The following is a 57671-nucleotide window of genomic DNA, read 5'->3' on the forward strand; positions in this document are numbered from 1 at the left end:
CCCCGCCACCGTGAATGCCCGCTGCAGCCCATAAACACCTTCCCCGCTGCGCACATCACCCAGGCCCGTCTCGCACGCCGACAGCACCACCAGTTCGGTTCCCTCCAGATCCATTCCCGTCGCCTCCGCTGCCGTCAGATACCCGTCATCGGCTGGGTTCCGCTCTGGAGCATTCGCTCCGCTCAGCACCAGCCCGCTACGCAGCAGCGGGTCCTCCGCCACACCCAGACCCGGCACGGACGATCCGTCTTTTCGCTCCACAGGCTCCGGGGCGGGAAAGAAGAAGCCATGGGTCGCGATGTGGAAGATCAACGGTCCCTTCTGCTGCAGCGCCCGCGCCGCCGTGGCCTGCTCCGCCACGATCGGTGCTCCCGCTCCCAGCAGGCCCGCCACCTGCGTCGCCTCCGCCTTCGTCGCCGGCAGCGGATCCCAACGCAGCCCTCCCCGCAACGCGCTCGAGCGCTGCTGCCCACTTGCCTTTCCTCCTTTCGATGCTGCGGCCGCTCCATAGGCCGGGTTGGCCATCACCACCGGCGCACCACCCGCCTTCGGGGGCTGCTGCAACCGCACCAGATCACGCCCCGTCGTCACCACCCGCAGCCGTACCGCCTCACTCAGCAGCCGCTGCCGATCCTTCCCGGAGGGGAGCACCGCAAACGGAATCCGGTGCAGCTCCCCATCCGGCGACAGGAACAGGTCCGTCACGCCTGTCAGTTGCGGTTGCATCGGATCCAGCAACAGCCGGCTCACCTCCGCCCACAGCGGCCTCGGGTCCACCTCGTTCTTCGCCGTCGCCCCATGGGCCTTGGCCACCGCCGCATCGATTCCCGCCGCCTCGCCCAGCGGCACCGAGGCGCTGCGGCCATCGGCGTGCAGCACCAGCGCCACGTACCGCGGCTTCCCCCACGACCCCTTCCCACCTCCAGCCACCTGCCAGGGCCGGTACCGCTGGAACTCCACCAGCGCACCCTGCCGCGGCAGCGCCGCCGCCACCTGCGCCGTGCTCACCGCCTCGATCCGCAGGCTCGGCAGCGCACGGTACAGATCACCCTCCAGTTGCAGACGCTGCTGCTGCAGCTCCGGCCGCCGCTCCGCCGGCAGGCTCACCGACGCCAGCTGCCGATCGATCCCAGCGATCCGCTCCGCCAGTTCACGCGTCTGCGGCCCACTCCCCGCCAGCCGCTGTTGCCGCTGCTCGATCTCCGCCAGCAGCCCCTGGCGGTTCAGCCGCGTCTGCAGCGCCAGCTCCCTGGCACCGGGGTCCTGATCCAGCAGTGCAAAAATCGTCGCCGGCGCATCGCTCTGCTCCGCCAGCAGACCCGCCCGCAGCTCCCGCGGCTGCAGCGGCAGCTCCCTCACCAGCCAGTTCGCCTGAGTTCGCGACACCCGGCTCAGAAGGGCACGGGCTGAGGGGTAGTCCTTCTGCTGCAGGTGTAGCAACGCCAGGTTGTTGAGAGTAACAATTGTGCTTGGATGCTCAGGACCATAGGCCTTCTCACTAATCGCCAGTGCGCGTTGATAGAGAGACTCGGACTCGTCATTGCGGCCCTGATTCGCATACAGCAATGCCAGGTTGTTGAGGCTGGCTCCCGTGGCAAAGTTTTCAGGGCCCAACGACTTCTCACGAATGTCCAGCGCCACTTTGAAGAGACGCTCTGCCTGTGCATAGTTACCCCACTTGAAAAAAATCAATGCCAAACTATTGAGGCTAATTGCCGTGTCGGGGTGCGCTCGTCCTAAACTTTTTCGATTAATCTCCAGGATTCTTGAAAAGAGAGGAAAGGACTCACTGTATCGGGCCTGTCTTTGGTAAAGAGATGCCAGGTTATTGAGACTAAGGGCCGTGTCTGGATGCTCCATTCCGAACGTCTTCTCGGAATTCGCCAGCACGCGTTTGTAGATAAGCTCGGCTTCCCCGTAGCGACCTTGGTCGACAAAGACATTCGCGAGGCCGATAAGGATAGAAACCGTGATGGGCTGCTCAGGGCCTTCGACCCCTGCAAACTGAGCCTCATTGATAGCCAGTGCACGAACGAAGAGGCGCTCAGCCTCTCCATGACGGCCATACTGGTAATAGAGCTGAGCGAGGTTGAAGAGGCTGGTCGGAGAATAGAGATTCTTGGGATCATGTTCTTTATTGATGATTGAGTTCACTCGCCTTTGAAGCTGCTCAGCTTCCGAATAGCGGGCCTGGCTCCTGAAGTTTGCGGCTAGGCTGGCGAGCGTGAATGCTGTTTCAGGGTGATCCGGACCTAATGTTTTTTCTTGATTCGCGAGTCTGCGCTTGTATAGAGGCTCAGCTTCGGCATACCGAGCCAGTCTGCCGTAAACACTCGCAAGAGAGCTCACAGTGTTGAGCGCATTAAAGTTCTCGAGTCCCAATGCTTTATCTTGGACTTCAAGCACGCGTTTGTATACCTTTTCAGCTTCCTCGTAGCGACCTTGAACCTGCAATAGGCCTGCAAGCCTGGCGAGCAAGAAGACTGTTTCTGGATGCTCAGCACCCAGCGTCTTCTCATTGATCGCTAGCATTCTTTTAAACAGAGATGCAGCTTCTGCATAACGACCCAGACGATCGTAAACAAGCGCCAGATTATTGAGACTAACGACAGTAGCCTCATGTTCAGGTCCCAGCGTCTTCTCCCGAATCGCCAGCGCCCGCTGGTATAGAGGAAGCGCCTTACTATAGGTTCCCTGAAGCTGGTAACTGACTGCCAGTAGAACAAGGCTCGTGAACGTCTCAGGGTGCTCAGGACCTAGATTCTTATCCCTCCACGCCAAGATTTTCCAACGGAAATCAAGTGCACGTCTACTGTCACCCCGCGCCTCCAACTCTTCCGCTTGCTTCACCCAGTTCTCAACGTCGGTAGATTTCGGCTTGGCCCGCTCTACTTGCGCGATGGTCATGGTGTAACCGAAGTGAGCATGGGAGGGATTGGTGATGTCATTTTCAGCACGAGCCGCCGGAGCACCAAAAACCACAGACAACGCCAAAAGGAACAGCTCCAAAGGCCCACGCCAATGCCCCACGGAGCGGCCCATGCTGCGCAGTTCTCAGGATAGCTAAATCAAGCTAATCGCAATCCTGGTGAAGGCACCTTGCCCCTCAGCCCCAGCGCCGCCGCCGACTCACGGTCACGTTGCCGTCGAAGCCGGGTACCGGCACGCGGCACTTGCTGAGTTCCACCGCCAGGGGGATGGGGCCGTAGCAAGCTTCCAGGGCATCGAGGATCCGCTCGCTGTAGTGCTCCAGGGTGAGGCAGCGGATCGTGCGGGCCTGTTCCTGCAGCGCCACGATGCCGCGGCCGTAGTCAAACCCCTGGCTCAGATCGTCGCTGCGGGCCGTGGCGGCCAGATCCGCCCCTAGGGAGAAGGCCAGCTCAAACCACTGGCCGTGCAGCCGCTCCTGCTCGTACACCCCCACGTGGGCCCACACCCGCAGGCCGCGCACATGGATCGCCTCGGTCACAGGGGCAGGGAGCGGTGGCTGAAGCTCCGCGTCCCGTCGGCGTAGTCGGCGGCGATGTGGCCCTCGCCCCGCAGCCGGTAGCGGTAGGTGACCAGCCCCTCGAGCCCCACCGGCCCCCGCGGCGGCAGGGTCTGGGTGCTGATGCCCACCTCAGCGCCGAATCCGTAGCGGTTGCCGTCGGCGAAGCGGGTGGAGCAGTTCAGAAACACCCCGGCGCTGTCCACCGCCCGCAGGAAGCGATCGGCCGCCGCCGGATCGGTGGTGGCGATCGCGTCGGTGTGGCGGGAGCCGTGGCGGCGCACATGCTCCAGGGCCGCCTCCAGATCGTCCACCACCTTCACATTGAGGATCAGATCCGAATACTCCGTGTCCCAGGCGCCGGGCCCGGCCACCTGCTCCACCCCCAGGGCGCAGGCGGCGGCATCGCCCCGCAGCTCCACACCTGCCGCCGCGAAGGCCGGCAGCGCCGCGGCCAGGAAGGCGGGCGCGATGGCCTGGTGCACCAGCAGGGTCTCGATGGCGTTGCAGGCCGCCGGGTACTGGGTTTTGCTGTCGAGGGCGATGCGCAGCGCCAGGGCGGGATCGGCGGCCCGATCCACGTACAGATGGCAGATGCCGTCGGCGTGGCCGAGCACGGGAATGCGGGTGTTGTCCTGGATGAACCGCACCAGGGCGTTGGAGCCCCGGGGAATGATCAGATCCACCAGGCCATCGAGCCGCAGCAGCCCCAGGCTCTCCTGGCGGCTGGTGAGCAGCTCCAATGCGCCTGGGGCCACGGTGCTGGAGGCCAGGCCCCGTTGCAGCGCCGCCACGATCGCCTGGCAGCTGCGGCTGGCTTCCCGGCCGCCCTTGAGCAGGGCGCCGTTGCCGGAGCGGATCGCCAGCGAGGCGATCTGCATCACCGCATCGGGCCGGGCCTCGAAGATCACCCCCAGCACCCCCAGGGGCACACTCAGCCGCTCCAGCACCAGCCCCTGATCCAGCTCCGTGTGCAGCTGGCGCCGGCCCACGGGATCCTCCAGGGCGGCCACCTGGCGCACGCCGGCAATGGCGCCCGCCAGCTTGGGGCCATCCAGCTTGAGGCGGGCCACCAGGGCCGGCGCCAGCCCCTCGGCGTCCGCGGCGGCCAGGTCGGCCCGGTTGGCCTCCAGGATCTCGGCGCTGGCCGCGTCGAGGGCGTCGGCCATCGCCTCCACCGCAAGACGGCGTTCGGCGTCGCCGCACTGGCCCAGGGCCATGGCGGCCCGGCGCACCGCCGCGGCCCGCTGCAGCAGCTGGGGGTCGGGCTCCGGCACGACGCTGGCGGGCGGGGTGATGGTCTGGCTCATGGTTCCCATCCTCCCAAGCGATCCAGCGCCAGCCGCACCGCCCCCAGCCGGCCGGCGCCGTTGCCCAGCTCGCAGCGGCGGATCTCCAGACCCTCCCGGCTCACTTCCAGCACCCGCTGCTCCACCTCCCGCCACACCGCCGGCAGGAAGTGCTGGCTGGCGCCGCTGAGGCCACCGCCGATCAGCACCAGCTCCGGGGTGAGCACGTAGAGCAGCGAGCTGAGCCCCACCCCGAGCAAGCGTCCGTAGGCGTCCCACACCGCCAGGGCTTCGGTGTCGCCGGCATCGGCACGGCGGCAGAGCTCGAGCGGATCGAGCGGGCTGAGGCGGGCCAGGCCGCCGATGCTGCAGAACTGCTCCAGGGAGCCCCGGTTGCCGCTGCGGCATTCGGGGCCATCGGGGTCCACACCGATCAGGCCCGGTTCGGCCGCCGCGCCGCCGTGGCCGGTGAACAGCTGGCCGCCGAGCAGCACCGCCCCGCCCACGCCGGTGCCGAGGGTGAGCAGCAACACGTTGTCCACGCCCCGGGCCGCCCCCCGCCAGGCCTCCCCGAGCAGGGCACAGTTGGCGTCATTGCCCAGGATCACCCGCCGCCCCAGCTCGGCTTCGAGCCAGGCGGCCAGGGGCACATCCCGCCATCCCGGCAGGTTGATGGAGATCCGCGCCACCCGTCCCGCCGCATCGCAGGGCCCCGGCAGGCCGATGCCCACCCGCCCGGCCAGGCGATCAGGGTCGATGGCCACGACGGCCTCGGCCAGGGTTACCGACACCGCCCCCGGCATCGCCGGCTGGGGGGTGGGCACCTCGGCCTCGGCCAGCACGCTGCCCTGTTGATCGCAGCGGGCCAGCTTGATGGCCGTGCCCCCCAGATCGATGCCGAGCAGCTGGGCCTCACCGGGAGGTCGTGCGGGGGACGACGCCATTGGCGCACCTTAAGCAGCGGGGCGGGCGCCGGCTTCAGAAGCGCAGGAACACCTGCAGCAGCGACTGCCAGGCCCCTTCGGTGTCGACGGAGGTCTGCAGGTTGAAGGTGTCGGAGGCCTTGTAGGTGAGCGTCACCTGGGGGGGCACATCGGAGCGGTTCGGGGCCGCCAGCACCGACATGCTGAAGCGGTTGGTGATGTCGACGCCGATCTCGGCGCCCAGCACCAGCTGGGGCGGCACCCGCCGCCGGGTGGTGCCTTCCTGCTGGGCGTCGATCGACTGGTTCACGTAGGTGGGGTAGAGGGCCAGGCTCACCCGCTGGCCCAAGGCGTCGCTGAGGGACGACAGCAACGGCGACAGCAGGGTCTGGCCCACCACCGTGGCCAGGGCCGCGCCCGCCCCGCCGCCGCTCAGACCGGCCAGGGAGTTGCCGCCGATCAGGGCCACCAGCCGCTCCTGCGGCAGGGGCGGACTGCTGCGCAGCTTGAGGTTCTCGGCGATGCGGTCGGCCGGCCCGCTCACCGACACCACGACCAGGATCAGGTTGAGCTGGTTGAGGGCCGACAGACCGGCCTGGTTGGGGGCGTTCTGCACCGACGGGCCCACCTCCCCCACCCCGGCCGGGGAGAGCACGCTGAGGCTGTCGGAGATGCGGGTGCGCAGGGCGATGTCGAGGTAGGGCACCAGCCCCATGGAGGGGGTGAAGATCGCCACGTTGGGGGCATCGGGATCGAGGCTGAAGCTGGTGGTGAACAGGCTCAGCCGTCCCCCCAGCAGCCGCACCACACCGGAGGCCCGCAGGGAGGGATCGAGGCGGCCGTTGATGCGCAGGCGGCCGGCGGTGGTGAAGTTGGCGATGTTGGGGATCACCACCCGCAGATCCGGCCCCAGCCGCAGGGTCAGGTCCTCGAAGGCCAGGTAGGGGAAGCGGGGCACCGAGGCGCGCAGGGCTTCGGCGGTGGTGGACTCCACATCGGGACCCAGCAACACCAGGGGCTGCTGGAAGTTCCACTTCGCCTCCAGCAGCTCGGGCATGGTGCGTGGCTGCACCGGCTGGCCGGACACCGGTGCACTGGCCGCCAGCTGGCCCGGCTGGACGTTGATCGTGCCGCGGCTGATCGCCACGTCGCCGCCGAGAACGGGGGCCACCAGGCTGCCGCTCAGGTGCAGCTGCCCATCCCCCACCGCCACCAGGCGCGGCACCGAGAAGGGCACCTGCGCCAGCTTCATCACCAGGGTCTTGTCCTGGGGCAGGGGCCGGAACAAGCCCAGACGGCCCTCGCCGCCGACCACCCCCTTCGGCCCCACCCGGGCGCGGAACTCCTGCACCACCAGCTGCTCGAAGTCGAACAGGATCGTGGCCTCCACCTCCCGCACGTCCTGGCCGATGAAGCGGCAGCGGAGCTCCCGCAGCCGCAGGAAGCCGTTGGCGATCGGATCGTCGAGGCTGCCGCGCACCAGCAGCTGCAGGTCAGCGCCGCCCTCCTGCCACTCGAAGGCCTGCCCCCCCAGCCGGGTGAGGAAGCGCAGGCCATCGCCCCGGGTGGCCAGGCGCAGTTCCAGCCCCTGCTGGGACGCCACCAGCGGGATCGTGCCCGACAGGTCGACGCTGCGGGACGCCCCCTCGGCCCGCAGGGCCAGATCCAGCCCGATGCCTTCGGCCTTCAGCTCCACCCGCCCCCGCTCCAGCGCCAGGGCCTGCTCGCCAAGGCGGCCATCGACCAGCGCCAGGTCGACGCTGAGCTCGGGGCGGGCGCCGCCCAGCCGGTAACGGCCCTGGGCGGCCAGGCTGCCGCGCAGGTTCTCCGGCAGCGGGGTGAGCAGGGCCAGCAGGGAGAGGGGCAGGTCGGCGAGGCTGAAGCTGCCGCTGCCGCTGCTGAGCGGTCCCTCCAGGCGCACCTCGAACGGCTTGCCGGCCAGGGACTGGGCCCGGTCGCCCTGGTTGTACCAGAGGTGGCCGGTGGCCTTGAGCTTGGCCCTGGTGCGGGCGAAGTCCGGGCCGCTGAGCAGCAGATCGGCATCGATCCGGGCCTGCAGGCGCTCGAGCCGTTCCGCCCGGCTGGCGCGGCTGGCCGCCTGCACCCTGGCGGCGACCCGTTGCTCGGCCTGGGCCAGGGCCAGCAGCTGGTCGGTGACCGTGCCGGCCATGGTGTCGATCACCAGGCTGCCCAGGTCGCTGGCCTGTCCGCGCTTCGGAGCCGGCGCCCCGCGCCAGATCGGCCAGGCGTCGTTGAGCTGCCGGAACAGCAGGGTGGAGAGCTGGCGAGCCTCGAAGCGGGCCCGGAACGGACCGTTCCAGCGACCGGAGACCGTGGCGGCGATGCTGCCCTCGCCGAGGGGCTCGATCTGCCCCTTCACCCGGTACTGGCGGTCGTCGTAGGCCACATCGGCCTGGATGCGCCGTCCCCCCACCCCGAGGAACTGGGGCGAGAGCAGCTCCACCCGGCCGTCGAAACTGAGTGGCTGCAGCCCCAGCCGGCCACGGCCGCTGAGGTCCCCCTCCAGGGGGCGCAGGCGGCGGTTGGGTCCGGTGGCCACCGACAGGCCCCGCAGCGGGAAGGCACGCGCCACCCAGCGGTAGCTCGCCGGCCGGCCGTCGAGGGTCAGCAGGCCGCCGTCCCGTTCGATGGCGGCCCGCACCGGTTGCCAGCGACGGTCGAGCAGGGCCGTGATCCGTCCCTGCGGCGTCGGCGCCACCGCCCTCAGATCCAGGGAACGGTCCTTGAGGCTGCCGCTCCAGGTTTCCCGCAACAGCAGGGGACCCGCCCCGGGCTGCTGCAGGCGCAGCTGCAGGTCGGGACGCAGGTCCGCCAGGGGCCCGGCGATGCTGCCCGCCCCATCCAGCTGGCCCTGGAGGGTGGTGCCGAGCAGGGGATTGAGGCGCGCCAGGGGGTAGTCCCGGACATCGACACGGGCCAGCAGCGGACCGGCCACCAGGCCCTTGCCCGCCTGGAACGACAGGGGCAGCTGGCCGGTGGCCTTGAGGCGGTCAGCCTCAAAGCGCTCCAGCCGCAGCAAGCGATCACGCCACACCAGCGCCGCCTGCCAGGGCCCCAGGAGCCGCTGGGAGGCCTGGCCCGTCTCCAGCCGCAGGCGTGGTGCCGCCAGGCGGCCATCGGCCCGCAGGCGGCCGGCGAGGGGCTGCCGCAACCACTCCGGCAGCTTGACGGCGGGAACGTCGTCGGGATCCAGGCGCCAGCGGGCGTCCAGGGCCAGCGAACGGCCGACGCTGCCGCTGGCCCTGAGCGTGGAGGCACCCAGCCGGCCATCCAGCCGGGCGATGCGCAGCAGTCCGGCCTCCCAGCGTCCCTTGAGGTCGGCGTTCAGGGGTTGGCGCCCCAGCGGGTGGCGCGGCGGCGGCTGGACGACGAGCTGGAGATCCAGGCGGCGATCCGCTTCGGCCCTGGCCGTCAGCCGGCCGCCCCAGGTGCCATAGCGCCAGGGGCTGGCGGGCAGGATCAGGGCCCGCTCCCGGCAGCTCAGGGGCAGCCGCTCCGCCGTCAGCGGCACCGAGCCGGTTTGCAGTTGCCAGCGCAGGGCCCGCAGCTCCAGGCCGCCGTCGCAGCGGGCCAGACCCTGGTTGATGGTCAGCCCGAGACGGCCATTGGCCTCGCCGGCGAGGATCCCCCCGGCGCGGTCACCGGAGGGAACCAACGACCGCAGCGGAGCCAGGGGAAAACGGCGGGCCGTCAGCCGGCCCTGCCACTGCTGCTTCTGCCACTGGCCGTCGCCGTCCACCAGCAGCGAGCCGCCGCCGTTGCCGGCCGGGGGCGCCAACCGCAGGCCCAGGTCGATCTCGCGGCGGTGCAGGCGCAGCCCCACCTGACCCGAGAGGGCCAGATCGAGGGGCCGGGCCGTGGCTCCGGCACCCCAGATCCGCAAGGCGCCCGGCTGGAGCAGGCCCAGGCGCAGGTCGATCCGGGGCGGCTCACGGCCGGGGGGAACCGACCCCAGCACCCAGAACTGTCCCTTGGCGTTGCGACGCAGGTCGGCCCGGGCCCCTTTGAGGCCCAGATCCAGCACTGGCCCGCGCAGCCACAGGCTGGCCAGCGGATCGAGTCGCACCCGCACACCCTCCACCACCACGGTGGAGCCGTCCTGGGGGCCGGCCAGAAATCGGCTGGGGCCAACCCAGAAACCATCGGCGCTCAGGCCCCGGTAGGGGCCCAGGGTCATCGGACGGCCCATGGCCGTGCCGATCTGGCGCTCCAGGGTGGGCCGGAAACGGCCGTAGAGGCCAGCGACGATGCGGTCGAACCAGAAGACCCCGAGACCCAGGCCCGCCCCCACCACCCCAACGGCAAACAGTCCCTTCCACGCGCGCCGGCGGACGAAAAGGGGCTGTTTGTCAGGCTTCCAACGCATCCACCGGGGTCGGTCGCCGTCCATGGCGGCCGCAATATAAGGGGCTTGTCACGCCTTCCCCAGCCCCATGGCCGCTGATCCGATCCTGTTCGTGGCCGGCACCTGGCTCGGTGCCGCCAGCGGCGTCCTGGCGGTGCTGACCATCGCCGGGTTCCTCTCCCGCTGGGGGATTCGCTTCCGTCTGGTGGGGATCACCAGCTTCACGGCGCTGCTCTCGCTCTCCTGCCTCGCTTTCGCCATCAGCTACAACCCGCGGGTGAGCGTGCCGGGGGCGGTCCAGGTGCCCGTCGTGTTCGACAACGGCACCGATCTGGTCATTGCCGCCGCATCGGCCGATCTGGAGATCGCAGCGGCGGCCCCCACGGTGGAGCAGGTGGCCCGCAACCTGCGCGGGGGCGGCCGTGGCAGCAGTGCCGGCCAGGTCCGGGTGCGGCTGCGGCGGGTCGAGGCCGTGGAGCCAGGACTGGCACGGCCCGTCGTGCTGGCGGAAACCACCCGCGAGGAGGCGACCAGCAGCCTCGACGACGCGGTCTGACCCTTGGTGGCTCACCCCTTCCAGCCAGCGGCCCACATGCGGCGGGAGCAGCAGCGCCTGCGCCGGGATGGCATCGCGAGCTGGGAGGCCGTGGCCGGGCTTGATGACGGGCAGCTGCGGCAGCTGGCGGCCTCCGGGGAAGCCAGCGAGGCCAAGCTGATCCGCCTGCGGGGTCAGGCCCGCCTGGTGAGCGCGGTGGGGCTGGCCCCGGAGGAAGCGGCCCTGTTGCTGCATGGGGGCATCGCCAGTCCCGCCGGACTGGCCGGCGCCGATCCCCAGCAGTTGCTGCTGCAGCTGGGCCGGCTGCAGCGCCGGCTCACCGGGGCCGCCGTGCCGGCGGTGGATCTGCCCCTGGTGCTGAGCTGGATCCGCCGGGCCAGGCAGGCCTCCAGTCGCTCCCCGAACTGACCCTCGGGCCCGCGCCACCCAGGCGGGGGTGACTGGAATGGAGAAATCGGACGGAGGCAGTGATGCCCCGAACACCCCGCCTTTCTCCCCCTAAAGCCACGAACCACCCCCTTCGCCACGCCGTGCAACGCAGCCTCACCGCCCTGCTCTGCGCCACCTGCCTCAGCGCCGTGGCGGCCCCCGTGGTGCGCGCCCAGTCCGCCCTGCTGGAGTCGGTGAAGCAGAACCCGGCCCTGGCCCAGAGCCTCTGCCAGCAGTTCCGCCAGCTGAACGCCCAGGGCGTCTCGGCCACCTCCAAGGCGTCGATTTCCGGGCTGGCCAGCAGCCGGGGCCTGAGCCCCATGGATGCGGAAGTGCTGGCCACCTACGTGATCGGCCTGCACTGCTCCACGGTGTTCTGATCCCTGTGGTCCAGGCCCGGGACGCCACCCTGCTGCTGGCGGATGGGGCACGGCTGGTGAGCCGTGTGTGGCACCCCAACGGTGACGGTCCCTGGCCCGTCCTGGTGATGCGCCAGCCCTACGGGCGGGCGATCGCGTCCACCGTGACCTACGCCCATCCCAGCTGGTATGCCGGCCACGGGTTCCTGGTGGTGGTGCAGGACGTACGCGGCCGTGGTGCGTCCGATGGCTGCTTCGCTGGCTTCGCCCAGGAAGCGGCCGATGGGGCCGCCACGATCCGCTGGGCCAGGGCGCTGGAGGGCAGCAACGGTCGGGTGGGTACCTATGGCTTCTCCTACCAGGGCCTGAGCCAGCTGCTCAACAGCGGTGACGACGGCGACGCAGCCCTGCCGGACTGCCTGAGCCCGGCCATGTGCGGCCTCGACGAGCGCCTGCACTGGGCCAGCGAGGGGGGCGCCCACTGGTGGGCCCTGGGGCTGGGCTGGGCCCTGCAACTGGCAGCGGAGGGTTGCCGGCGCCGCGGCGACGAGGCCGGCTGGCGAGAGATCCGCCGCAGCCTCCAGCAGGGTCAGTTCACGGACGAGGGGCTGGCCTTGCTGGAGCGCCACGACCCCGCCGGCATGGGCCTGCGCTGGCTGCGGCAGGATCCCAGCCGCCCGGAGGACTGGACGGTCCACACCGCGGCGCCGGCCCTGCTGCGGCGTCCGATGCTGCTGATCGGTGGCTGGCACGACCCGCACCTGAACGGCGTTCTGGATCTCTGGGCCCGGGCCCACGCCGCCGGTGGCCGCCCCGGGCTGGTGATCGGTGCCTGGAGCCACCTCGACTGGAACGGTGGACTCGACAGCGAGCTGCTGGCCTTCTTCCGGCGCCATCTGCAGGATCCGGTTGCTCCCCCCAGCCCGCCTGCAGCCTCCGAGGCCCCCATCCGCCTGCAGTGCTGCGCCACCGGGGCCTGGCACAGCCTGAACCAGCCGCAGGCGACGGCCATCAGCTGGTCGCTGCAGTCGGATGGCCTGGCGGCGATCCGCTGCGATGAAGGGGAACTGCGGCCGGCGGGGGCCCCAGCCGGAGGGGCGCCGGGGAGCGGCGTCGTGGTGCTGGTGCACGACCCCTGGCGGCCGGTGCCCGGCCGGGGCGGCCATCTCGGCCTGGTGCCCGGACCGGTGGAGCGCGCTGACCTCGACCGGCGCGCCGATGTGGCCTGCTTCAGCACCGCCCCGTTGGAGCACGACCTCTGGCTGCTGGGGACCTTCCGCCTGCAGCTGCGGGTGAGCGCCGACCAGCCCAGCTTCGATCTCTGCGCCGCCCTTTCCGAAGTGAGTCCGGATGGCCGATCCGTGCGCCAGCTGGGCACCGGCGTGGCCCGCTTCGGCCCCGGGGCCATCGCCGGCGACGGGTTCCGCAGCCTGGCCCTGCAACCCCTGGCGACCCTGGTGGCGGCTGGGCAGCGGCTGCGGCTGTCGGTGGCGGCGGCGGCCTGGCCCCTGATTGCCGTCAATCCCGGTGACGGCAGCCTGCCGGCGGGGGGTAGCAGTACCGGGCACCGGGCGATCAGCCTGACGCTGGAGCTCGAAGGCAGCCGGCTGGGCCTGGAACCCCTGGTTCGGGCAAACTGAGCCGACTCGAACCCCGTCGCCCATGCCGCGCCCCCAACCGCGCCGAGCCCTGATCGGCCTGACGCTGCTCGTGAGCAGCCTGGCGGTGCTGGCGCCGCGTGGGGCCTGGGCCCAGGCCATGCCGATTCCCACCAGCACCGGCCAGCCCAGCGCCGCCCTGAGCGAAGCCAAGGCCCGCACGGCCGCCGAGAGGATCCTGACCACGATCCGCAATGGGGATGCCCAGGCGCGCTTCAACCAGTTCTCGCCGGCCCTGCAGCGGGTCAGCAGCCCCAGCATGGTGGCCGCCACCATGCAGACCCAGCCCAAGCTCTTGCGCTGGGAGATCCGCAGCATCCAGCCCGGCTACGACTCGAGCACGGTGGAGGCCACCCTGTTCACCGCCGCCGGCCAGCGCGATCTGCTGATGGTGATCGATGCCGACGGCCGGATCGACGGGTACCACTTCAACGTCACCGACCAACCCGCCGAAAAGGTGGTGCGGGACTTCATCAGCGCCCTCTCGGCGGGTCACTTCATCTCCGCCAGCAGCTTCCTGTCGCCGGTGATGCAGGAGCAGATTTCCCAGGCCCAACTGCAGCAGAAATGGCTCAACCTGCAGCGCATCACCGGTAATTTCGTGCGGGTGAAGCGCGTCGGCCGGGTGGAGAGCACCCCGGACATGCGGCTAGTGATTGTGAACACCGAGTTCAACCGCCTCACCGACAATCTGTTCGTCACGCTGGATTCCCAGAACCAGATCATCGGCGTGGATTTCCCAACGGATCCGGCGCCTCCCTCACCACCGCGCTGAGCAGGCGCTTCCACCGACGTAAGCTCCCGGCGCATGCCCGCCCCATCTTCCATGGCCCTGTCCAGCCTCGAATGGATGGTCGATGATGCCCAACGGCTGGCGGACTGTCGCCACGACCATCCCTTCTCCGTGCTCGGACCGCAGCCCCTGGACGACGGTGGCTGGGTGGTGCGGGCCTGGATGCCGGACGCCCATGCGGTGGAGCTGCTGCTCGGGGGCGAGCGGCTGGCCATGGCCAACCCCCACCACCGGTGGATCTTCGAAACGCGCCTCGAGACCGACCCCGGCTGTGGCTATCGCCTGCACGTGCAACGGGGCGGCATTGAGCACGAGCAGCACGACCCCTGGGCCTTCCGCCACGAGTGGATGGGGGACCTGGACCGTCACCTGTTCGCCGAGGGCAACCACCACCACGTCTGGCGGCGCATGGGGGCCCATGTCGTCGAACGGGACGGCGTCGCCGGGGTGCAGTTCTGCCTGTGGGCGCCCAATGCCCGCAGCGTGGCCCTGCTGGGCCATTTCAACGGCTGGGATGGCCGCCATCACCCGATGCAGCAGCGACTCGGGGGCGCCTGGGAACTGTTCATCCCCGGGCTGGGCGTCGGCGAAACCTACAAGTACGAGGTAAGGGCCCAGAACGGCCACTGCTACCAGAAGGCCGACCCCTACGGCTTCCGCCATGAGATCCGGCCGAACACCGGCTCGATCGTGGCCCAGCTGGGCACCTACGACTGGAACGACAGCCAGTGGGTCGCCGAGCGGGAAGGCCGTGATCCGCTGCCCCAGCCGATCGCGGTGTACGAGATGCACCTGGGCAGCTGGATGCATGCCGCCGCCGACCAGCCCTTCATCGAAGCCGACGGCAGCGCCCGGCCGCCCGTGCCCGCCGCCGACATGAAGCCGGGGGCCCGGCTGATGACCTACCCGGAACTGGCCGACAAGGTGATCCCCTACGTGAAGGAGCGCGGGTTCACCCACATCGAACTGATGCCGATCTCCGAGCATCCCTTCGATGGCTCCTGGGGGTATCAGGTGACGGGCTGGTACGCCCCCACCAGCCGCTTCGGCAGCCCGGACGAGTTCCGCGCCTTCGTCGACCGCTGCCATGCCGAGGGGATCGGTGTGATCCTCGACTGGGTGCCCGGCCACTTCCCCAAGGACAGCCACGGCCTGGCCTTCTTCGATGGCGCCCACCTCTACGAGCATGCCGATCCGCGCATCGGCGAGCACAAGGAGTGGGGCACGCTGATCTTCAACTACAGCCGCAACGAGGTGCGCAACTTCCTCGTCGCCAACCTCATCTACTGGTTCGAGGAGTTCCACATCGATGGCATCCGGGTGGATGCGGTGGCGTCGATGCTCTACCGCGACTACCTGCGCCCCGATGGGGAATGGCTGCCCAACGAACAGGGCGGGAGAGAGAATCTCGAAGCGGTGCGCTTCCTGCAGCAGGCCAACCATGTGCTGTTCCAGCACTTCCCCGGCGCCCTGTCGATCGCCGAGGAATCCACCACCTGGCCGATGGTGACGCAGCCCACCGGCATGGGCGGCCTGGGGTTCAACCTCAAGTGGAACATGGGCTGGATGCACGACATGCTCGATTACTTCGAGCTGGATCCATGGTTCCGCCAGTTCCACCAGAACCACGTCACCTTCTCGATCTGGTACGCCTTCACCGAGAACTTCATGCTGGCCCTGAGCCACGATGAAGTGGTGCACGGCAAGAGCAACCTGCTCCACAAGATGCCGGGGGACGATTGGCAGAAGTTCGCCAATGTGCGCGCGCTGCTGGCTTACATGTGGACCCACCCCGGCAAGAAGACGATCTTCATGGGCATGGAGTTCGGCCAGCGGGCCGAATGGAACGTCTGGGGCGATCTGCAGTGGGAACTGCTGAATTTCGAAGCCCACAAGGGTCTGCTCAACCTGGTCGACGACCTCAACGTCTTCTACAAGTCGGAGCCAGCGCTGTGGGGCGATGACTTCGATCAGTACGGCTTCCAGTGGATCGACTGCAACGACAACCGCCACTCCGTGATCAGCTTCATGCGCCGCGACAGCGGCAGCGGGCGCTGGGTGGTGGTGGTGGCCAACTTCACGCCCCAGAGCCATTCCCATTACCGCGTGGGTGTGCCGCTGGAGGGCTTCTACGCCGAGGTGTTCAACACCGACAGCAGCCGCTACGGCGGCAGCAACCTCGGCAACCTGGGCGGCCGCTTCACCGATGCCTGGGCCATCCACGACTACCAGAACTCGCTCGAGCTCTGCCTGCCCCCCCTGAGCGTGGTGGTGTTCAGCCTCGACGAGTCCCGCAGCCTGCAGCGGCCGGCCATCAGCGAGGGCTGAGGCGGGACCATGCCACGACTGGTGACAGGAGCAGCTTGAGCTCGGGGGTGCTCGTTTAGGTTTCGCGGTTGACCTTCCGACCGGCGCAATGACTGAATCCGCCCCCCTGCTGCTGCGCGCCGCCCGAGGTGAGCAGGTGGAGCGGCCACCGGTCTGGATGATGCGCCAGGCGGGCCGCTACATGAAGGTCTACCGCGACCTGCGCGACCGCCACCCCGGCTTCCGGGAGCGCTCGGAGAACCCCGATCTCTCCTACGAGATCTCGATGCAGCCCTTCCACGCCTTCCGTCCCGACGGCGTGATCCTGTTCTCCGACATCCTCACGCCCCTGCCGGGCATGGGCATCGACTTCGACATCATCGAGAGCAAGGGGCCGATCATCGAGCCCGCCATCCGCAGCCAGGCCCAGGTGGATGCCCTGCGCCCCCTGGATCCGGCCGAAGCCCTGCCCTTCGTGGGTGAGGTGCTGAAGCGGCTGCGGGCCGACGTGGGCAACGCGGCGGCGGTGCTCGGCTTCGTGGGCGCCCCCTGGACCCTGGCGGCCTACGCCGTGGAGGGCAAGAGCTCCAAGACGTACTCGGTGATCAAGGCGATGGCCTTCCAGGAGCCCGCCCTGCTGCACCAGCTGCTGGGCCACCTGGCCGATCAGATCGCCACCTACGTGCGTTACCAGATCGACAGCGGCGCCCAGGTGGTGCAGCTGTTCGATTCCTGGGCCGGTCAGCTGAGCCCGACCGACTACGACGTCTTCGCCGCCCCCTACCAGAAGCGGGTGATCGACCAGGTGAAGGCCACCCACCCCGACACGCCCCTGATCCTCTACATCTCCGGCAGCGCCGGCGTGCTGGAGCGCATGGCCACCACGGGCGTCGATTTCATTTCGCTCGACTGGACCGTGGACATGGCCGATGGCTGCGCCCGCCTGCCCCAGCACCTGGGCGTGCAGGGCAATGTGGACCCCGGCCTGCTGTTCGGCACCCCCGAGGCGATCCGGGCGCGGATCCTCGACACGGTGCGCAAGGCCCGCGGCCGCCGTCACATCCTCAACCTGGGCCACGGCATCCTGCCCGGTACCCCGGAAGACAACGCCCGCGTCTTCTTCGAGACCGGCAAGGCTGTCAATGAGCTGCTGGGGGCCGCTGTTTGAGCGCCGCCACTTCCGGGCCCCAGCGGATCCTGATCACCGGCGCCAGCGGTTGCGTCGGCCAGTACATCGCCGACAACCTGCTGGCCAACAGCGACGCCCACCTGCTGCTGCTGCTGCGGGATCCGTCCAAGCTCAGCGCCGTTCCCGCCGACCACCCGCGCATCACCCTGCTGGTGGGTGATCTGCGCGAGCTGGGCCCCCACGCCGCGGCGATCGCCAGCGCCGACCGGATCATCCACACGGCCACCGCCTGGGGCGATCCCGAGCGGGCCCAGGCGGTGAACGTGGTGGCCGTGAAGGAACTGCTGCGGCTCACCGATCCGGATCGGCTGCAGCAGGTGATCTACTTCTCCACCGCCAGCATCCTCGACCGCCAGCTGCAGCTGCTGCCGGAGGCGATGGCCTACGGCACCGAGTACATCCAGACCAAGGCCACCTGCCTGCAGGACCTGGAGCGCCATCCCCTGGCCGAACGGATCGTGGCGGTGTTCCCGACGCTGGTGTTCGGTGGCTCAGTGGGGACGGGCGATCCCCACCCCACCAGCTACCTCACCGCCGGGCTGAAGGAGGCCTTCGGGTGGCTGTGGCTGGCCCGCTGGCTGCGCACCGATGCCAGCTTCCACTTCATCCATGCCGCCGACATCGCCACGGTCTGCGCCCACCTGGCCACCACCCCCCATGGCCCCAACCCGGAGCCGGGCCAGGGGCCGGTGCGACGGCTGGTGCTGGGCCAGGCGCCGATCACGGTCAACGGCGCCGTCGCGTCCCTGTGCCGCTGGCGGCGGGTGTGGGTGCCGCCGGTGGGAATCGATCTGCGCGGCTGGCTGATCGAGGGGCTGATCAAGCTGCTGCGCATCGAGGTGAACGCCTGGGACCGCTTCTCGATCCAGCAGCGCCACTTCGTGCACCAGCCCGTGAGCCCGCCCGAGCGCTTCGGGCTGGTGAGCTTCGCCCCCGACCTCAACGCGGTGCTGGAAACGGCGGGCGTGCCGCACCGGGGCCGGTGAATTGTTGCGAATGTGCCGGAGGGCCCCAACGCCAGGCGGCTGTTGCCTAATTTGATCCGGTTGCAAGTGCTATCAGGCACCTTCCTTTGCACCCTCCCATGCGTCGTCTTCTTTCCCTGTTCGCTCTCTGCCTGGCGCTGGTGCTGGGTGCCGCTCCGAGCTTCGCCGCCGATGCGGCCCATGGCGGCCAGATCTTCTCCGCCAACTGCGCCGCCTGCCACATGGGTGGCGGCAACGTGGTGAACGCCGAGCGCACCCTCAAGTCCGAGGCCCTGACCGCCTACCTGGCCAACTACGACGCCGGCCACGAGGCCGCCATCGCCTACCAGGTCACCAACGGCAAGAACGCCATGCCCGCCTTCGGCGGCAAGCTCAGCGAAGGCGACATCGCCGACGTGGCGGCCTACATCGAGGACATGGCTTCCAAGGGCTGGGCCTGATCCACGCCCGGCTGGTCCACGCCGACTGGCTCCTCACGCTTCAAAGCCCCGGCCCTGCCGGGGCTTTTTTTGTGGCCATCCCCATTGCCGGCCAGACCTCAGGGCTCAGCCCGGCACGCGGCCAGCACCGCCAGGTAGAGCTCCTCGGGAACGTCGCGGATGTCGTACTCGGAGGGCAGCATGCCGTGGACATGGCGGTGCACGACCCGCCAGCAGTCGCGCTCCGGCTCAAAGGCGCCACCGAGGGCCTGGGATTCGGCGGCCAGGGCGGCCACGAGGGCTTGGTCGGCGGCCTGGTCGTCGGCGGCAGAGGGCATCGGTGACAGGCGGGCTGGAGAGGCGAGAATGGGGCTCAAGCCGCGAGCCCATCATGGCGATCCGCCCTTCTGCCGAGCTGCTGGCGGGCCTGCTGGCCGGCGTGATTCCCCTGGCCGTGCCCCTGGAGGCACTGCCGGCCCTCGCCCAGGCCGTATCGCCCAACCAACCGCTGGCGATCGAGGCCAGCCCGGGGTTGTCGCCGCCGGCCTGCCGGTTGGTGGTGCCCAGGAGCGAGGTGCTGCTGCAGCCCCTGCGGATCCAGCCGGCCCAGGTGGCCCAGAAGAACAGTTTTGGCTGCCTGTCGGCGGCAGATGCCTTCTATGGCCCCGACGGTTGCCCCAGCAAACTCTGCGGCCAGAAGCACGGCTACCAGGTGCCCCTGAGCCCCTGATCGCAGCCGGCTGGGCGGTAGGCCACCCTCCCCCCGTTCGGTCCTCCCACTCCGCCGAAGGCGCAGGCATTCATACGTTGGCTTCAACGAACGCCCTGCAGACATTCCAGCCATGCATCCCACCGCCGAACTGTTCACCGAGAAGGCCTGGGGGGCCGTGGTGGCCTCGCAGCAGCTGGCCCAGCAGAAGCGCCAGCAGCAGATGGACAGCGAGCACCTGTTCGCCGCCCTGCTGGCCCAGCAGGACCTGGCCAGCCGGATCCTGGAGAAGGCCGGCGTGGATCTGGGTGTTCTCAGCCAGAAGCTGGAGGCCTTCATCGCCGCCCAGCCCAGCCTGGCCGCCGCCCCCGACAACGTTTATCTGGGCAAGGGGCTCAATGCGGTGCTGGATCGGGCCGATGCGCTCAAGAAGGAGTTCGAGGACAGCTACATCGCCGTGGAGCACCTGGTGCTGGCCCTGGCCGGCGATGAGCGCTGCGGCCGCCAGCTGCTCTCGCAGGCGGGCGCCGATGGGGCCAGGATCAAGGAGGCCGTCCAGGCCGTGCGAGGCAGCCAACGCGTGACCGACCAGAACCCGGAGGGCACCTATGAGTCGCTCGAGAAATACGGACGCGACCTCACCGCCGCCGCCCGCGACGGCAAGCTCGACCCGGTGATCGGCCGCGACGAGGAAATCCGCCGCACCATCCAGATCCTCAGCCGCCGCACCAAGAACAACCCGGTGCTGATCGGTGAGCCCGGCGTCGGCAAGACGGCCATCGTGGAGGGACTGGCCCAGCGGATCGTCAATGGCGATGTGCCCACGGCCCTGCAGAACCGCCAGCTGATCGCCCTCGACATGGGCGCCCTGATCGCCGGCGCCAAGTACCGCGGCGAGTTCGAGGAGCGGCTCAAGGCCGTGCTCAAGGAGGTCACCTCCAGCGAAGGGCAGATCGTGCTGTTCATCGACGAGATCCACACGGTGGTGGGGGCCGGCGCCGCCGGCGGTGCCATGGACGCCAGCAACCTGCTCAAGCCGATGCTGGCCCGCGGTGAGCTGCGCTGCATCGGTGCCACCACCCTCGATGAGCATCGCCAGCACATCGAGAAGGATCCGGCCTTGGAGCGCCGTTTCCAGCAGGTGTTCGTCGACCAGCCGACGGTGGAGGACACGATCTCGATCCTGCGCGGCCTGAAGGAGCGCTACGAGGTGCACCATGGCGTGCGCATCGCCGACAACGCCCTGGTGGCGGCGGCCGTGCTCAGCAGCCGCTACATCGCCGATCGCTTCCTGCCCGACAAGGCCATCGACCTGATGGACGAATCGGCGGCCCGCCTGAAGATGGAGATCACCTCCAAGCCGGAGGAGATCGACGAGCTCGACCGGCGCATCCTGCAGCTGGAGATGGAGAAGCTCTCCCTGGGGCGGGAATCGGATCCGGCCAGCCGCGACCGGCTGGAGCGGCTGGAGAAGGACCTGGCCGACCTGGGCGAGCAGCAGAGCAGCCTCAATGCCCAGTGGCAGAAGGAGAAGGGCTCAATCGACGAACTCTCCGCCCTCAAGGAGGAGATCGAGCAGGTGCAACTGCAGGTGGAGCAGGCCAAACGCCAGTACGACCTCAACAAGGCCGCCGAACTGGAGTACGGCACCCTGGCGGGGCTGAACAAGAAACTGGCCGCCCGCACCGAGGAGCTCAGCGCCCATGCCGGTGAGAAGAACCTGCTGCGCGAGGAGGTCACCGAGGACGACATCGCCGAGGTGATCGCCAAGTGGACCGGCATCCCCGTGTCCAAGCTGGTCCAGAGCGAGATGGAGAAACTGCTGCATCTCGAGGACGAGCTGCACACGCGCGTCATCGGCCAGGACCAGGCCGTGACGGCGGTGGCCGATGCCATCCAGCGCTCGCGGGCCGGCCTGTCGGACCCCAACCGCCCGATCGCCAGCTTCCTGTTCCTTGGCCCCACGGGGGTGGGCAAGACCGAGCTCTCCAAGGCCCTGGCGTCCCAGCTGTTCGATTCCGAGGAGTCGATGGTGCGCATCGACATGAGCGAGTACATGGAGAAGCACGCCGTGAGCCGGCTGATCGGAGCGCCTCCTGGGTATGTGGGCTACGAGGAGGGCGGCCAGCTCACCGAAGCGGTGCGGCGCCGCCCCTACGCGGTGATCCTGTTCGACGAGGTGGAGAAGGCCCACCCCGATGTGTTCAACGTCCTGCTGCAGGTGCTGGACGACGGCCGCGTCACCGACGGCCAGGGCCGCACCGTGGATTTCACCAACACGGTGCTGATTCTCACCAGCAACATCGGCAGCGCTTCGATCCTCGATCTGGCCGGCGACCCGGCCCGCTACGGCGAGATGGAGAAGCGGGTCAATGAGGCGCTGCGGGGCCACTTCCGCCCCGAATTCCTCAACCGACTGGATGAATCAATCATCTTCCGCAGCCTGCGGGAGGACGAACTGCGCCAGATCGTGGCCCTGCAGGTGCAGCGGCTGACGCGGCGGCTGGAGGAGCGCAAGCTGGGTCTCGACATCGACGAGGCCGCGCTGGACTGGCTGGCCGCCGTGGGTTACGACCCGGTGTACGGCGCCCGGCCCCTGAAGCGGGCGATCCAGCGGGAACTGGAGACGCCGATCGCCAAGGCGATCCTGGCGGGCACCTTCCCCGCCGGCAGCACGATCGCGGTGGATGTGGAACTGGAGCGGCTGCGGCTCCGCCAGGCCGAACCGGCCGAGATCCAGGCGGTGACGCCGGCGCTGGTGGGATGAGCGCTCGCTGATGTGCGCGGGGCAACCTGCGCAGTGCACTATGTATCTCTGACTACAGGCAGCAGGCAGTGTTCAAAAGATGCTGGGCTGCTTCCCCTCCCAGCCTTGATGGTCAGATCGGGATCGAACGACGTTGGTATCGATACCGCCAACGACATCGTCAATGGTGACAATAACAGCGACATCACCCCCTCTCGCCGCAGCCGGCGGCCGAAACGGCGCGAACTGCGCTGCCCGGTGCACCCGGAGAGCGGCATGGTGGGCACGGGGCGGAAGTATTTCCTGCACCTGGTGACCACCGAGGAACTGAAGCAGCGGGGCCTGAGCCACAAGCGGGCGCAGCTGGTGATCCAGGCCTATCCGGTGCTGGTGCTCAGCAACGAGTGGCTGGAGCAGCTGTGGTGCCCCGATTGCGGGCAGAGCCACTGGTGCCACGTCACCCGCCACGAGCGCCACGAACACACGGTGCGGTGGGCGTCGCGGGAACTGTGGCAGCAGGTGGCCCACGTGGATCCGATGGTGGCCAACCCGAGCGTGAGTGAATTCAGCCGCCGGGTGGCCGGGCGGGCCGATTCCAGCCGCCGCTACTGGGACAACTGATCCAGCAAGCTGAGCTGGCCGGCCAGGGGCATGGTGCCGGGGTGCACCTGCATGACTTAGTCGAGTGCCTGGAGGCGGCCGAGCCGGCGGCGATGCCTCAGAGGCGGAAGCGGGACGAAGCTTTGGGAACTGGTGGAATCGACGCGGCTCAGGGCCTCAGTTGTTGTTGTTGTCGGCGAGCCGCAGCAGGGTGAGGACGCTGGCGATACCGGTGAGCGGGCGGCCGATGGCATCGACGGCATCGGTTAGCCGGGCGTAGTTGCTGCGAAAGACCACCACCACGTCGCCATCGCGCAGAGGTGGGTTGAGCTGGGGGGACGGGGGGGCCCCGAGGTTGAGGGGCACGGCCATGCGGGTGAGGGTGCCGTTGCGGTTGATGCGGATGAGTTCCACCCGGTCGGTCTTGGCCCGCTGCACAACGCCACCACCGGCGGCCAGCACCGCCTGCACGAGGGGGGTGTTGGGCTTCACCTGCACCGCTCCGGGCCGCACCACCTCACCCACCACGTTCACGGTGATTTCCGGTGGGGCGATGATCGTGGAGGAGAGTTCGCCGAGCTCGATCACCGGCTCGGTGGCGCGGGGAATCATGACGATGTCGCCATCGAAGAGGATCGGGTTCTGCACCTGATCTCCTTGCTGGATGAGCGTGAGCAGATCCACCTTGGCCCGGCGGTAGCGCACCTGGTCGCCAGGAAGGCGGCGGCGCAGCACCACCTCACGGAGGTTGGCATCGCCAGTGACGCCACCGGCCTTCTGGATGGCGTTGACGAGGGTGGGCAGGCCGGTGATCGTCACATCCGAACTGGCCTTGGAGACCTCCGAGGTGCTGAGGCTGTAGACGCCGGGCCGTTGCACCTCACCCACCAGGGACACCTGGATGGGCCTGGGGCGCACCAGCTGCAGGTCGAGGTCGGAGCGCAGCAGTTGCTTGCGGTAGAGCGACTGGAGCCAGAACGAGGCCTGGGCCAGGGTGAGGCCGCTGAGGCGCACGATGCCGATATACGGAACGGTGGCGGTGCCGTCGCTGATGATCTGGATCGGGCCGGAACGGTCCAGGCGGGTGCTGAGGTTGAGGAAGCGCAGTTCAAGCCCATCACCGGGACCGAGGATGTAAGCGTCCTCCTGGGGCACCGCGGGAGGAGCCTGGCTCGATTTCCGCTCAGAGAGGGGGTTTCCGGACGATGGGGACACGCCAGGCGACTGGGCGCGAGCGGCGGGCAACAGCACGGGAACCAAGCCATGAACTCCCAACACCGTGGCAACAACACAACAGCGGAGACGTGCGAATAGGAGCTTGCGCATGTCTCTTCGGCCAGGGACCAGAAAGGAGTGGCGCAAACGTTACCGGATTCGAAAGGGAATCACCTGCCGCCAACGCCACGCCCAGGAGGGGCGAAGCGGATCGTGGGGGTCATCACCGAACTGCTCACCGACGTGACGCCGCTGTTGCGACCGGCGTTGCCACGGGAGGGGTTGGGGCCGTTGCCGCTGTTGCCTCCCTGGAAGGGTCCATTACCATTGCCATTACCCACGCTCTGGGCTTGGGCGGTGATGGGCCCGAGGGGTGCGAGGGCTGCCGCTACCACGGAAGCTCCGCAAGCAAGAGAAAGACCCAACGCCACTGGAAACGCAGTGAAATTGCGGAAGTTCACAACGGCGAACGCAATCGTTAAACGGTTGCTAGCACAACTGGAGTTCACAAACTGCCACTAAACACGCAACGTAATCGGAAATTCAAACAATGTAGCCTAGAATACACATCATCCGGACGGCCCCAAGGTTCAGAAGAGGCCACGGCGGAAGTTGTCACCCCAGCTCACCGTGAACACCCCAACCGTACCGAAGGGGCTCTGGTCGAAGACATCGGCGGCGAGCAGGTTGATGGCGATGGGCAGGCCGCGGAAGGGGGTGTAGGAGAGGTTGACGTTGACGCCGCGGCCGCTGACCCCTGCGGATAGGCCGATGTTGGGGGCCAGTTCGACGCCGATCGCCCCGAAGACTGACACGTCGTTGCCCTCGAAGTTCTCGTCGAGGGAGACAAAGTCGCGGCCGCCCACGCCCACGCTGATCTGCAGAACCTGGTTGAAGCGGTAGTTGGGTTCGCGCAGCGGCAGGGCCATGGTGATCACACCGAAGCCGGTGGGAGAGGGGATGGTTTCGCTGCTGGGGGCCTGCCGGTAGGCATAGACATCGAAAATTCCCCCTGTGACACTCACCTGCAGGCGCGGCTGGTCGATGAGGGTGCGACCCATTGCCACATCGAAGGAGCCGTTGGAGTTCAAGTTCTTGAAACTGGCCATGTTCCAGCGCAGTTCCACAGCAACAAGTTCCCTCTCGTCACCAAATCCGATGCCAGCACTGAACGCCGAGTCGATGACATCACGGCCGCTGCCAGAAGTGGCAGCACTCGCCTGAAAGTAAAAGTCGCCCCAGTTGGCCACGTAGGCCGACGGCAGGCCGCCGCCGAGGTTGGGAGGGGAGTAGGGCTCCAGCAGCACAGCGGCGAGATCCTCGGCTGAGAGCGCCGGCTGAGCGGCCACCGGCTCAGGGTTGCCGCTGGCCTGATCCGCCACCGTCAGGGGGGCGGGTTCCAGGTCGGCCACCCATACCAACCCTGGGGAGACGGGCTCGGGGCCCGTGGCGGGGTCACTGCCGGAGAGGGCAGGTTCGGAAAGAAAGGGGTTCCGCATGGGCGCCAGCGTCGGCTCCGGCTCCCATACGAGCTGGGCATGGGCGGCCAGCGGCGTGCCGCAGAGCAACAACGCTGTCGCCAGAGAATGACCGCACATGGACTGGCGAAGCATCGAAAAGTCGGCGCGGGTACCCAGTTGTTGATTGCAGGATGCCAGAGGCCTGGATGGTGTAGGGATCAGGGCAGACAGTTCCCTTCTCCGGCAGATCTGATGGGCGGCCGGGAAGCCACTTCAAACGCATTGATGTTGGCTTGTCAGCGCCCGTAGAGTGACACCCACGCCCATGCCCTAGGCCGGGAATGCCACCGCAGAAAGCCAAACCTCAGCGTTCCGACGCTCCGGCGCAGGCGGGCCAGACGTTGGTGGCTACGCCGGCAGGGTACGTGGTGGCCGAGCAGAACGGCACGAAGGAAAAGGAAGGCGGTGGTTTCGATGTGCGCGATCTTTTGCAGGTGCTCCGGCGGCGCCAAAAGCCGTTTCTGATCACCGTGGCGTTGATCACCGCCGTGCAGGCGGCGCGCACCCTGAATGAACGCTTTCTGCATCCGGTGTATGCCGGCAATTTCACGCTGCTGATTTCCGATCCCGTCAACGAACCGAAGGAATCCACGGCGAATGCGGAAGCCGGCGCCCTGGCCTCGCTGGCGCGCAACACCTCTTCGGTGGATCTTCCCACCCTGATGGAGGTGCTCCAGAGCCGTTCGGTGCTGGATCCGGTGTTCGAGACCCTAAAGCGGGAGGGTGTGCCCGAGAACGATTTTCCCAGCATCAGTGTGGGGATGACGAAAGAAGTGAGCCGGGATGCGGGCCCCTCCTTCGGGGTGGTGAGCGTGAAGGCCAGGGGCTCCGATCCACAGGCGCTGAAGCGGGGGCTGGAGCTCACCGAGAAGGCCTACCTGGCCTGGGCCACCAGCCAGCGCCAGGAACGGCTGAGCGATGGCCTGCGCTTTCTGGAGGAGCAGGAACCGCGGCTGCGGACCAACACCGAGCGCCTGCAGCTGAATCTGCAGCGCTTCCGGGAGGCCAACACGCTAATACAACCGAACGATGAGGCCCTGGCCCTGCGCGGTCAGCTTGAGCAACTGCAGCAGCGGCGGCTGGCGCAGCAGGGGGAACAGCGGCGGCTGAATGAGCTGCGGGCGGACGTGGCCAGCGGCAGGCTGGCGGCCCGGAGGTTCAACAGCACTGGAGACGCCGGAGCGGGTGCCACGGCGTCCGGTGGCGGTTCGATTTCGGCCAACCTGCCTGGCCAGTCTCAGCTGGATGAACTGCAGCGTCTGGAGCAGGAAATCGCCGAGGCGGAGGCCAACTTCCAACCCGGCTCTCCAGTGCTGACATCGTTAAAGGCCTCTCGGGCGTCGCTGCTGCCGCGGATCCAGGGGAAGCAATTGGAGGCCGTGGATGCGGCCCTGCGCCAGAACGCCAATGCCATCAACACCACCCAGGCGCAGATCGCCCGCCTGGAGAGGCAGTTCCAGAACCAACCGGAACTGCTGCGGCAGTTCGAAGGGCTGCAGAAGCGTCTGCAGATCGCCGATGGCAATCTGGAGAGCTACCTGCGGGCTCGGGAGCAATTTCAGCTGGAGATCGCCCAGCGCAGCTCCCCCTGGAAGGTGATCTCCGCCTCCCAGGTGAGTGATGTTCCGGTGGAACCTTCGCTGGGCCGGGGCTTGGTGGAAGGTCTGTTGCTGGGCCTGGTCGGTGGTGCGGGCGTGGCCTTCCTGCGCGAGCGGCTCGACCATGTCTTCCACAGCCCCCAGGAGGTGCGCGAGGAGCTGAACGTGCCTTTGCTCGGCCACATGCCCTACGTGGACTTCTTCGATGGGGTGCGCGGCGAGAAGCGCTTCCGGATCAGCGAGCTCGACCTGAAGAGCGCAGGGGAGGCTGGCTACCAGCGCTTCTTCTACCAGGAGTCGCTGCGCAATCTCTACACCAGACTGCGCTTCCTCAGCACCGAGAAGCCGCTGCGGTCGGTGGCGATCACGAGCACGCTGCCCTCGGAGGGCAAGAGCCTGCTGAACGTGCTGTTGGCCAAAACCCTGAGCGAACTGGGCCAGCGGGTGCTGCTGGTGGATGGCGACCTGCGAAAACCCAAGATCCACTACCGCCTCGGGCTCGACAACCTGCGTGGCCTCAGCAATCTGCTCACCGAGGAGGCCGCCGACTGGCGGGAGGTGGTGCAGAAGGTGCCGAACTATCCCGACTGGAGCGTGCTCTCGGCGGGCCTGCCACCCCTTGATCCCCCCCGACTGCTGGGATCGGATCGCATGGATCAGATCATGCGGGATCTGGCCGAAAGTGGCCAGTTCGATCTGATCCTGTACGACACACCCCCGGCCCTTGGCCTGGCCGATGCGGCGCTGATCGCCCAGCATCTCGATGGGATGATCCTGCTGGTGAGCCTCAACCAGGTGGATCGGGGGCTGCCGGCCCAGTCGCTGGAGCGGATCCGGGAGGCGGGAGCACCACTGCTTGGGGTGGTGACCAACGACCGCTGCGGGACCAGCAATATGGAGCTCGGCTATGGCTATCGAGCCAATGGCGCCAACGGCATAGGCACGGCCTATGGGGCTTACGGAGGAGTGGAAGAGACGACGAACAACACGAGCAATCAGTCAGCGCTAACGCGGGCCCGTCGGGGGCTGAAGCGCCTGGGCAGCCGGGTCTCCGGCTGGCTGGATCGCTGAACAACGCCCCTAGTAAGCGTTGGTCGAGCGGATGTGAAGCAGGGTTTTGATCAGAATCTTGATGTCCTTGGCCAGCGACCAGTCGCGCTGATATTCAAGATCGGCTGCCACGCGATTGGCCATGGCCTGGAGGGTGGCTGTTTCGCCGCGGAAGCCCTTCACCTGGGCCAGGCCCGTGATCCCAGGCTTGAAGAGGTGGCGCTGCATGTAGCCGGGGATCATCTTGCGGTATCGCTCGTTGTGGTCGACCGCATGGGGGCGGGGGCCCACCAGGCTCATGTGGCCCTGCAGCACATTGAAGAGCTGGGGCAGCTCATCCAGGCTCCAGCGACGCAAGACGGCACCCACGAGGGTGATTCGCGGGTCGTTGCGGGTGGCCTGGCGCAGACCATTCTGGTCGCCGGCCTCGAGAACGCGCATGGTGCGGAACTTGTAGATGCGGAAGCGGCTGCCATCGAGGCCGTAGCGATCCTGCAGGAAGAGGACCGGTCCAGGGCTGGTAAGACCGATGGCCAGGGCGATCAGCAGAAGGAGAGGGCTGAGCAGGAGCACCACCGTGGAAGCCAGGACAAGGTCGAAGCAGCGCTTGAGCTGGCGATCGAGGATGGAATCAAGCGGCTGCCAGAGATCGATGCAGATCTGGCCGCCCACATGCTGAGCCTTGAAGGCCATGCCGGGCGCCACCCAGGTGGGGGCATAGACCACGGGAATGCAGGTGTCGCCGAAGAAGCGGATCAGATCCTGCATCGAGATGTCGCTGCGGGACAGATAGCTGAAGACGATCTGATCGACGTGTTGACTATTCAGCCACTGGCGCAGCTCCGGGAGGTTGCCGCCGAAGGCAGGCATGCCGGGTGGGAGGTGACGGCCGGGGGTGGGCGGCTGGGGGCTGAACCAGGCCGCCATGCGCAAGCCCAGGTAGGGATTGTTCTGAAGTCGTCGGTGAAAGTCGATGGCGGCTTCCGGCAGGCCCCAGTAGATGATGGAGCGGGCGTTGCCCCCCCCCGCGCGATGCCAGCGGAGCAGCTTGCGGCCACCCACATGCACTGACAAGAGCGCAGCCCAGCTGAGGCTGGCCCAGAGGGTTAGCTCCAGGCGTGAGAAGGTGGCCGTCAGTTTGGTGAGAAAGGCCAGCGCCAGCAGCGCCCCTAGCAACAGCAGCCAGCTGGTGGTGATGCGGCGCATGAGCGCCCACAGGGTGCACTGGCGGTAGCTCAGGTAGATCTTCCCCTGGGGCAGGATCAAGGCGGTGCAGAGCCCCACCACGATCTTGGTGGAGAATGCGGTCTCGCCCTGAAAATCATCGGGGAGATTCCGGCTCACCACCAGCCAGAACAGGGCCATCACCAGCAGGGGATCGCCCACGCGCATCAGCCGGTGCAGGTCGCGGGCGTGGTCCCGCAACACACCACCCCAGGAGAATGGGATCTGTGGAGGTATCGTGACCATGGCCGGAATGGCTCGCACAAGTGGGGCAGATAGGGCAAGATTAGGCTTGCTTTTGAGGATGGTGTAGAGCCTTGAAGGTGCTGCTCTACGGGCTGAACTATGCCCCGGAAACGGTAGGGATCGGCAAGTTCAGTGGTGATATGGCCACCTGGCTGGCGGCACGGGGTCACCAGGTGCGGGTGGTCACGGCGCCGCCCTATTTCCCCGAGTGGCAGGCCAGGGGAAACCGCTACCGGCATAAGCACAGCGAGGGCGTGGCGGTGTGGCGCTGTCCGCTGTGGGTGCCACGGCAGCCGCGTGGGCTGACGCGGTTGGTGCACCTGGCGAGCTTCGCGGTAAGCAGCCTGCCGGTGCTGCTGGCCCATCGGCGCTGGCAGCCGGATGTGGTGCTCACGGTGGCGCCGGCGTTCTTCTGCGCGCCGGGGGCGCTGCTGCTAGGTCGGCTGTGCGGCTGGCGCACCCGCACCTGGCTGCACATCCAGGACTTCGAGCTGGATGCGGCCTTTGAGCTGGGGATGCTGAAGGGGAAACTGCTGCGCCGCCTGGCGGAGCGCTGGGAGCGGGGCACCCTCGGGCGCTTTGATCGCGTCAGCAGCATCAGCGGGGCGATGCTGCGGAGGGTGGTGGCGAAGGGGGTGGCCGACCACCGGGCGGTGCTGCTGCCGAACTGGGTGGATCTCGACGCGATCCAGCCCCAGGGCGACGAAGCTCGCGCCGCCAACCCCTACCGCCGGGAGCTGGGGATCGGCGCAGAAGCGATGGTGCTGCTGTATTCGGGCTCAATGAACAGGAAGCAGGGCCTGCAGATCCTGGTGGAGGTGATCCGGCAGCTGGCGGACGTGGAGAACCTGATCTGGCTGCTGGCCGGCGAGGGCCCCAACAAGGCAGAACTGGCGGCGGGCCTGGCGGGCTTCCCACAGGTGCGCCTGCTGTCGCTGCAGCCGCTGGAGCGGATGAACGACTGGCTCAACCTGGCGGATGTGCACCTGTTGCCGCAGCGGGCGGGGGCGGCCGATCTGGTGCTGCCCTCAAAGCTGCTGGGGATTCTCGCCAGTGGCCGGCCGGTGGTGGCTACCTCGGCAGCGGACAGTGAGCTGGGGCAGCTGGCCGAGCAGGCCGGGGTGCGGGTGGAGCCGGAGGATCCGGCCGGTTTCGCGGCGGCGATCCGCCGGCTGGTGGGAGATGGGGCGCTGCGCCAGCAGCGGGGCCGGGCCGCCCGACAGCTGGCGGAGCAACGCTATGGCAAGGAGGCGGTGCTACAGCAACTGGAGCGGGAACTGCATCGGTGAAACGGCTGAAACGGCTGATTGGAAGGCTGCGCCTCTACTGGCTGGCGGCCCGGCTGTATGAAAGCTGGCAACTGCTGGCCCGGCCCCACACCCACGGAGCCCTGGTGGCGATCTGGCACCAACAGCGTCTGCTGCTGGTGCAGGCCAGTTATCGCCGCAGCCTCTCGCTGCCGGGAGGGGGCCTTAAGAGACGTGAAACAGCGCAGCAGGCGGCGGTGCGGGAGCTAGCCGAAGAGCTGGGGCTGCGAGTGACGTCGGGGGAGCTGGTGGATCCCTGGCAGATCACCGAAAGTTCAGCTCGGGGGAAGAACACCGTGACGATCTTCACTCTGCGAGAGGCGCGCGAGCCGGCGATCCGCCTCGACGGCCTTGAGCTGGTGGGAGCCCACTGGCTGACGACGGAGGAAGCGCTGACGCGGCCGCTCGTCAGCCACGTGAGGGAGTATCTGGAGAAGAACCGCTGAAGCCGGCGCGTGCAGATGCGCTCAGCCAGCCCACACCTCAGCCAGTTCGATCCGCAGCCCCGGAAGAGGTGGCCAGCATGTAAGAGCTGCCGCTGTTGTGGGCACCAGTTTCGCTGCCGGTGGGGATCATGGGGATCAGCTGACAATCGCCGGCGAGTTCAAGCACAGCACCAGGATCTGTCTGTCAGACCTGCTCGAATTGCTCCGGGGTCAGGAGCAGATACCAGGGCACAGCCAACGGCTCCAGCACAGGAGGGATTCGCTTGAGAGTGAATGGACCGTTGGGCGATGCAAGGATCATGCATCGAGCAACGGAGCTCTTCTGATCAACGGTGAGGCCAATCAGAAGCCATCAGCCGTTCACATCCGGCCCTGGAGGCGGTAAAGCAAGGTGGCGGCGCTTTCCCGCAGGGCCAGACGGTTGCGCTCGCGGGGCGAAAGGCCAGGATCGGCGGCAACGGGGGTCACGGTCAGCTTCTGGAGCTGAAAGGCCCGGCTGGCACGCGGCAGTTGCCACGGATCGGTGATCAGCACGATGGCCGGCCGGTTGGCCAGGGTGTGGTGATCACGGATCCAGGTGTTGGTGAGAGTGGCGTTCTCCCAGGTGGTGCGGGCACAGCTATCCCCGGAGATGCGCTCGGGTGGTACGCCGAGTTGGAGCAGACGTTGAGCGGTGGCAGGAGTGTCCCCAGACACATAGATGCGCTGCACGCGGCCCTGGTGCAGCATCCGAGCGGCCAGTGCGGTGGTGGCAGGAGCAATGTCGAAGCCCCTACCCACGAGCACGGCCAGGGCCGGGCCGGGGGCTGAGGTAGGCGGCAGTGGCAGTTGGCTGCTCAGCCAGGCGCTGAGCCCTGCGGTGGTGAGGGGGCTGTAAAGGAGGGAAACGAAGGCAGCGGCAAGGCCACTGAGCAAGGCTCTCATAGGCCAACCGAAGCCTGCGGCGCGGCAGAGCAACAGCGCCAGGCCCGCGATCAGGGGCAACACCAGGACGGGGGTGATGAGCAGATTGAGCAGGGCGTCCCGCACGGGAAACCAGGCCATCGGCGCCGCTTGGCAGCTTGTCCAGTCGACGGCGGACGGCAGCATGGGGCAAGATGCTGAGGCAATCAGCCTTGCAAAGGCTGGGGCTGCTCCAGTTCGCGGAAGCGGCAGGCGATCTGGACGAAATAGGGGCATTTCAGCATGGCAAAGGCAAAACCCATGGAGCCATCACGCCAGCCGCCCATCAAAACGATGCAATCGAGCCAAGCATTAATGGCTCGTACGCTCACTAATCCCACTCTCAAAGTCCTGTTGAGCAAGACTCCCAGCTTACCCGATTGGCGCCGCTGGCAGAACAGGCATTCTCTACCGGTCTGTAGTTGACTGGCGTGGGGAATGAGTTAATCTAACGTTTAGGTTGGGTCGCTTAAGCTCGGATCACAACCGTGCTGACTAGACATCTTCTTATCAGCTGGAATAAACTTGCAAGGTTCAATAACAAGCACCAAGCAAGGGTTTCAGGCCTTGAGCAGACGACAAGTCTTCACAGTTATCTACCTACTTTTCCTTAGGATTTATTGAATGGCCTTCGCAGTGGCTTTGTGTGCTGACCAGAATGTAGTGTCACCTACACTTGCAACCATCTACTCACTCGTTTTCGCAACTCGCTCAAAGGTTGAGATCTATATTGTTTGCTCGGGTTGGTCTTCTCATGACAAGAGTATGATTCTGCGAATTCTGGAAGAAGCAACAGGAAGAGCGCAAGCACACTTCATCGATTTAGACTCAACATCTATTATAGAACGATTAAGATCTTTTGCTAATGGTCTTCACGGTAACTACATGTCGTGGATCCGCTTATTTCTTCCCTCTTTGCTGCCTGACCTAGATAGGGTTCTTTACTTAGATACTGACCTCGTTGTCGATGCAGACCTTCAGCCTTTATATTCCATCGATCTTCACGGGCAGCTACTGGCAGCAGTAGAAGGCGGCAGCGTTGCCCATAGTCTAGATGGCCCATTCTTGTTGGAACATGGCATTAGTCCATCTGCGACATACTTCAACGCTGGAGTCTTAGTAATAGACTTAAAAGGCTGGCGCGAGACTAGAGCCACTGAGCGGATGCTTTCCTTTGTTGAACAAAAACATTCCTTACCGAGCCATGACCAAACACTCCTCAACTACTTTTTCTCTGGGAGTTATGCAATATTTTCCTCCACTTACAACCATCCATTGTACACACATAGTCCTCCAGTTGATTTACGCCTTGAAGGGCAAGATCGACGCGTCTATCATTTCGTTGGAAGCCCAAAACCATGGGACGCCTTCGGCTGGCTACTGCATAGAAATTATCTACTTTATGAACAGATGCACGAACAATCTGTCCCCAAAGCTCGCCAACGACTACCACCTCTTCCTTCCTCAGCCAGCATTTACCGAACTTGGCATATTCGAATGTCCTATCTTAGAATTCTTTTTATTTATACAAAATGGCTGACACTAAGGCTGAGAAAGGTTTTCCAAGGGAAAGCCTAAGATGCTTAAATGGTTTCCCCCTTTTCCGTCTACCCGACTCCGTTTCTGCGTCCATGCGAGTCACTACAAAAGAATTTGTTCATGCTAAATTTTCACTGGTTCATTTGCTGTGGCTTCTTCCGCGCCACCTGCATAAAGCTGCCCTAACTACCTGTGGCTTTACCGCCAGTTTTTCAAGTCTGCAGCTACACAAGCTGCAACTGGAGGATGGCCTCCTTGGAGCATGGAGCACATGGGTCCGCCGCGGAACTGGGGAGATGCCGGTTAGAAGGACATCTCTTGCGACCGAGGCGCAAAAGGCTGACTTAGGCACACATTGGGCGGGCAAGATTTTTTTTATAGAGGCCTATGGGGGTACCTCACAGAGCACGCTCAGGCTGCTGGCGTGATCAACGGCCACTTGGACCTACTCATGGCCAATCCGAGTGAGTTTTCCATGAATAGATCAAGGTTGATCCGGTGGCCGACCAACGGCTATGACGGCCGTCTTGAGGACCCTGGAATTTCGACGGGGCATTCGAACAACATGAAGTATGTCCCGAAGAAGCAACAGGGCCATCGGAACCGCCGGGCAACTTGTCCAGTCGAGAGAGGACGGCAGCATTGTTACCTCAGCCCGGGATCGGCGGAAGCTGCTCCAGTTCCCGGTAGCGGCAGGCAATCTGCACGAAGTAGGCGGATTTGAGCAAGGAAAAGGCGAAACCCACGGAGCCATCGCGCCAGCCGCCCATCAGAAAAAAGCTGCCGAAGAAGAACACCAGCCCACCCCACGGTGTGGTGACCAAACGATACTTGAGGCGCTGGTTCCGGCTCCATGTTTTCGCGGCGGCGCTTTCCCTGAGTGATGCCAGCAAGCGCTGGGCTTCCCATGCGGCGTATTCGTTATGCTTCCGCATGTAAGCGTCGATGCCACGCAAGTCGCGGTGGTCGATGCGGCTACGAATGGTGCCGATGGAGCCTCTCACGATCGGGTGCTCGTGCACTTCCATGTCGCATTGCGACCAAGCCTCCTCTTCGATGCGCTCGTATTCCACCTCGCCCACGCGGAAGAGCGCCAACTTGTGTAGGGGATAGCCACCACGCAGTCGACGACCGAGGAAATAGTTGGTGTAGGTGAGCCGGTAGCCCTTAAAGGGGCTTTGGGGGAGCACGGCCGCGATTTCACACTTCACATCCGGCGAGAGGATCTCATCGGCATCGAGAAACAGCACCCAGGCCGTTGGAGGGGTGTGGTGGCGCAGGAACCAGTTGCGCTTCTTGGGGAAGCGGCCATTCCATTCAAAATTGACGACCTCAGCGCCATGGCTGCGGGCCATCTCAGCGGTGGCATCGGTGCTGCTTGAATCGATCACCACCACCGAGCGGGCGAAGCCGGTGCCAATGGCCTGCAGACAAGGCGCGAGGTTGCGCTCCTCGTTCCGAACAGGGAGTGCAACCGTGAGATCAAGCATGAATCAGCTCCTCTTCCGGGGCTTGATGGGCTTGCAGGGATTGCCAGCGCACACCATCCAGGCGGGCTGGGATCGCATCGCCACAGATCGGGCGCCGATCACGGCCCCTTCACCGATCTGCACTCCGGGGCCCACAAAGGCCTCAGTGCAGATCCAGGCATCGGCGCCAATGGTGATCGGCCTGGCGAAGAGCGGAAAGGTGGCCGAGGAGTAGTCGTGGGAGCCGGTGCAGAGATGGGCGCCCTGCGACACCACAACGCGTTCGCCGAGGTGAATCGGGGCCATGGAATAGCAGATCACCCGCGGGCCCAGGCATGCCTTAGCGGCCATGTGCAAATTCCAGGGAGCCCAGATGCAGGCATCGCTGTAGATGTGGCAACCGGCTCCGATGCGGGCACCGAAGCAGCGCAGAAGCCAGCTCCGCCAGGCGTGAAGCGGTCGTGGTGTGGGCCGGAACAGCAGCGTCCACACCAGCTGCCAGCTGACGCGTGCCAGACGATTGCGACGGGAGAAGCTAGCGCCCTCAAAGGGTTTGTTGTTGGCGAGGATCACGAGACGTGGCGAGCGGATTCGAGCACCGGCAGCAGATTCCTGGCCACCGACGCAAAATCAAACCGATCCCTGAACAGCTGCGCCCCCCGCTCCCCCATCCGCGCCTGCTCGGCGGCCGGCATCGCCAGCCACTGGCCCAAGGCTGCGGTTGTTCCGGCAATGGTGTCGGAATGGACCAATCCGGCCCCGGCCTTCTCCACCTCGGAGGAGATGTTCACGGGATGAGCAATCGCCACAGGTAGGCCGCAGCCCATGGCTTCCGCCACCACGATGCCGAAGTTCTCCTGGTGGGAGGGAAGGCAGAACAGCTCGGCACTGCGGAAGGCGCCCCACTTGAGATCGCCGCTGAGCATGCCAGGCCAGGTGAGTCGGTCGGCAATCCCAAGCTGGGCAGCGTACCGTTGCAGGTCCGCTTGCCAGCCCATTTGATCCGGCCCCGCGATCACCAGGTGCAGGCGAGGATCGCTCGCGGCCACTCCGGCAAAGGCCTCGATCAGCAGATCCACGCCCTTCTTGGGATGGAGGCGGCTGAGGAAGAGCAGGAGGCGCTTTCCCTGGAGATGGGGATGGGCCTCGAGAAAGAGGCGGCGCTGCGCATCCGCCTCTCCGGGAGGGGATGAGGTGCCGTAGCCCACCACACGCTCGCGGGCCCGATAGAGCCAGAACGACTGGCGGGCCAGCAACCGCTCCTGCTCGCAGGTGAACAGCACGGCCCTGGCATCCCGCAGCACCCGGTACTCGCCCCAGGGCCAGTAGGCCCACTTCTTGAGGTGCTTGAGCGGATAGGTGTGCTTGAACCAGGGATCGAGCATCCCATGGGGGTACACGAAATAGGGGATGCCCGTGCCGTGCAGGGCCCGCCAGGTGGCGAAGGCGTGGTACTGCCACACACCGTGCACGATCACCGCGTCATGGCCTTGGGCGAGAGCTCGGATGCGGGAGGGGAGCCCGCGGCGATAGCCGTAGAGGCCATGGACGGGGCCCAGGCCGCAATCGGGAGGGGAGTGGTTGCGGAGCCAGGGGGCATCGGGTGGGTCGAGGCTGGCTAGGGTGCTGCTCACCCCGAGAGCCGCCAGGTGGGGGACCATCTGGCGGACGCCCTCGATCGGCCCACCGCCAAGAGGATCGAGCGACCGATTGAGGTTGAGGATTTTCAAGCCTGGCCAGGGGTAGGGATCAGCACGACGTAGGAGGGCGTGTTGGCAGCCGCCCAGGTGAGGCCGGCGGACACCACCAGAAAACCGAGTGAGGTGGGCTGGCTGAGACCACCGGAGATGACCCCGAGCAACGAAGCACCAAGGAAGATCAGGGGCATGCGGTTGCCCTGAGAAGCGGAGAGAAGGGAAAGCTGCAACAGGAACCAACCGAGGGCCACCCGCCAGGCGATGAACACGAAACCGAGGGGAAGTCCCAGCTCGCCGAGGATGGCATCCCATGAGCCTTCGGCGATGAGGAAGGTGCGTTCACCTGTCAATCGCTGGGCCCCCACATTGGTGCCCATGCCGATTCCCATGCCCAGAATCGGCGCTGCGTCACGATTCTCAAAGGCGCTGGTATAGCCACCCAGAACTCTGTTCTGAATCACGCCCAAGAGCCCATCCTCTCCCGACTCACTTTCATTGGCCATGGTCCAGCGCGCTGAGAAGGCTTCACTGGTGTCCCTGAACGCAGGGATAGACGATCCGATCAGAACCACCAACAGAATCGCAATCAGGCTGGAGATCAGGGGCAAGATTCGGGTGCGGGAGAGCAACATGGCACAGACGACAGCCACCACGACAAGCACGTAGCCGAAGAGCAGCGAGCGGCTGATGGAGACGGGCAAGGCCACCACCAACCCCAGCCCGGCTGCAAGCAGAAGCAGCAGGCGGGCTGGAGTTTGTCGCATGCCATAGAGACGGGCGAACAGCGCGGCTGCGGCCAGGGTGAAGAAGGACACCAGGCCGTTGATGAAGGAAAAGGTGCCCGGCGGGCGCGAGCGTCCCAGGGCACCGGTAAAGGCCGCTGTGTCTTCCCCACCGGGGGCGACATTGAGAATGTGGCCGTCCGGCAGGTTCGACTGGGCCACGATCAGTAACGTCATCGGAAGGCTTATCAGCAGCAGCGCCTTGGCGAAGCGCAACACGCCCTCGCGATCGAAGGCGGCGGCGTAGAGAAAAATCAGGGGCAGATGGATCAGCAGAATCCGGGTGCCAAAGATAGCCGTGATCAGATCACGATGCCCAACCAGCATGGCCAGAAAAAACGCGGCGAAGGCGATACCGAAGAGCCACTGCAGCCATGACTGAAACCGCCGCTGCAGCAGCAGTGGAGCCCCGCGCCAGAGGGCGAGCAATGCCACGGGATCGCGGACAAGCAGCAAGGGGGTGGACAGGCTCGGGATCATCCACTTACGCAGGGCCCCCTCGAAGATGAGGAGCCAGAAATACAGCCAGAGCAAAAGGCGCAGCTGGCGCCAATGGGCAGTGGTGAGGGATGGTCCGCTCAATGGTGCAACAGGGGTGCAACGGCATCCACCAAGGCCGTCTGATAGCTGCTCCAAGAGATCGCGGCGGCCCGGCGCAGGCAAGCCTGGCGCATCGCCGCGAGCTGATCGCGATCGTCGTCGAGTTCAGCGAGCCGCTGGGCAATGGCCGCACTGTCGCGGATGGGAACGATGAAGCCTTCCACCCCATCACGGATAAGATCCGGTGCGGCGGTATTGGGGGTGGCGATCACCGGCAGCCCCTGGGAGAGGGCCTCGGTGAGCACCAGGCCGAAGCCTTCGAACAGCGAAGGGAACACCAGCACATCGTGCTGGCGCATCTGTTCTAGAATCGCCCCATGAGGTAGTGATGGGATTGCCTTATGCCGTTCCAGCGCAGCGGTCAGCGGTGCGCAGCTGGTGGAGGTGGGCCTGCCGATCAGGGTGAGGGTCACGGCGCCGGCCAGCTGGGCCACCGCCTCGAGCAGGTAGGACAGGCCCCTGCGTTGGCCGAGGGAGCCCACGAACAACACCCTAAGGGGCCCGAAGCCTAGGCCCCGCAAGGGTTGGGTGGTGGGTGGTGGCGCCCCGTAGGGCAGCACATGGATTGGTACGCTGCAAGCCTGGTTACTTGTGAGCGTGTGGCGCACGAACTGGGAAGCCACGACCACCACATCGGCCTTGTTGAGTTCTGCATCCTTGCTGGCCAACTTGGCGACACTGTCGCGAAGGCCGGTGAGGGTGGAGGCCCACTGGGGCAGGAGCTCGGCCTCCTCGGCAAAGATCTGGCGAGCTGATTTCCAGTAGCCGATCGGCAACTCATAGATGCGGGACAGACCAAGCCCCTGGGCCACCTCGAAGGTGGCTAGGGCGGCATCTTCGTAGGCGTACACCGCACAGAGCCCTGGGGTTCGTGGCAGGGCAGCGGCCACGCTGCGATCAAAGGAGCGAATCACCCGATCGATGCTTAACAGGCCGGCCTCATGGCAGAGCAGGGGCTGCCAATCAAATTTTACGGCTGCAAGCCGGGGCGCTTCCCACCAAGGATGGCTGTGCTGGAGGGAGAGGGGAAGATCAGGGAAGGAGCGGCGCTCCAATTCAACGCGCAGCGCCTTGGGCAGCAGCCCAGCGAGAGGGGCCCGGTTGTTCCAGCAGAGACAGCTGTGAAATCCCTGCAGCAAGCCGACTCGATGGAAGGCCGACGCAGCCGCACGCACATTAGCGTTACCGGTAGGGTGTGACAGCAGCAGCACGTTTGAGGTGGCCGTCATTCCACGAAGCCATCGCTGCGGCGGAAATAGGCAGCCTCCGGATCGATCGCTTTCCTACGGACGGCGGGCTGGCCGGCATACAGGCTCCATGGCTCAACTTGCTGCCGGTTGAGCAGGGAACAGGCACCAAGCACAGAGTGGGACGGCAAGGCACTTCCCCCGAGCAGCACCACACGGGTGCCCACGAAGCAGTAGGCGCCGATGTGAATCGGCGCACAGTGCTGGCGATTGTGCTTGAGGTCGATCGAATGGGTGAGGAACTGGGAGCCGTAGCCGGCCACGGTGGTGAAGGGGCCGATGGTGATGCTGTCGGAGCAGTCAAGGTGATGATTCTTCGCGACCCATGCCGATACACCGAGATGGAGCTGGGAAGAGCGCTGCGGCAGGTGGCGGAAGTGGCGGGAAGGGGCCTTGGTGGAGAGGCCGGTGATCCAGTTGCCCCGACCGATGTGGCTGTCGCGATCCAGCTGGATACGGTCGAGATGGATGGCCACGCAAAAGTGGTCGATCGAGGAGTCAGCCTGCATCTCAAGATGGCCAGGGTAAATCCAGGCGATGCCGATCCTGGCGGTGGGGCTGAGGCGATAGCCGAAGCAACGGACGAGCAAACGGCGCTTGAGCGGCCAGGGCAACAGGCAGATGACGGCGCGTACCAGCAGCCGAAGAAGCTTCATGGGGGAGCGGTCTGGATGTGTCGATAAAAACTGAGATACTCCTCGCGGAAGGTCGCTTGATCAAAACGAACAAGGTTGGCCCGGCCTGCTGCGATGAGCTTGCGCCGCTCGATCGGATCCCTCAAGCGCAACACCGCAGCGGCCATTGCGGGAAGGTCATCAGGAGCACAAACTATGGCCCCCTCTCCGGCCACCTCAGGCACGGCGGTGACGTTCGAGCAGATCACCGGACACTCACACTGCTGGGCCTCGATCACGGGCCAGCCGAAACCCTCAGCAAGCGAGGGAAACAGCAAGCCATGGGCATGGCTGTAGAGCGCGTTGAGAAGCGCGTGATCGGGGTGGGCCATTTCCCGAATTCGGTCCATCACCCCCTGTTCAACAGCCAGGGCTCGCTGGATGGAGGAAAGCGGGGCCCCAGCGATGACCAGCACCCCATCCCAGCGGTCTGCAAGCTGCTTCAACAGGCGGATGGCGGTTTCACGGTTCTTGCGGGGAAGGCTCGAGCCCACCATCAGCAGATAAGGGGAAGTAAGCAATTCCGGCTGAGCCCTTCGCAGCGATTCCTGATCGGACGCAGGGAAGAAGGGGGCGTTCAGGGGGTTGAGCACCACCCTCAGACCCTCGCCGTGGCCACGGCGGGTGAGGCGCACGAAATCACTACAGGTGAACTCCGACACAAAGGCCAAAAACGGGGCGAAGGCCAGCGACCGAAGAATCCAGCGCTGCAACTGCCGGCCCAACCAGGAGGCTTCGCAGCAGGCCTCGTCATCACCCAAGCCACCACGGATAGCCAGCATGTCGTGGCAGGTGATCAAGCATGGGGTGGAGCCGGTGAAAGGGTGATAAACAGCATTGGAATGGTCGCAGATATGAACGAGGTCGAAGCTGGACGCCCGCAAACGCAATAGGGGGGGGAAGAAAAGGTACTTATCGATGTAGCCGAACCACTTGCGAAGGCCCTGGGGAAGAACGGGAAGTCGCAACATCACCACAGGTGGCCGTAAAAGCGTGAGATGAAGCGTTTCAGCACTAAGGGAATGTCGCAGGATCTGGGCATAGCGCTCCATGCTGCGCTGCTTGTCCGGGATATAGTTGCCGACTAGGAGCACCCTCATCGAGCAGAAGGAAGTGGCATGCAAGCGTCCGAGGGATGAATCGACACAGCAGGCGAATCAGGCTGGAGGGAGGACAAGTGCTCCGCTGTGCCTGCCGAAGCCATCCTCGTAGGCATGCGCAGGATGGTCAGCGGAAGCTGAAAGGGGAAGAGGAGAAATTTCACTTCAGAGGAAGAAACAATCATAGTAAAACATAAACTCCCGAGCGGTTAATGGATGGCACCAAAGGAAGTGTCTTTGGATGGGTATAACGAAACAGCCTTTTCAAGAACAGAGAGATAACTTGCAGCCACTTGATGCTCCGTGTGCTGCTGTAAGTGGGCTGCTGATAGCTCTCGCAAGCGAGAAACCTCTTCGATCGGCAATGTCAATACATTACGAAGGGTAGCAGCCAGATCCTGAACGCATCCGGATTTGAATAGGAATCCCCCTTCACCGATCGCATCAGGAAGCCCACCACCATCGGAGCCCACCACGATGCAGCCGCAGGCAGCCCCTTCAAGAGCAACAATACCGAAGGGCTCTGCCCATCGCGAAGGAACTGCCATAACGCAATGTTGATTCAAGCACCGGACCAGATCTTCACCCAGGAGTGAACCAGCAAAGCAGACATTGTCTCCAATACCAAGCTCCATGGCCAACCTGGTTAGAGATGACAGCTCAGGTCCGTCGCCGATGAGTGTCAAGGCCAGCTCACAGCCTGAAGATTTAACGTGACTGAGAAGGCTGGTGTCGGAGAAGAGAATTGAGAAAGCCTTCAGAAGAAGATCGACACCCTTATCCGAAACCAGGCGGCCAACGAAAACAAGGGCACGTGTTCGGTTAAGATCGTGGAGGTATTGGAACTGGTCGCTGCGAAACGGATTACCGACAACAACAGAAGAACTACATGATTCACTTCGAATAGCCTCACTTATCGCGATCGATGCAGTGGCTCGTCTAAGAATAAACCGTTTCAGCCGGTCAACTGTCCTCATCTTTCCATTTGCATCAGAAATCCATGTGCATGTCGAAATAACGAAAGGCTTGTGAAAGCACAGAGCTGGCCAAAGAGTTCTGAGCTCAATGTTGACTTGAAGTACCACATCCGCCCAGCGATAGAGAGTTGCCAATTTCAGAAACGATGGCAATCGCTCGACGGCAAAGGGAAAACTGTCTATCGATTTGCTCGAAGAAAGGGGGGTTTGCGTAACAACTAAAACCTGATGCCCCATTTCTGTGAAGTTTCTAGCCAAAAGCTCTGATTGAATCTCAATGCCACCCACGTCGGGAGCAAACCGATGGGACGTCATCAGTATCTTCATCAATAGCTACAGAGTGATCTGGCTAGGGCCATGGCAATCTGATGCACGGAGTCAGAGGGTTCGGTGCGGGTACTGGAGAGCAAAGTAGTCTCAAAGTTGCGATCAAAGGGGATAAGTCGGATATGGGAAGTGCAAATACCAGAATCAGGAATGCCACTGTCTCCCATCGGAAGTATCACTGGAAGGCCATGGTCAGCCATCGCGGCAACACAGCCACTTTTTCCAACATGTTCAAGATAGTTCATGGCTACACCAAAATCGCTCAGCTGCAGGATCTGAGAAATCTGCTCGGGGGGTAACAGTCCAAGCTTGAGAAAGTGACAGTGGTTGGAGGCTCTTGCTTCCATGCCATGCCAAATGATCTCACCGACGTCACCAGCCCTGCCTACTGAAACAAAAACAGCATGGTTCCATGATGATCGTTTCAGAACTTCTTGAACTCGATCAACCAATCCCATCGATGCCCAATCGAATCGGATTGACCCGAAAAAGGTTAAGATCACTGCCTTCGCATTAGGCTCGTAAATCTCTAGCCTTGCCAAAAGTGTATTTCTCGCTGAGTGGTCTTTAATGGCGACGGGGATATTTGAGATCAACGGCAAGATACGGCATCGAACATCTTCACTTTCAAGGAGATTCCGCCACTGATTATTCGAAGTATGCGCAACTGAAATCGGCAGTCTGCGATTTAGAGTGGCAACAATTTGACGCTGAATTCGTGTGATTGCCATGCGTACGACTAGTCGCTGAGTCACTTTGGCTCCCCAGAGCTCATGAAACATCACGTGCCAACGTGAATTGCATTTAAGTTGCCTTAGATGATCGGGCAATCGAAAGGGCAACCCTTTAGGGCTATATGCATGAGGAACATACTGCAAGCTAATCCATTGAGGCCTCTGTTCATCTATAACAGATTGTATAAGTCCTACTCTTCGCTTCCATGGAATTAATCCTCCAATCCTGAGGACTGGCACTTTCAAGCCATCACAATCTTGCACCTCAGACTGAGTAGGGAACTGTTGAGCTTTGGAGCTAATGACATGGCCATCGTTGATGGCAATGATGAAGGCGCGCCCACCCTTCCGAATCAAAGCTGCTGCGAGCCTACGCGTGTAATCCCCTACACCATCCTTGCCTGGTTCTAAGCTGCCGCAGAGAAATATAATGTTGAGAGGATTGGTCAATGCTGTAGAAGGCACAGAGATTCGCCTAACGGATCTCTACACATTTAACCCATTCGAAGGTGCTTAGCAATAGTCATTGCCCAAGTTCCACACCGAAGTAATGCCAGGTATGACTCGGCTTTCAACTTCCGGCCAACCAACTCATGAGTACTGAAGGTGGCTTGAATGAACATAATGAGATTCGAACTCATCGTGATGGGAAAGAAAAAGGCCACTGTGCTCATTACTTGTCCGTCATAGGTACACGTACAATTCAGATTGATAACTTTAGCGAACGTCTTAGCATAATGGGTAAGTAGGAAGCGGCCAATGCTAAAATGGTAGTTGAAGAATTGACTATTGATAGCGATTGCAGAAAGAATCGCCGAGCATCATTCACCTGATTAAATAAGAGGCGGTTTCTACCAACACGATATAGTGCCTGAGCATATCTAGATAAGAGCAGCGGCTCTCGATCTGGAAAGACTTTCATCCTAAGTAGCACTTTGTAAATATATGCAATATCCTCTCCTTTGTTCGGTGACATTCGACCGGTTTCCATATTTCGGTGCACCCTATATCTAGTAAGTCGTTCTGAAACATAGTATGCTGGTCGATTTGTCGCTGCTAACAAACAGGATATCCAAAAGTCATACGCACCGGCAACATCACTGACCAACATGTCTATATCGAGGGCATCTTTTCGGAACATTGCTGCCATAGCCAAAGGGACTCCATTACTATCTAATACAATCTCAGCGAGATTATGCACTTCTCCACTCTTTAAATTAAGCCTGCCGTAGAATCTGGAGTTTTCATCCGTTTTCTTCACATCAACTAGGCCATTTTCATGCATAATCCAATGATCACAATACGATAGAATGAGATTTGAATTCTGCTCTAGCGGGTGAATTAGTTTTGACAGAAAGTCAGGCTCCCATGCATCATCATCATTAAGAATTGCAATATAGTCATGGTGTGCCGCAAGTATTGCATTGCGGAGATTTAGAGCCACTCCTAGGGTAGGAGAGTTCGCCAGATAGCTAATTCTCGCGTCGTCCATGGAATCGCATATTTCTTTTATCGTTTGGCTAGCTGAGTCATCAGTAACAATAACTTCATAATGCCGATAAGTCTGACCTAGGACGCTCAAGAGAGCTTGTCTCAAGAATTGTGTTCGTTTGTAGACTGTGACAACAATGCTAACTTGATGAGCCATAGTGATTTACTCAGTTTAGCTCATGCATTTAAACTAGGTTTTGCCAACAGCAGAATATCGACCAGCAATCATGGGGTCAGAGCAACAAGAATCATATGCATTAACGCATAGAATGTCTTAGAGTAATGATGTTTTTTGCTATGATTACAACTTCTTTGCCCTTGCAGAACTTCTTAATAGCCAAAGATGGTGTTGGTGAGATTGTTCGGTTTGGCTTGGCTCGGTATCTCGCAAAGGGCAATTTGCATTAAAGATGTCGTTGTATGCAATCAACTAAGAATAGGAGATCAAGCTATGGCTTAAGCGCCAATAATGTAACTTTGTTTCTTTCCCCAGAATTACAATATCAGACGAGGATTTCTTGATCTTAACCACAGCATGTCTGCTTGTTGTCATAAGCCTTCATGTATAACTTGCCAAATAGGTTCCCGACAGCATCCAAGCTCCCTTGTAAGCTAGCTACCTTGGTAGAAGCTCTTGATCAAGTAATGGATATAATAGTCTATAATCATCAATTCAACGTTAAATTGATCTTCGTGATCAAGCACTTTGCACTGGGATACACAAAAAGGTACGATATTGCGCGTATCATGTATATGACCTCTTTTAACTCTCTAATTGGGATAAACAACTGCTGCATCGCTGAGGCATTGTTCATGTTCAAGCTGATTTTTATAAATCTAGGACGTAGATCTACTTCTTCAAGGCATAGCAAGGGAAAGTCAACATCAAACTAACATAATCTGTCAAACAGATCTCATGTAATGGCAGAGTTGCATCACCACAAGCATTCACAAAATAGATTGGCAGGAATCTCTTGATCCAGTCTTATCCGCGATTCCTCATGACATTATTTGTACCATTCAAGAAGATGTCTGGCGTGATTTGTCTTACTGGCAAGAGTCTGAATCCATATAATATCTTCTAAGCAATCATCGTTGGTAAACAAGATTCATCTTGAATATGAATGGCGAATTGACTGTGTCATACCGTCGAAGCAAAGTCATCGACAAGGCTTTTGTATGATCATGAGAGCCATCTGCAGTCCCTATCAACTCCCAATCAACATAAGTCTGAGACCGAACGGACTGAAGAGTTTATGCGTTAAAAAGATCTACATTATAAGCTGGGATGCAAATAATGCCTAATATAGCCATCGATTCATCGTTACCAAATCTCAAACTTTTACTCCTTGAAACACGGAGTTGGCACTTAGGGGAAACAAGCGAAAACTCTGGCTAAAGCCGTACATAAAAACGCCCGATCAGAGAAGCAAGTTTCAGGGCAAGCATCTGGAATCGTATCTTGTACTTCGGATATAGAGAAATTGGTGAGCATGCATGAATCCAATACTCCCTGTCAGCTCGACGGGGTGGCGTTCCTGCAAGCGCTTCCCGAAGATAACGTCTTCTCCAGGGCTTGGCCGAGCCTATTGCGTGGGGAAGACCAATCCAGCCACCAGAGAATCCCATCAGATCGGGCCCGAACGTACTCAGAGGCTGGGGCCATGCCATGGCCGCCATGTTCAGGGCATCCTGATCCGGTGCATGCATGGCATTCCATCTCCCCCCGTGACACCAAGCACCGATGTCGCCTTTTCCATCCAGAGGATTAGAGCTGGCTCCAAACTCTTCGATGAACTGATGCCAAAGATCCAGAAAGGCTCGATCCCGTCTTTGGAGGCCAAGAAGACCACCATTGAAATAAAGATCAAAGCTGTGCTCACAGCGACAACCAACCTGCTCAAGGAGGCGGGTCCACACGTGGCGCGTTGGATGCTCTGCTGGAAGCCACCAGTTCACGTCCCCCGCAACAACAGGGCCGTACTCAGTCGCATCCTCAATCCAATGCCAGGGAGCACACACGACGATGTCCGGATCCAGGTAGACGATCGAACTGCACTGAGGATAGGCCTCGAGCACCTCCTGCAGGAAGCGCGGCTTGAAGTTGGTGAAATGCCAGGAGGATTCCACAATGAACCACTCCCAAAGTGCCGCATGGGCCTGGCTGGTGCTCTGACGAAACGCTTCAATCGCCGATCTCTGGCCGCTGGGTACATCCTCCAGGTTGCGACATCCGGCCACGAAGATACCTTCGAAGCCATGGGCCACCAGGCTATTGAACAGCACGCAAGCTCCCTGGAAGTAGCTGCCTTCCGCCAGGGTCACAACGATCTTCAATGGCTTCGCTCCACACAAGAGTGAGATCCCATAACCATGCACGCCGCAGGTCTGCTCATGCGGGATTCATGATTAAGGCCTGGAAGCTCGGATCACTGGCCTCAAGATCTTCATAAGTTCCCATGGCTCGAATCCGGCCCTTCTCCAGCACCACAATCCGATCACAGTTGCGCACTGTTGAAAGTCGATGGGCGATCAGCACCACCGTGAGCTGCCGGTCCAGCGCCTCGATCGCCTCCATCACCTCCGCTTCCGTGCGGTTATCGAGCGCACTGGTGGCCTCATCAAGCACCAAGAGCTCGGCCCGCTTGTACAACGCCCGTGCGATGCCGATGCGCTGCCGCTGGCCACCGCTCAGCCGTACCCCACGCTCCCCCACCACCGTGTCATAGCCCTCGGGGCTGGCCTCGATCAGCTCAGCGATGTGGGCCTGCTCCGCCGCTTTTTGCACCCGCTCCAGGTCGATGCGATGAACTGGAATACCAAAAGCGATGTTGGCCGAGAAGGTGGCGTCGCTCAAATAGATTTGCTGGGGCACATGGGCCACTTTGTCTTGCCAGGCCTCCACTAACCCCGGGGTGGCTTGCAGATCCAGTCCCTGCACCATCACCTTACCCAGGCTGGGAGCCAGCAGGCCCAGGAGCAAGTCGCTGCAGGTGCTTTTACCGCTGCCAGTGCTGCCGACAAATGAGATCCTCTCGCCGTGCCGCACCGCCAGCTCCAGATCCCGCAGAACCCAGGGCCCCTCCGGTGTGTAACGAAAGCTGAGCTGCTGCAGCTGCACCAGAGGCGCGTTGGGGCTGGTGGGCAAGAGTGATGGGATGGCGGGCAGTCGGTTCTGACTTTCGCTGGCCGTGCGCAGAAAGGGCTCCAGGCGCTGGAGTGAAGCCTGGTTGGCAACCAACCCACTGAGCGAATAGAAGCACTGCTGCAGGGGTTGCAGAAGCCGGTAGGCACCAAGGGCTAGGGTGCCGAGCAGAGGCAACTGCTGATCCACCCCCTGCCCCGCCACGGCCAGGCTGAGCGAGAGGCCCACGATCAGCAGCACTGCAAACCCTTCGATCAGATAGCGGGGCACCTGGGCCTTGATGTTGATTGAGGCGCTGGCGAGCCGATAGCGCCGGTTGGCGTCGGCGTAGGTTTCCAGAAAAAACGGCTGAGTACGATCGAGCAGCACATCACGGATACCGCCAAGCCCCTCCTGGGCCACCTGCATCGTGGCCTGGTAGTTGGTTGTGAGGGCGATGCCGTCGGACCGCAGGGAGCCGCGGGTGTAGCGGTACACCAGCAGGTAGAAGGCGCCCAGCAGCAGCGCCACGATCAGCATTACACCTGGTGCCAGAGCGATAAGGGCTCCGCCGAGCAGCAACACGATCATGAGGTTCACCACGACCAGCAGCAGACCCTGGATGCTCGCGAACACCTGGTCCACATCCCGGGTGAGGTGGGTGAGGGTGGTGCTGCTGTTGTGGCGCAGATGCCAGGGGTAGGGCCGCCGAAGGACCTCTGCGAACACCAGTTCGCCCAGGTCGGCGGCGATCAGCGCCCCGAGCCGCAGCTGGGCCCGAATCGTGGCCACCCGCAGCAGCGAACTGGCCACCACCACCGCCATGAAGCTCAGACCAAGCCCCAGAAGCAGCTGCTGCTCCGGCAGACCCCGCAGCGGAGAAGCCAACGGACCCAGGCTCTTGAGACCCTCCTGGGGATTGGCCAGCAGCCGCAGGAATGGAAGCAGTGCCCCCAGGTTGGCCACTTCCCCCAGGGCCGCCAGCAGGCTCAGGCCTTGAAGCGCCAGCAACTGGCGCCGCCGCCTGGGGCTGAGGGCATGCCAGAGCGGGCGTAGGGCGTGCAGCTTACGGTTAAATCGGTCGAGGAATCTCATCAGATCAATTCAACGGTGGCCGGCCAGGATCACAGTGGTATTCCCCGAATCCGTGGACAGGCCGATGCGACAACCACTTAGGACGCCGTGATGCTGATGGGCTGGCAGAACTAGGTGGTCGCTGGCTGAATTTATTGCATCTTCCAGCCTCAGCCTCGGCCCTCCTGGCGAGCACATGCAGCGCAAGTTGCGAAAATTGGCGGGTCGTGAACACTTTCCGGATGGCCAATCAAGCGAACACCAATGAAGACTTTAATCTACTGTTTTGAGCATAGAAAGGGACTTTAAGCAGGTTCACCATGTCCGAGACTAGGACACCGCCACCTCCGGTGATGCAGTCGCGGAGGCGCGAAGCGGAGATTGGTTGATGGAGCAAGCAGGAAGTACCCTTGGTGCGTGGGCACACCTAGGGTATTGGGAATCGCGAGGACGCGAGCAGGGCTCCAGCGTCTCAAAGCTGCCCTATTAAAGCAGCTTTTTCTCCTTGTTGTTTCTTCGTAGGTTACGGTGTCACAACATTGCCCGACTTGATTAACCAGCTCGCTCCGCCGCCGCGCGTCAGGCCATGGTGAGTGGTACATAGATACCAGAAGGGTCATGGCGCATAACGAGTCCACTGCCAGAAGGCCCTCTCGCTCACGATGTTCAGAGCCTCTATGGCACTGGGTGCATTGTGAGGCCAGTCGAGATGGCGCGCTGGCCTGGCAGCTTCCGGTTCCCCCCGCTGCAATGCGCATGAGAACGGCCTCGTGTATAGCCGTGGCTCAAGCGTTATCCATTCCGCGCTATGGGCACCAGGCCACGCTCACCGCGGGCACGTTCAACCAGGCCACCAAACTGCCTCCTGCCGTTCTAGCTAATGCGTCTGGCCCTGGCTGAAGGCTTCCGCGACGTGGTGAACGGGGATCTTCTCGCTGGAGTTGGGGCATCATCTGGGCGTCAACTAAGACAATGCCTAGCTGCTGCACAACAAGATCATGCAGGCCATGAGTGACCGGAGGAGGCCAATCTGCTGGGGAGGAAAGTCCCAGATGGATGACGTCTACCTCGGGGGAGAACGACAAGACGGCAAGACAGGTTGAGGATCCGAGTCAAGGTTCCATCGACATGGCTATCTCCCTCAATGAGTCGGGTCACCCTATCTGCGCCAGAATCACAGCGGTTGCTGGCTTCAGTTCAGAGGCGATCAGTGATTTGGCCGCGCAGCATCGGCTACCAGGCTCCGACGTGATCTCCGCTGGCCTGGCCTGCTTTCGCTCTCTGACTTCAGCCGGTTGCAGCTATAAGCTTGGGGGTCTCCCGATTCCGTGGACACCGATTAGGGATTCGTGCAGAAAGTTGTAAGGGCAGTGATGAATGGCTGCTCGTAGCCGATTGGGCTGAAGTAGTTGATCATTGAGTGACTGTGCCCACGTCTGTTGTAGCGCTCAATCCAGAATGCCATGTCAGGCTGCAGCTGCTGGGGTGAGATCAGCACCTCGCGGTCGTCATCGAGATCCACCTTGAGTTTGAGGGTGGAGAAGAAGCTGTCCGCCACGGAGGAACCCAACAGCAGCACGTGGCGAACATGCTGAATGTGATCTTGTGGATCTCTAGATGTTGATGATAGCCGGTTGCTCGGGAATTGGTTCCCCGATCAGTGTGGATCAGCAGCTACTCGCGCTCGAGTCGGCGATGGCCGAGGGCCAGGTTGAAAGCCTCGATCACCAAGGAGGCGCCCATAGACCACCCCAGCTTCCAGGCGAAGACACGCCGGCTGATCAGATCGATCGACATCAACAAGTACCGCCAGTGTTCGATGCTAAGAATATGGATTCTACCACCCGCCCATCAGCGGTTCGGCTCGGAGGCTGAAAGTCCTGCACAAGCAGGTATTCCGCAACGCCATAGGCACCGCTGCTGCCTTTGTGGCAAGGCCGGAAGGGCTTGTGGGTGGTGGTCCTCAAATTAGCCTGTTTCATACGCCGAGCAACGCAGTGACGGCCGACCTGCCGGCCGACTGCGAGCAGCTCCTGGTGAACGATTGGGGAGCCGTAGAAGCCCAGTGCTTAAGGAACACCTCCTGGATCTCAACGGTGATCAGGGCGTTCTCGGCTGCGCGCCTTCCCGGGCGCCTACTTCCGCTGCAGCCAGGCGTGGAAACCGCTTCGGGCAACCTCAGCTGCCTGCACAGCCAGGAGACAGAATGATGACCTGTGAGCGCATCGACCAGGCGAAACCTTGAGGCGGCAGCTGCTCACGAGCAAAGTGCGCATCAGCTAGCCAAAATAAATTCTTCTCTCTCCTGAGCTCCATGATCTCCTTCAGTCGCCGGTTCAACTCAGCGAATTCATTATTGGTGAGGAGGGCCTAGGCCATGAGTCAAGCCTGACCGGAATCGACACGCGCCTGACGAACCCAGCGAGCCAGGCTCTTGGAGAGAATGTACAACCGCTGAGCCACGGTCTTGCAGGAAAGGACCTCCTGCAGGCAGAGGTCAATAGCTTGTGCTGATGCAGCGTAAACCGACGCCTAGTCTTGGTGGGATTGGACATCGATGGGCAGTCTGGTGGTCATGGTGAAACCCTTACCGACTTGTCATCATAACCAGGAGAATCCCAACTCTGACTCTTTAAGTACAAAGCGTGTTATGATGAAAAACAATGTTGCCAACTTTACCAACATAAGAAATTAAGATGCATCACACAGGTACGGCCTGGAAGATCCAAAATACCATCGCAGCAGGAGATGCAAGTTAGATCCACTATATTTTTAGACGCTGTGAGCGCTTATTTTTAATAAAAACCCGTAAGCGATCAGAAAAGAATGTCTTCGTTACAGATCCTAATATATTAGAAAATAATGAAGATAAGAGCTTTACCTGAATAGAGATGCTCTCCAATGGCGGTATATCCTCAAGTGACGTTTCCGGAAATGCTGAATAAGCACGGGGCTTTCCTAGACCAAGAATCTTGACAAGAGATAGATCAAAATCTTCTATGAATGAGGGATTCAACAACAGTTGCTCACCATGATCTTTCAAGTCATCAGAGATGACATCAAATTGGAATAACAAAAGACTTCTAATAAAATCTTTTTTCTTAAATCCTACGCCTCGATGGAATAGATGCGTGTTGAGAGCCAGCAAAGTCCCTTTTGACGGGGAGATTTCTACTATATATTCGTTAAAGTCCTTTTCCGCTGTAGCATTATCAAGATATCGATGCGGCCAACCAAGTGACCATTTCTCTGAATTCTGAATGAGCTGAAATGGTGCAAGATGGGAGTCACTCAGATACAAGACAAACTGCACTCCAGGCAGATTATGCTTCCCACGAAATCGCTGGCCACTCATAACATTATTATCTGTATGCCATGGCATATACATTGATCCACATGCCCTTACAAGGCGATTATTGACCAAACTAAAATCCTGCTTGAGATAGTCTCTGCAAATAGAAAGAATTAGTTCAGACAGCGCTAGTCTGCATGCAGATCTTGACTTTGCAATCGCATTTGGGAAAAAACTAAAACTACCTTGTTTAACAGGGTGTAGTGTGCTGGAGTTTATAGCGATCGAAGCCATGTCTAGCTCTCCCAGGATTTGGTCCGCCAAGTCATCTGATATTGAATTATGAATGAACGAATATCCTCTTGTCTCTAGCTCATAAACAAAGTTTTCTCTGGCAAACCTCGCAGCTTGAGTACTCCATAGGTTTTGCTTATGCATCTAACCTCCTCTGTGCTAACATACGAAAACGCTGATTAAGCAAAAGAGATGACATATCTTATCTTGTCTTTGGACTAAACTCAGGATGCATAAAGGAGTTTAATGTATGCAGGCCATGTCGACATGGACAATGAAGTGTGCGTTCGGATACATCTAAGCGCTCAATGGCAGCCAGTAAGTCACAATAGGTATCGCTGACTCACTGACTTATCATTGCCGAGAGGAGACTTCAGAAAAGCTGACGCTACTACCCTCGGTCAGGCGTCCAGCACCAGCGCAGCGGAATGAGTGGGGCTTTCTTGAGGCGGAGGATTGATCCCGATCACCTCTGGCTGACGCCAGCAGCAGGTGTTCCGTGTCCATCGGCGTGGATGTTGCAGGAGGGACAGTTTATAGACGTGGGCCCGCCAGCGAGTCTTCTCCGCTGCGCATATGCTGTGGCGCTGAACGGGGGTCAAGAACCTGATGCTGCATTAACTATGCTGAAGGTTGTACCAATTCGCCAATGCATACGCCTAGGAGCAGGTTTTCCCCTGACTGCGGAATGCACGTCTTGGGTAGTCCGGCCGGCACTTGACCGACCGGAATCGAGACTCCAGGTAGGTGTAGTCGGGCTGACACCGGGTCTGGAGAAGGAACTGAACACCCCAAGTTACTCAGCCTTCACTGGAAGAACTGCGAAGCGTGGATTATTTATATTTTCAGACAATTGGCAATTGCACACTCTATCTGCATGACTTAGACCTTGTCTGCCTGTTTATATCGTATTAACGATAGTGCCGAGAGAAGAGTATGAAGAAGTGAGTGCGAGCTTTGGCTTACAGAGAGTTTTTCACGAGGATGACAGGCTTGCATCCAACTACAGGCAGTTAATGAAGCACTATTCGCACTCCTAAGCATGATGAAGTAGTGGGCGGATATACTACTAGAGCGGTCAGCAGGCTCCTTAATCATAGGTTCATGGTAAATGCAGATACGGCACGTTCTGTCGGCTACTCAGATAATGGACGTGCTGGTTTAGCGATGGCTTTCCACTATGTGTTTTGAATAGGGCAACGGACAAAGCTACTATCGTTGTTAACGATTACACCGCAATGGTGTGGCTCACTGAGCAGTCTCAATCACGAGGATGCCAGCCATACAACGCTAATCGGGCAGTAAGAATGTATTATTCAAGATGTTCAGGCATGCGAGCGAATAATCGCAATAGGGACTTCTTTGCCAAAACGCATTTCCTTAGTAGCAACGATAACTGATTTCAGAAAAGAGCGATTTGTAGTCCTTAGAAGGTCATTTCCATGTACTAGCGATGGCAATTGTTTACTCTACGCGGAATGAAGCGCCTTGCATTGATTCTGCGGTCGCGAAGATTCTGTCGCCGAACCTCTTTGTACTGAATGGAAAATCGTGGCAATCCACATGTCGAAGCAATTTATTGGACATCTACGTTGGACCAACACAGTGCTGCGGTCAGCAACCTGCGGTTTGGTCGTTCCTCCCTTCACTTTGGCTTCCGGCGGTGGCTGAGATTGGTCGTTAGGCTGTACAAGACGCAATGCTAGTGATAACACAATCTCAAATAAGGATCCCATCAAGTTACAAACAGGAGGAGCTCAGTGGAACTCGCTAAACGACCAACTGGCGGGCCGCATGATTTTCGTGGCAATCTGGTTGACGAAGCTGATAACCAACAGAGATGCTGGGTCGGCCGCGAAACTGATGTGCTTCTGGTCCGACTCCGCGGGCTTGGATTCCAGCACCTCTTCGGAATCGAACTCGCCCCTCCTACAACTCTACCCGGAATCGGGTTCCTTCAGTCCGCTCTAGACAACTGCAAGACTCTCCTCTATGCCGGCTCAATTGACCTTGCCGTTGCTATCGAGCAATTTCAGCACATCGAAAACGTCGGGGATCCCCCAAGAAGTTTTGCGGTTGTTGGCACCAACTGGTTAAATCCTTCTGACAACACCCAATGTTGACTCTCTTGAGGCGCGGAGGAATCCTGAAGATGGCTCAAGCTCAGCTTCACGACGAGGGCTGCGCCTGCTAACACATATCGCTAGATTCTTTGGCGTAGAGAAGCGCCATTCGGAAATCGTCTATGCATGCTATTGGAACACATGGCGGATTTGGAATAAGTGGTAAACCCCTCTACACATGTGCGAGTCCGAGGAGGGCGACCAGCGTGCGGATCCTCTTCTGTCCGGCCATCGTCGGAGAAATCAGGCGGCCAGGGCCGCCACGAGGGTTGGATTGGAGTACCAGCTGTAGGTCCCCTCCCGCACGGCCTCGATGCCCAGCTCGGCCCGCAGCTCCTCCAGGTTCTGCTCCATCCGCTCCTCCCAGATCACCGGGAACAGCGGCTTGGCATCGGCACCGATGTGCAGACCCTTGCTGATCATGCCGAAGGCGTAACCGGCGGTCCGGGCCTGCTCCGCCGGGGTTTCATGCTCATCGAGCGGCTTGTCGTTGCGGAACCAGTTGAGCAGCAGCGCCATCAGATCGGTGAAGGCCAGGCCTGGATGGGCGAACTGGGCCACGCTCAGGCTGATGACACCCAGTTCACCGAAATTGTCGAGACTGAAACCGCTGACGATGTGGTGGATGTCGTGGGTGGCATAGACGCGGTAGTTGATGTAATCGGCGTCGGTTTCGAGGTTGGCGTAGAAGTCGGGCTTGGGGAAGAAATTGATGTCGTACCCCATCGTCTCCAGCACCGTGGCGTAGGTGTGGCCCAGGGTCCCCTTCGGCAGGGCCTTGAGGGCGGCCGCGTCGTAGGGGCCGCTCAGCCGCCGCTGCTCGATCAGGGCCACCGCGGCCGGGTCGCGCTGCAGCAGCGCCCGGCAGACCTGCATCGGCCGGGACTGGCGCAGCCGATGGGAAAGCAGGAAAACGTTGTTCGCCGAAGCGCCGGCTCCGGCGGCCAGATCGGCGAGCTCGAGGAACGCGTGGATGTTCTCCTCGGTGGCGATCCGATCGAGGTAGCGGAAACCCATGGTGGCGGTGCGAGACGGGGAAGCACCTAAAGAAGTTAGTGGGCAGGGACTGCCTCAGCCCACTAAGCCATCGATCCGCTGGGCCAGTTCCACATCCAGGTTGGAAAGGCCGCCGGTGTCGTGGGTGGTGAGGTTGATCGTCACCCGGTTCCAGACGTTGCACCATTCCGGGTGGTGACCCAGCGTCTCCGCCGCCAGAGCCACCCGGGTCATGAAGCCGAAGGCGGCCGAAAAATCGGTGAAGCGTAGTTCGCGGTGCAGCTTGCCTTCCCGCACGCTCCACTGCGGCAGGTCCGTGGGCATGGAAGCGATCTGGGCCGGGGTCAGGGGCTTGGCAGCCATGGCAGGGAGGGGGAGGGGGTCAGGGTTATTCGCCGAGCAGATGCAGGCTGAGGCGGCGCCGGTGCGGGCGGGCCCGGTGCTCCCACAGATACACCGCCTGCCACATTCCCAGCAGCAGCCGGCCCGATTGGAACGGCAGCACCAGGCTGGTACAGGTGAGCGCGGTGCGGATGTGGGCGGGCATGTCGTCGGGGCCTTCATCGTCATGCACCCAGGCGCGCCGCTCGCCCTGGCCGCTGATCGGCCGCACCCCCTCGGGGGGCACCAGGGCCCGCAGAAAGGCGGCCAGATCCACCAGCACCCTGGGGTCGGCGTTCTCGTTGATCGTCAGCGAACACGACGTGTGCTGGCTGGCGATGGTGGCGCTGCCCAGTTGCAGCCCGCTGGCGGCGATCAGGCCGTTGATGGCCCCGGTGATGTCATCGAAGCCCTCGCCTTTGGTGCTGATCTCCAGCGTGCTCAGGCTCTGGCGCAGCATCAGGGCCTCCTGGCTCCTTTCAGCCGGCGGCGGCCACCTGGAGGGCCGATCGCTGGTCGTCGATCGTGGTCAGGCGGCAGGCCTGGGGATCCCAGAGGATGTAGTTGAAGCAGCCCGGGATGTCGGCCAGCGACAGCCGCCGCACCCCCGTGAGCAGGTGGGCGTTGCGCGCGTGGCAGGCCCGCAGCCGGTAGTTGGGGATCTTCGAGGAGAGGTGGTGGATGGCGTGGCAGCCGATGTCGGCCGAGAACCAGTTGAAGATCGGCGGGAGTTCCAGATCACTGGTGCCCTCCAGCACCCCGGTCATCTCGCTCCAGCCGGCGGTGGCATGGGCGTAGGAGCCGGGGAAGTTGTGCTGCACGAAGAAGATGCAGATGAAGATCGCCGCCGCACAGGCCATCACCGGGGCATAGAGCGACCAGAACACACCGGCACCCAGCCAGTGGGCCATCAGCCACCAGGAGCCGATCACGGCGATGTTGTTGGCCACCAGGTGGCGGAATTCCTCGTTGGTGTACCAGTGCTTGGAGCGATAGCTGGCCAGGATCTGGCCCAGGCCCATCGGCTCCGGGCTGCGCAGGCAGGCCATCAGATGGGGGAAGAAGCCCGCCAGCCCCAGCAGCAGGGCCACCCGGGGCTTGATCACCAGGTAGAAGAAGCCCCCGGGGAACAGCATCGCCGGGTGGCGCAGCACGCCATAAAACCGCTGCTGGCCGGGGCTGAGGGCTGAAAAGGCGCTGGTGGTGACCAGGGCCGAGGGTCCCTGGTACTTCTCCCAGTCGCCGTTGTGGCGGTGGTGGTAGGCGTGGCCGCGCGACCAGGGGTATTGGGGGATGGCGCTGATCACCCCGAGCAGGAAGCCGAACACCTGGTTGGCCCGCCGGCTGCGGAACAGGGAGTCGTGGCCGCAGTCATGCATCAGCGAA

At 62.7% G+C, this 57671-nt stretch carries 46 protein-coding genes (1 of these 46 running past the window's edge); 16 read left to right on the forward strand and 30 right to left on the reverse strand.

Annotated elements, in window-relative coordinates:
* The 5 genes from KQ305_RS11225 to KQ305_RS15370 form a co-directional block, all read right to left on the reverse strand.
* Positions 1-3042: tetratricopeptide repeat protein (locus KQ305_RS11225; RefSeq protein ID WP_259725494.1), on the reverse strand; the 3042-nt coding region annotated here is incomplete at its 3' end.
* A gap of 64 nt (positions 3043-3106) precedes the next feature.
* Positions 3107-3469, reverse strand: coding sequence for a dihydroneopterin aldolase (locus KQ305_RS11230; RefSeq protein ID WP_259725495.1), 363 nt, complete (start codon positions 3467-3469; stop codon positions 3107-3109).
* The gene (locus tag KQ305_RS11235) at positions 3466-4797 is read right to left on the reverse strand and encodes a glutamate-5-semialdehyde dehydrogenase (RefSeq protein ID WP_259725496.1); all 1332 of its coding nucleotides are present in this window, start codon (positions 4795-4797) and stop codon (positions 3466-3468) included. Before KQ305_RS11235 ends, KQ305_RS11230 begins: the two co-directional genes overlap by 4 nt.
* Entirely contained in the window at positions 4794-5720 is a 927-nt protein-coding gene (locus KQ305_RS11240; protein WP_259725497.1) for an ROK family protein, read from the reverse strand. The genes KQ305_RS11235 and KQ305_RS11240 overlap by 4 nt, the downstream gene beginning before the upstream one ends.
* A 34-nt stretch (positions 5721-5754) precedes the next feature.
* Positions 5755-10086, reverse strand: a complete 4332-nt coding sequence (locus KQ305_RS15370; protein ID WP_311134349.1) for a translocation/assembly module TamB domain-containing protein — start codon at positions 10084-10086, stop codon at positions 5755-5757.
* Positions 10087-10153: 67 nt separating this feature from the next.
* Here KQ305_RS15370 and KQ305_RS11255 point away from each other — a divergent pair, with 67 nt between their 5' ends.
* The 9 genes from KQ305_RS11255 to KQ305_RS11295 all read left to right on the forward strand — a co-directional run bounded on the left by KQ305_RS11255 (position 10154) and on the right by KQ305_RS11295 (position 18782).
* Positions 10154-10621, forward strand: coding sequence for a Ycf51 family protein (locus KQ305_RS11255; RefSeq protein ID WP_259725498.1), 468 nt, complete (start codon positions 10154-10156; stop codon positions 10619-10621).
* Positions 10622-10627: 6 nt separating this feature from the next.
* Entirely contained in the window at positions 10628-11029 is a 402-nt protein-coding gene (locus KQ305_RS11260; protein ID WP_259725499.1) for a DUF4332 domain-containing protein, read from the forward strand.
* 122 nt (positions 11030-11151) lie between these two features.
* On the forward strand, positions 11152-11430 hold the full coding sequence (locus KQ305_RS11265; protein WP_259725500.1) for a hypothetical protein: 279 nt from the start codon (positions 11152-11154) through the stop codon (positions 11428-11430).
* A gap of 5 nt (positions 11431-11435) precedes the next feature.
* The gene (locus tag KQ305_RS11270) at positions 11436-13049 is read left to right on the forward strand and encodes a CocE/NonD family hydrolase (protein WP_259725501.1); all 1614 of its coding nucleotides are present in this window, start codon (positions 11436-11438) and stop codon (positions 13047-13049) included.
* Positions 13050-13071: 22 nt separating this feature from the next.
* Entirely contained in the window at positions 13072-13842 is a 771-nt protein-coding gene (locus KQ305_RS11275; RefSeq protein WP_259725502.1) for a DUF3887 domain-containing protein, read from the forward strand.
* Between the two features lie 51 nt (positions 13843-13893).
* Entirely contained in the window at positions 13894-16188 is a 2295-nt protein-coding gene (glgB, locus tag KQ305_RS11280) for a 1,4-alpha-glucan branching protein GlgB (protein ID WP_259725503.1), read from the forward strand.
* A gap of 88 nt (positions 16189-16276) precedes the next feature.
* Positions 16277-17335, forward strand: a complete 1059-nt coding sequence (hemE, locus tag KQ305_RS11285) for a uroporphyrinogen decarboxylase (protein WP_259725504.1) — start codon at positions 16277-16279, stop codon at positions 17333-17335.
* The gene (locus KQ305_RS11290) at positions 17332-18342 is read left to right on the forward strand and encodes an NAD(P)-dependent oxidoreductase (protein ID WP_259725505.1); all 1011 of its coding nucleotides are present in this window, start codon (positions 17332-17334) and stop codon (positions 18340-18342) included. Before hemE ends, KQ305_RS11290 begins: the two co-directional genes overlap by 4 nt.
* A 98-nt stretch (positions 18343-18440) precedes the next feature.
* Positions 18441-18782 (forward strand): c-type cytochrome, encoded by a 342-nt coding sequence (locus KQ305_RS11295; RefSeq protein ID WP_259725506.1) that lies wholly within the window; start codon positions 18441-18443, stop codon positions 18780-18782.
* A 98-nt stretch (positions 18783-18880) separates the two neighbouring features.
* Here KQ305_RS11295 and KQ305_RS11300 read toward each other — a convergent pair whose 3' ends face one another.
* Complete coding sequence (locus KQ305_RS11300; RefSeq protein ID WP_259725507.1) at positions 18881-19099, reverse strand: hypothetical protein; 219 nt, start codon at positions 19097-19099, stop codon at positions 18881-18883.
* A gap of 53 nt (positions 19100-19152) precedes the next feature.
* Between KQ305_RS11300 and KQ305_RS11305 the strand changes: the two genes are divergently transcribed.
* The 3 genes from KQ305_RS11305 to KQ305_RS11315 all read left to right on the forward strand — a co-directional run bounded on the left by KQ305_RS11305 (position 19153) and on the right by KQ305_RS11315 (position 22837).
* Positions 19153-19491 (forward strand): hypothetical protein, encoded by a 339-nt coding sequence (locus tag KQ305_RS11305; protein ID WP_259725508.1) that lies wholly within the window; start codon positions 19153-19155, stop codon positions 19489-19491.
* Between the two features lie 112 nt (positions 19492-19603).
* A complete protein-coding gene (gene clpB / locus KQ305_RS11310) occupies positions 19604-22237 on the forward strand; it encodes an ATP-dependent chaperone ClpB (protein ID WP_259725509.1) in 2634 nt (877 codons plus the stop codon).
* 108 nt (positions 22238-22345) lie between these two features.
* A complete protein-coding gene (locus KQ305_RS11315; protein WP_259725510.1) occupies positions 22346-22837 on the forward strand; it encodes a hypothetical protein in 492 nt (163 codons plus the stop codon).
* Between the two features lie 156 nt (positions 22838-22993).
* Here KQ305_RS11315 and KQ305_RS11320 read toward each other — a convergent pair whose 3' ends face one another.
* From KQ305_RS11320 to KQ305_RS11330, 3 genes are all read right to left on the reverse strand, one after another.
* Complete coding sequence (locus KQ305_RS11320; RefSeq protein WP_259725511.1) at positions 22994-23971, reverse strand: SLBB domain-containing protein; 978 nt, start codon at positions 23969-23971, stop codon at positions 22994-22996.
* A 230-nt stretch (positions 23972-24201) separates the two neighbouring features.
* The gene (locus tag KQ305_RS11325) at positions 24202-24426 is read right to left on the reverse strand and encodes a hypothetical protein (RefSeq protein WP_259725512.1); all 225 of its coding nucleotides are present in this window, start codon (positions 24424-24426) and stop codon (positions 24202-24204) included.
* Between the two features lie 195 nt (positions 24427-24621).
* Positions 24622-25629 carry a hypothetical protein gene (locus KQ305_RS11330; RefSeq protein WP_259725513.1) on the reverse strand — a complete coding sequence of 336 codons (1008 nt, stop codon included), beginning with the start codon at positions 25627-25629 and terminating at the stop codon, positions 24622-24624.
* Positions 25630-25832: 203 nt separating this feature from the next.
* Here KQ305_RS11330 and KQ305_RS11335 point away from each other — a divergent pair, with 203 nt between their 5' ends.
* Positions 25833-28220 (forward strand): polysaccharide biosynthesis tyrosine autokinase, encoded by a 2388-nt coding sequence (locus KQ305_RS11335; RefSeq protein WP_259725514.1) that lies wholly within the window; start codon positions 25833-25835, stop codon positions 28218-28220.
* 9 nt (positions 28221-28229) lie between these two features.
* Here the strand turns inward: KQ305_RS11335 and KQ305_RS11340 are convergent, their stop codons facing one another.
* Positions 28230-29669 carry an exopolysaccharide biosynthesis polyprenyl glycosylphosphotransferase gene (locus tag KQ305_RS11340; protein WP_259725515.1) on the reverse strand — a complete coding sequence of 480 codons (1440 nt, stop codon included), beginning with the start codon at positions 29667-29669 and terminating at the stop codon, positions 28230-28232.
* A 77-nt stretch (positions 29670-29746) separates the two neighbouring features.
* Between KQ305_RS11340 and KQ305_RS11345 the strand changes: the two genes are divergently transcribed.
* Both KQ305_RS11345 and KQ305_RS11350 read left to right on the forward strand, forming a co-directional pair.
* The gene (locus tag KQ305_RS11345; RefSeq protein WP_259725560.1) at positions 29747-30958 is read left to right on the forward strand and encodes a glycosyltransferase WbuB; all 1212 of its coding nucleotides are present in this window, start codon (positions 29747-29749) and stop codon (positions 30956-30958) included.
* Entirely contained in the window at positions 30955-31422 is a 468-nt protein-coding gene (locus KQ305_RS11350) for an NUDIX domain-containing protein (RefSeq protein WP_259725516.1), read from the forward strand. The genes KQ305_RS11345 and KQ305_RS11350 overlap by 4 nt, the downstream gene beginning before the upstream one ends.
* Before the next feature lie 360 nt (positions 31423-31782).
* Here the strand turns inward: KQ305_RS11350 and KQ305_RS11355 are convergent, their stop codons facing one another.
* Complete coding sequence (locus KQ305_RS11355; protein ID WP_259725517.1) at positions 31783-32511, reverse strand: YdcF family protein; 729 nt, start codon at positions 32509-32511, stop codon at positions 31783-31785.
* A 477-nt stretch (positions 32512-32988) separates the two neighbouring features.
* Here KQ305_RS11355 and KQ305_RS11360 point away from each other — a divergent pair, with 477 nt between their 5' ends.
* Positions 32989-33942, forward strand: coding sequence for a glycosyltransferase family 8 protein (locus KQ305_RS11360; protein WP_259725518.1), 954 nt, complete (start codon positions 32989-32991; stop codon positions 33940-33942).
* Between the two features lie 611 nt (positions 33943-34553).
* Here KQ305_RS11360 and KQ305_RS11365 read toward each other — a convergent pair.
* The 19 genes from KQ305_RS11365 to KQ305_RS11455 all read right to left on the reverse strand — a co-directional run.
* On the reverse strand, positions 34554-35393 hold the full coding sequence (locus KQ305_RS11365) for a glycosyltransferase family 2 protein (RefSeq protein WP_259725519.1): 840 nt from the start codon (positions 35391-35393) through the stop codon (positions 34554-34556).
* A gap of 3 nt (positions 35394-35396) precedes the next feature.
* Entirely contained in the window at positions 35397-35678 is a 282-nt protein-coding gene (locus tag KQ305_RS11370) for a putative colanic acid biosynthesis acetyltransferase (protein ID WP_259725520.1), read from the reverse strand.
* A gap of 263 nt (positions 35679-35941) precedes the next feature.
* Positions 35942-37102 (reverse strand): glycosyltransferase, encoded by a 1161-nt coding sequence (locus tag KQ305_RS11375; protein ID WP_259725521.1) that lies wholly within the window; start codon positions 37100-37102, stop codon positions 35942-35944.
* Positions 37099-38433, reverse strand: a complete 1335-nt coding sequence (locus tag KQ305_RS11380; RefSeq protein ID WP_259725522.1) for a hypothetical protein — start codon at positions 38431-38433, stop codon at positions 37099-37101. The genes KQ305_RS11375 and KQ305_RS11380 overlap by 4 nt, the downstream gene beginning before the upstream one ends.
* On the reverse strand, positions 38430-39680 hold the full coding sequence (locus tag KQ305_RS11385; RefSeq protein ID WP_259725523.1) for a glycosyltransferase family 4 protein: 1251 nt from the start codon (positions 39678-39680) through the stop codon (positions 38430-38432). The genes KQ305_RS11380 and KQ305_RS11385 overlap by 4 nt, the downstream gene beginning before the upstream one ends.
* Positions 39677-40354, reverse strand: coding sequence for an acyltransferase (locus KQ305_RS11390; protein ID WP_259725524.1), 678 nt, complete (start codon positions 40352-40354; stop codon positions 39677-39679). The genes KQ305_RS11385 and KQ305_RS11390 overlap by 4 nt, the downstream gene beginning before the upstream one ends.
* Positions 40351-41472: a glycosyltransferase family 1 protein gene (locus tag KQ305_RS11395; protein ID WP_259725525.1), complete on the reverse strand. Its 1122-nt coding sequence runs from the start codon at positions 41470-41472 to the stop codon at positions 40351-40353. The genes KQ305_RS11390 and KQ305_RS11395 overlap by 4 nt, the downstream gene beginning before the upstream one ends.
* Positions 41473-41681: 209 nt before the next feature.
* Complete coding sequence (locus tag KQ305_RS11400; RefSeq protein ID WP_259725526.1) at positions 41682-42776, reverse strand: glycosyltransferase family 4 protein; 1095 nt, start codon at positions 42774-42776, stop codon at positions 41682-41684.
* Positions 42776-43960, reverse strand: a complete 1185-nt coding sequence (locus KQ305_RS11405; RefSeq protein ID WP_259725527.1) for a hypothetical protein — start codon at positions 43958-43960, stop codon at positions 42776-42778. The genes KQ305_RS11400 and KQ305_RS11405 overlap by 1 nt, the downstream gene beginning before the upstream one ends.
* A 253-nt stretch (positions 43961-44213) precedes the next feature.
* Entirely contained in the window at positions 44214-45158 is a 945-nt protein-coding gene (locus KQ305_RS11410) for a glycosyltransferase (RefSeq protein ID WP_259725528.1), read from the reverse strand.
* Positions 45159-46396: 1238 nt separating this feature from the next.
* Complete coding sequence (locus tag KQ305_RS11415) at positions 46397-47338, reverse strand: hypothetical protein (protein WP_259725529.1); 942 nt, start codon at positions 47336-47338, stop codon at positions 46397-46399.
* 55 nt (positions 47339-47393) lie between these two features.
* Positions 47394-49220, reverse strand: coding sequence for an ABC transporter ATP-binding protein (locus KQ305_RS11420; RefSeq protein WP_259725530.1), 1827 nt, complete (start codon positions 49218-49220; stop codon positions 47394-47396).
* 1318 nt (positions 49221-50538) lie between these two features.
* Positions 50539-50757: a hypothetical protein gene (locus KQ305_RS11425; protein ID WP_259725531.1), complete on the reverse strand. Its 219-nt coding sequence runs from the start codon at positions 50755-50757 to the stop codon at positions 50539-50541.
* A 116-nt stretch (positions 50758-50873) separates the two neighbouring features.
* Positions 50874-50996: a hypothetical protein gene (locus KQ305_RS11430; protein WP_259725532.1), complete on the reverse strand. Its 123-nt coding sequence runs from the start codon at positions 50994-50996 to the stop codon at positions 50874-50876.
* A 967-nt stretch (positions 50997-51963) separates the two neighbouring features.
* On the reverse strand, positions 51964-52815 hold the full coding sequence (locus KQ305_RS11435) for a hypothetical protein (RefSeq protein WP_259725533.1): 852 nt from the start codon (positions 52813-52815) through the stop codon (positions 51964-51966).
* A 2336-nt stretch (positions 52816-55151) separates the two neighbouring features.
* Positions 55152-55925 carry a Coq4 family protein gene (locus tag KQ305_RS11440; protein WP_259725534.1) on the reverse strand — a complete coding sequence of 258 codons (774 nt, stop codon included), beginning with the start codon at positions 55923-55925 and terminating at the stop codon, positions 55152-55154.
* Positions 55926-55979: 54 nt separating this feature from the next.
* Positions 55980-56267, reverse strand: coding sequence for a 4a-hydroxytetrahydrobiopterin dehydratase (locus tag KQ305_RS11445; protein WP_259725535.1), 288 nt, complete (start codon positions 56265-56267; stop codon positions 55980-55982).
* A 25-nt stretch (positions 56268-56292) separates the two neighbouring features.
* On the reverse strand, positions 56293-56745 hold the full coding sequence (locus tag KQ305_RS11450; protein ID WP_259725536.1) for a secondary thiamine-phosphate synthase enzyme YjbQ: 453 nt from the start codon (positions 56743-56745) through the stop codon (positions 56293-56295).
* Between the two features lie 19 nt (positions 56746-56764).
* Positions 56765-57671, reverse strand: the 3' portion of a protein-coding gene (locus KQ305_RS11455; RefSeq protein ID WP_259725537.1) for a fatty acid desaturase. It continues 155 nt past the right edge of the window; only the last 907 of its 1062 coding nucleotides appear in the window; the start codon falls outside the window, past its right edge; its stop codon occupies positions 56765-56767.

The sequence above is a fragment of the Synechococcus sp. CS-1332 genome, assembly GCF_025127995.1.
Classification (GTDB): domain Bacteria; phylum Cyanobacteriota; class Cyanobacteriia; order PCC-6307; family Cyanobiaceae; genus Cyanobium.

Bases quoted from the DNA above. Each gene is read 5' to 3' on its own strand.
- KQ305_RS11370 (WP_259725520.1), bottom strand. From the start codon at position 35,678: ATGGCCCCGATTCACCTCGGCGAACGCGTTGTGGTGTCGCAGGGCGCC.
- KQ305_RS11420 (WP_259725530.1), bottom strand. From the start codon at position 49,220: ATGAGATTCCTCGACCGATTTAACCGTAAGCTGCACGCCCTACGCCCG.
- hemE (WP_259725504.1), top strand. From the start codon at position 16,277: ATGACTGAATCCGCCCCCCTGCTGCTGCGCGCCGCCCGAGGTGAGCAG.
- KQ305_RS11395 (WP_259725525.1), bottom strand. From the start codon at position 41,472: ATGAGGGTGCTCCTAGTCGGCAACTATATCCCGGACAAGCAGCGCAGC.
- KQ305_RS11385 (WP_259725523.1), bottom strand. From the start codon at position 39,680: ATGACGGCCACCTCAAACGTGCTGCTGCTGTCACACCCTACCGGTAAC.
- KQ305_RS11450 (WP_259725536.1), bottom strand. From the start codon at position 56,745: ATGCTGCGCCAGAGCCTGAGCACGCTGGAGATCAGCACCAAAGGCGAG.
- KQ305_RS11390 (WP_259725524.1), bottom strand. From the start codon at position 40,354: ATGAAGCTTCTTCGGCTGCTGGTACGCGCCGTCATCTGCCTGTTGCCC.
- KQ305_RS11355 (WP_259725517.1), bottom strand. From the start codon at position 32,511: ATGCTGCCGTCCGCCGTCGACTGGACAAGCTGCCAAGCGGCGCCGATG.
- KQ305_RS11360 (WP_259725518.1), top strand. From the start codon at position 32,989: ATGGCCTTCGCAGTGGCTTTGTGTGCTGACCAGAATGTAGTGTCACCT.
- KQ305_RS11365 (WP_259725519.1), bottom strand. From the start codon at position 35,393: ATGCTTGATCTCACGGTTGCACTCCCTGTTCGGAACGAGGAGCGCAAC.
- KQ305_RS11330 (WP_259725513.1), bottom strand. From the start codon at position 25,629: ATGTGCGGTCATTCTCTGGCGACAGCGTTGTTGCTCTGCGGCACGCCG.
- KQ305_RS11295 (WP_259725506.1), top strand. From the start codon at position 18,441: ATGCGTCGTCTTCTTTCCCTGTTCGCTCTCTGCCTGGCGCTGGTGCTG.
- KQ305_RS11335 (WP_259725514.1), top strand. From the start codon at position 25,833: ATGCCACCGCAGAAAGCCAAACCTCAGCGTTCCGACGCTCCGGCGCAG.
- KQ305_RS11305 (WP_259725508.1), top strand. From the start codon at position 19,153: ATGGCGATCCGCCCTTCTGCCGAGCTGCTGGCGGGCCTGCTGGCCGGC.
- glgB (WP_259725503.1), top strand. From the start codon at position 13,894: ATGGCCCTGTCCAGCCTCGAATGGATGGTCGATGATGCCCAACGGCTG.
- KQ305_RS11235 (WP_259725496.1), bottom strand. From the start codon at position 4,797: ATGAGCCAGACCATCACCCCGCCCGCCAGCGTCGTGCCGGAGCCCGAC.
- KQ305_RS15370 (WP_311134349.1), bottom strand. From the start codon at position 10,086: ATGCGTTGGAAGCCTGACAAACAGCCCCTTTTCGTCCGCCGGCGCGCG.
- KQ305_RS11275 (WP_259725502.1), top strand. From the start codon at position 13,072: ATGCCGCGCCCCCAACCGCGCCGAGCCCTGATCGGCCTGACGCTGCTC.
- KQ305_RS11445 (WP_259725535.1), bottom strand. From the start codon at position 56,267: ATGGCTGCCAAGCCCCTGACCCCGGCCCAGATCGCTTCCATGCCCACG.
- KQ305_RS11255 (WP_259725498.1), top strand. From the start codon at position 10,154: ATGGCCGCTGATCCGATCCTGTTCGTGGCCGGCACCTGGCTCGGTGCC.
- clpB (WP_259725509.1), top strand. From the start codon at position 19,604: ATGCATCCCACCGCCGAACTGTTCACCGAGAAGGCCTGGGGGGCCGTG.
- KQ305_RS11400 (WP_259725526.1), bottom strand. From the start codon at position 42,776: ATGAAGATACTGATGACGTCCCATCGGTTTGCTCCCGACGTGGGTGGC.
- KQ305_RS11240 (WP_259725497.1), bottom strand. From the start codon at position 5,720: ATGGCGTCGTCCCCCGCACGACCTCCCGGTGAGGCCCAGCTGCTCGGC.
- KQ305_RS11340 (WP_259725515.1), bottom strand. From the start codon at position 29,669: ATGGTCACGATACCTCCACAGATCCCATTCTCCTGGGGTGGTGTGTTG.
- KQ305_RS11430 (WP_259725532.1), bottom strand. From the start codon at position 50,996: ATGTCGATCGATCTGATCAGCCGGCGTGTCTTCGCCTGGAAGCTGGGG.
- KQ305_RS11410 (WP_259725528.1), bottom strand. From the start codon at position 45,158: ATGGCTCATCAAGTTAGCATTGTTGTCACAGTCTACAAACGAACACAA.
- KQ305_RS11440 (WP_259725534.1), bottom strand. From the start codon at position 55,925: ATGGGTTTCCGCTACCTCGATCGGATCGCCACCGAGGAGAACATCCAC.
- KQ305_RS11315 (WP_259725510.1), top strand. From the start codon at position 22,346: ATGGTCAGATCGGGATCGAACGACGTTGGTATCGATACCGCCAACGAC.
- KQ305_RS11300 (WP_259725507.1), bottom strand. From the start codon at position 19,099: ATGCCCTCTGCCGCCGACGACCAGGCCGCCGACCAAGCCCTCGTGGCC.